The organism is Streptomyces sp. NPDC093252, assembly GCF_040683675.1.
In the GTDB taxonomy this organism is placed as follows: domain Bacteria; phylum Actinomycetota; class Actinomycetes; order Streptomycetales; family Streptomycetaceae; genus Streptomyces.
This window is the reverse complement of record NZ_JBFBEM010000002.1, coordinates 523834-581255: the sequence shown is the minus strand read 5'-3', so window position 1 is coordinate 581255 and position 57422 is coordinate 523834. Positions and strand designations below refer to the sequence as shown.

The 57422-nt window shown below is 73.2% G+C and carries 47 protein-coding genes (2 of these 47 only partly in view); 17 read left to right on the top strand and 30 right to left on the bottom strand.

All coding sequences use genetic code 11. From position 1 onward, the window contains the following. Together AB0O01_RS05660 and AB0O01_RS05655 are read left to right on the top strand one after the other, a co-directional pair. On the top strand, window positions 1-796 hold the 3' portion of the coding sequence (locus AB0O01_RS05660) for a DUF5753 domain-containing protein (RefSeq protein ID WP_365311163.1). It extends 104 nt beyond the left edge of the window; the window shows 796 of its 900 coding nt (coding positions 105-900); its start codon lies beyond the left edge, outside the window; it ends in the stop codon at window positions 794-796. Then, the gene (locus AB0O01_RS05655) at window positions 684-1088 is read left to right on the top strand and encodes a DUF397 domain-containing protein (RefSeq protein ID WP_365311161.1); all 405 of its coding nucleotides are present in this window, start codon (window positions 684-686) and stop codon (window positions 1086-1088) included. The genes AB0O01_RS05660 and AB0O01_RS05655 overlap by 113 nt, the downstream gene beginning before the upstream one ends. Window positions 1089-1130: 42 nt before the next feature. On the opposite strand, the gene AB0O01_RS05650 is transcribed toward AB0O01_RS05655, so the two are convergent. From AB0O01_RS05650 to AB0O01_RS05640, 3 genes are read right to left on the bottom strand one after another with little or no spacing between them, the layout of a single operon-like run. Next, window positions 1131-1982 (bottom strand): helix-turn-helix transcriptional regulator, encoded by an 852-nt coding sequence (locus AB0O01_RS05650; protein WP_365311160.1) that lies wholly within the window; start codon window positions 1980-1982, stop codon window positions 1131-1133. A 24-nt stretch (window positions 1983-2006) separates the two neighbouring features. Then, window positions 2007-2540 (bottom strand): DUF6879 family protein, encoded by a 534-nt coding sequence (locus AB0O01_RS05645; RefSeq protein WP_365311159.1) that lies wholly within the window; start codon window positions 2538-2540, stop codon window positions 2007-2009. Then, complete coding sequence (locus tag AB0O01_RS05640) at window positions 2515-2772, bottom strand: hypothetical protein (RefSeq protein ID WP_365311158.1); 258 nt, start codon at window positions 2770-2772, stop codon at window positions 2515-2517. The genes AB0O01_RS05645 and AB0O01_RS05640 overlap by 26 nt, the downstream gene beginning before the upstream one ends. Before the next feature lie 192 nt (window positions 2773-2964). Here AB0O01_RS05640 and AB0O01_RS05635 point away from each other — a divergent pair, with 192 nt between their 5' ends. Both AB0O01_RS05635 and AB0O01_RS05630 read left to right on the top strand, forming a co-directional pair. Further along, window positions 2965-3192, top strand: coding sequence for a DUF397 domain-containing protein (locus AB0O01_RS05635; protein WP_365311157.1), 228 nt, complete (start codon window positions 2965-2967; stop codon window positions 3190-3192). 38 nt (window positions 3193-3230) lie between these two features. Further along, window positions 3231-3704 carry a hypothetical protein gene (locus tag AB0O01_RS05630; protein WP_365311156.1) on the top strand — a complete coding sequence of 158 codons (474 nt, stop codon included), beginning with the start codon at window positions 3231-3233 and terminating at the stop codon, window positions 3702-3704. Here the strand turns inward: AB0O01_RS05630 and AB0O01_RS05625 are convergent. Next, window positions 3626-5122, bottom strand: coding sequence for an MFS transporter (locus AB0O01_RS05625; RefSeq protein ID WP_365311155.1), 1497 nt, complete (start codon window positions 5120-5122; stop codon window positions 3626-3628). The genes AB0O01_RS05630 and AB0O01_RS05625 overlap by 79 nt on opposite strands. A gap of 41 nt (window positions 5123-5163) precedes the next feature. Continuing rightward, window positions 5164-6354 (bottom strand): FAD-dependent monooxygenase, encoded by a 1191-nt coding sequence (locus AB0O01_RS05620; RefSeq protein ID WP_365311154.1) that lies wholly within the window; start codon window positions 6352-6354, stop codon window positions 5164-5166. A gap of 200 nt (window positions 6355-6554) precedes the next feature. Between AB0O01_RS05620 and AB0O01_RS05615 the strand changes: the two genes are divergently transcribed. Beyond that, the gene (locus AB0O01_RS05615; RefSeq protein ID WP_365311260.1) at window positions 6555-7235 is read left to right on the top strand and encodes a TetR/AcrR family transcriptional regulator; all 681 of its coding nucleotides are present in this window, start codon (window positions 6555-6557) and stop codon (window positions 7233-7235) included. 46 nt (window positions 7236-7281) lie between these two features. Here AB0O01_RS05615 and AB0O01_RS05610 read toward each other — a convergent pair whose 3' ends face one another. Next, window positions 7282-7602 carry a hypothetical protein gene (locus tag AB0O01_RS05610; RefSeq protein WP_365311153.1) on the bottom strand — a complete coding sequence of 107 codons (321 nt, stop codon included), beginning with the start codon at window positions 7600-7602 and terminating at the stop codon, window positions 7282-7284. A 209-nt stretch (window positions 7603-7811) separates the two neighbouring features. Between AB0O01_RS05610 and AB0O01_RS05605 the strand changes: the two genes are divergently transcribed. Next, window positions 7812-8804, top strand: coding sequence for a methyltransferase domain-containing protein (locus tag AB0O01_RS05605; RefSeq protein ID WP_365311152.1), 993 nt, complete (start codon window positions 7812-7814; stop codon window positions 8802-8804). A 30-nt stretch (window positions 8805-8834) separates the two neighbouring features. On the opposite strand, the gene AB0O01_RS05600 is transcribed toward AB0O01_RS05605, so the two are convergent. The 15 genes from AB0O01_RS05600 to AB0O01_RS05530 all read right to left on the bottom strand — a co-directional run bounded on the left by AB0O01_RS05600 (window position 8835) and on the right by AB0O01_RS05530 (window position 29505). Then, window positions 8835-10298: an FHA domain-containing protein gene (locus tag AB0O01_RS05600; RefSeq protein WP_365311151.1), complete on the bottom strand. Its 1464-nt coding sequence runs from the start codon at window positions 10296-10298 to the stop codon at window positions 8835-8837. 70 nt (window positions 10299-10368) lie between these two features. Then, on the bottom strand, window positions 10369-11721 hold the full coding sequence (locus AB0O01_RS05595; protein ID WP_365311150.1) for a VWA domain-containing protein: 1353 nt from the start codon (window positions 11719-11721) through the stop codon (window positions 10369-10371). Window positions 11722-12186: 465 nt separating this feature from the next. Further along, entirely contained in the window at window positions 12187-13764 is a 1578-nt protein-coding gene (locus tag AB0O01_RS05590; RefSeq protein ID WP_365311149.1) for a PP2C family serine/threonine-protein phosphatase, read from the bottom strand. A gap of 3 nt (window positions 13765-13767) precedes the next feature. After that, complete coding sequence (locus tag AB0O01_RS05585; protein ID WP_365311148.1) at window positions 13768-16374, bottom strand: tetratricopeptide repeat protein; 2607 nt, start codon at window positions 16372-16374, stop codon at window positions 13768-13770. After that, window positions 16374-17696 (bottom strand): hypothetical protein, encoded by a 1323-nt coding sequence (locus AB0O01_RS05580; RefSeq protein ID WP_365311147.1) that lies wholly within the window; start codon window positions 17694-17696, stop codon window positions 16374-16376. The genes AB0O01_RS05585 and AB0O01_RS05580 overlap by 1 nt, the downstream gene beginning before the upstream one ends. Before the next feature lie 79 nt (window positions 17697-17775). After that, a complete protein-coding gene (locus tag AB0O01_RS05575) occupies window positions 17776-18810 on the bottom strand; it encodes a glutamate ABC transporter substrate-binding protein (RefSeq protein ID WP_365311146.1) in 1035 nt (344 codons plus the stop codon). A gap of 14 nt (window positions 18811-18824) precedes the next feature. Further along, window positions 18825-20303, bottom strand: a complete 1479-nt coding sequence (locus AB0O01_RS05570) for a hypothetical protein (protein ID WP_365311144.1) — start codon at window positions 20301-20303, stop codon at window positions 18825-18827. Window positions 20304-20616: 313 nt separating this feature from the next. Next, window positions 20617-21582 carry a BadF/BadG/BcrA/BcrD ATPase family protein gene (locus AB0O01_RS05565; protein ID WP_365311143.1) on the bottom strand — a complete coding sequence of 322 codons (966 nt, stop codon included), beginning with the start codon at window positions 21580-21582 and terminating at the stop codon, window positions 20617-20619. Further along, entirely contained in the window at window positions 21573-22838 is a 1266-nt protein-coding gene (locus AB0O01_RS05560) for a 6-phospho-beta-glucosidase (protein ID WP_365311142.1), read from the bottom strand. The genes AB0O01_RS05565 and AB0O01_RS05560 overlap by 10 nt, the downstream gene beginning before the upstream one ends. A gap of 7 nt (window positions 22839-22845) precedes the next feature. Next, entirely contained in the window at window positions 22846-23742 is an 897-nt protein-coding gene (locus tag AB0O01_RS05555; RefSeq protein ID WP_365311141.1) for a carbohydrate ABC transporter permease, read from the bottom strand. Between the two features lie 84 nt (window positions 23743-23826). Beyond that, complete coding sequence (locus AB0O01_RS05550) at window positions 23827-24771, bottom strand: sugar ABC transporter permease (RefSeq protein ID WP_365311139.1); 945 nt, start codon at window positions 24769-24771, stop codon at window positions 23827-23829. A 6-nt stretch (window positions 24772-24777) separates the two neighbouring features. Further along, complete coding sequence (locus tag AB0O01_RS05545) at window positions 24778-26115, bottom strand: ABC transporter substrate-binding protein (RefSeq protein WP_365311137.1); 1338 nt, start codon at window positions 26113-26115, stop codon at window positions 24778-24780. 159 nt (window positions 26116-26274) lie between these two features. Further along, window positions 26275-27492: an ROK family transcriptional regulator gene (locus AB0O01_RS05540; protein WP_365311136.1), complete on the bottom strand. Its 1218-nt coding sequence runs from the start codon at window positions 27490-27492 to the stop codon at window positions 26275-26277. A gap of 195 nt (window positions 27493-27687) precedes the next feature. Then, window positions 27688-28302 (bottom strand): Uma2 family endonuclease, encoded by a 615-nt coding sequence (locus AB0O01_RS05535; RefSeq protein WP_365311135.1) that lies wholly within the window; start codon window positions 28300-28302, stop codon window positions 27688-27690. 108 nt (window positions 28303-28410) lie between these two features. Continuing rightward, the gene (locus AB0O01_RS05530) at window positions 28411-29505 is read right to left on the bottom strand and encodes a mechanosensitive ion channel family protein (RefSeq protein WP_365311259.1); all 1095 of its coding nucleotides are present in this window, start codon (window positions 29503-29505) and stop codon (window positions 28411-28413) included. A 386-nt stretch (window positions 29506-29891) separates the two neighbouring features. Here AB0O01_RS05530 and AB0O01_RS05525 point away from each other — a divergent pair, with 386 nt between their 5' ends. Further along, complete coding sequence (locus tag AB0O01_RS05525) at window positions 29892-30428, top strand: HNH endonuclease (protein WP_365311258.1); 537 nt, start codon at window positions 29892-29894, stop codon at window positions 30426-30428. Between the two features lie 239 nt (window positions 30429-30667). Here AB0O01_RS05525 and AB0O01_RS05520 read toward each other — a convergent pair whose 3' ends face one another. From AB0O01_RS05520 to AB0O01_RS05510, 3 genes are all read right to left on the bottom strand, one after another. After that, window positions 30668-32017, bottom strand: a complete 1350-nt coding sequence (locus AB0O01_RS05520; RefSeq protein ID WP_365311257.1) for an ABC transporter permease — start codon at window positions 32015-32017, stop codon at window positions 30668-30670. A gap of 113 nt (window positions 32018-32130) precedes the next feature. Beyond that, on the bottom strand, window positions 32131-32910 hold the full coding sequence (locus tag AB0O01_RS05515; protein ID WP_365311134.1) for an ABC transporter ATP-binding protein: 780 nt from the start codon (window positions 32908-32910) through the stop codon (window positions 32131-32133). Then, window positions 32907-33440 carry a PadR family transcriptional regulator gene (locus AB0O01_RS05510; protein WP_365311133.1) on the bottom strand — a complete coding sequence of 178 codons (534 nt, stop codon included), beginning with the start codon at window positions 33438-33440 and terminating at the stop codon, window positions 32907-32909. Before AB0O01_RS05510 ends, AB0O01_RS05515 begins: the two co-directional genes overlap by 4 nt. 289 nt (window positions 33441-33729) lie before the next feature. Between AB0O01_RS05510 and AB0O01_RS05505 the strand changes: the two genes are divergently transcribed. The 3 genes from AB0O01_RS05505 to AB0O01_RS05495 all read left to right on the top strand — a co-directional run bounded on the left by AB0O01_RS05505 (window position 33730) and on the right by AB0O01_RS05495 (window position 36402). Next, window positions 33730-33954 carry a hypothetical protein gene (locus tag AB0O01_RS05505; RefSeq protein ID WP_365311132.1) on the top strand — a complete coding sequence of 75 codons (225 nt, stop codon included), beginning with the start codon at window positions 33730-33732 and terminating at the stop codon, window positions 33952-33954. After that, the gene (gene malQ / locus AB0O01_RS05500; RefSeq protein WP_365311131.1) at window positions 33955-36039 is read left to right on the top strand and encodes a 4-alpha-glucanotransferase; all 2085 of its coding nucleotides are present in this window, start codon (window positions 33955-33957) and stop codon (window positions 36037-36039) included. Window positions 36040-36114: 75 nt separating this feature from the next. After that, window positions 36115-36402 carry a hypothetical protein gene (locus AB0O01_RS05495; protein WP_365311130.1) on the top strand — a complete coding sequence of 96 codons (288 nt, stop codon included), beginning with the start codon at window positions 36115-36117 and terminating at the stop codon, window positions 36400-36402. A 4-nt stretch (window positions 36403-36406) separates the two neighbouring features. Here AB0O01_RS05495 and AB0O01_RS05490 read toward each other — a convergent pair whose 3' ends face one another. Further along, window positions 36407-37591, bottom strand: coding sequence for a hypothetical protein (locus tag AB0O01_RS05490; protein ID WP_365311129.1), 1185 nt, complete (start codon window positions 37589-37591; stop codon window positions 36407-36409). Then, window positions 37588-38694, bottom strand: coding sequence for a ThiF family adenylyltransferase (locus tag AB0O01_RS05485; RefSeq protein ID WP_365311256.1), 1107 nt, complete (start codon window positions 38692-38694; stop codon window positions 37588-37590). The genes AB0O01_RS05490 and AB0O01_RS05485 overlap by 4 nt, the downstream gene beginning before the upstream one ends. A 418-nt stretch (window positions 38695-39112) precedes the next feature. On the opposite strand from AB0O01_RS05485, the gene AB0O01_RS05480 reads away from it, so the two are divergent. After that, window positions 39113-40390, top strand: coding sequence for a M14 family zinc carboxypeptidase (locus AB0O01_RS05480; protein ID WP_365311128.1), 1278 nt, complete (start codon window positions 39113-39115; stop codon window positions 40388-40390). A 139-nt stretch (window positions 40391-40529) separates the two neighbouring features. On the opposite strand, the gene pepN is transcribed toward AB0O01_RS05480, so the two are convergent. After that, window positions 40530-43103: an aminopeptidase N gene (gene pepN, locus AB0O01_RS05475; protein ID WP_365311127.1), complete on the bottom strand. Its 2574-nt coding sequence runs from the start codon at window positions 43101-43103 to the stop codon at window positions 40530-40532. Window positions 43104-43216: 113 nt separating this feature from the next. Here pepN and AB0O01_RS05470 point away from each other — a divergent pair, with 113 nt between their 5' ends. After that, complete coding sequence (locus AB0O01_RS05470; protein ID WP_365311126.1) at window positions 43217-43711, top strand: DUF1203 domain-containing protein; 495 nt, start codon at window positions 43217-43219, stop codon at window positions 43709-43711. A 668-nt stretch (window positions 43712-44379) separates the two neighbouring features. Further along, entirely contained in the window at window positions 44380-45612 is a 1233-nt protein-coding gene (locus AB0O01_RS05465; protein WP_365311125.1) for an MFS transporter, read from the top strand. 43 nt (window positions 45613-45655) lie between these two features. Here the strand turns inward: AB0O01_RS05465 and AB0O01_RS05460 are convergent, their stop codons facing one another. Continuing rightward, entirely contained in the window at window positions 45656-46678 is a 1023-nt protein-coding gene (locus tag AB0O01_RS05460) for an aspartate-semialdehyde dehydrogenase (RefSeq protein WP_365311124.1), read from the bottom strand. Between the two features lie 181 nt (window positions 46679-46859). Further along, entirely contained in the window at window positions 46860-49007 is a 2148-nt protein-coding gene (locus AB0O01_RS05455; protein WP_365311123.1) for a TerD family protein, read from the bottom strand. 105 nt (window positions 49008-49112) lie between these two features. On the opposite strand from AB0O01_RS05455, the gene AB0O01_RS05450 reads away from it, so the two are divergent. Continuing rightward, complete coding sequence (locus AB0O01_RS05450; RefSeq protein WP_365311122.1) at window positions 49113-49652, top strand: sigma-70 family RNA polymerase sigma factor; 540 nt, start codon at window positions 49113-49115, stop codon at window positions 49650-49652. 1 nt (window position 49653) lies between these two features. Then, complete coding sequence (locus tag AB0O01_RS05445; protein ID WP_365311121.1) at window positions 49654-50487, top strand: hypothetical protein; 834 nt, start codon at window positions 49654-49656, stop codon at window positions 50485-50487. A 78-nt stretch (window positions 50488-50565) separates the two neighbouring features. On the opposite strand, the gene AB0O01_RS05440 is transcribed toward AB0O01_RS05445, so the two are convergent. Continuing rightward, the gene (locus AB0O01_RS05440; RefSeq protein WP_365311120.1) at window positions 50566-53859 is read right to left on the bottom strand and encodes a S8 family serine peptidase; all 3294 of its coding nucleotides are present in this window, start codon (window positions 53857-53859) and stop codon (window positions 50566-50568) included. A gap of 624 nt (window positions 53860-54483) precedes the next feature. Between AB0O01_RS05440 and AB0O01_RS05435 the strand changes: the two genes are divergently transcribed. After that, window positions 54484-56238: a TIGR03767 family metallophosphoesterase gene (locus AB0O01_RS05435; RefSeq protein WP_365311119.1), complete on the top strand. Its 1755-nt coding sequence runs from the start codon at window positions 54484-54486 to the stop codon at window positions 56236-56238. A 125-nt stretch (window positions 56239-56363) separates the two neighbouring features. After that, window positions 56364-57422 carry the 5' portion of a serine hydrolase domain-containing protein gene (locus tag AB0O01_RS05430; protein WP_365311118.1) on the top strand. It continues 132 nt past the right edge of the window, so 1059 of the gene's 1191 nt are visible here — the first part of the coding sequence; its start codon is at window positions 56364-56366; its stop codon lies off the right edge, out of view.

Below are 57422 nucleotides of genomic sequence, written 5' to 3'. Positions count from 1 at the left end.
AATGACCCGCAAGGCGGCCGTGCGAGGACTCAAGGCACTGTCCGAGGCATCCCTTGCCCGGATCGAGAGCGGCGAACTGAACTTCCGCCGCAATGTGGGGGACTTACGGACCCTGCTGAAGCGGTACTCCGTGGACGACGAGGAGTTGGTGGAGCAACTTCTCGAACTGAACCGTGAGGCACCCAACGAGGCATGGCTGATCCAATACCGGACCTTCATGCCGACGGGGATGCCGCACTATGTGGGGCTGGAGGCGGAGGCGACGGAGATCCTGGCCTATCACCCGACGTTGGTTCACGGCCTCCTGCAAACCCCGGACTATGCTCGGGCGCTCTTCGAGGTGCAGCGGCCCATCGAGGACACCACCAACGAGTTCATCATGCGCAACGTGGAGTTGCGCATGGAGCGCAAGCGCAGGGTCATCGAACGCGACGACGTCAGGCTTCGGGTGATCGTCGGGGAGGCGGCACTGCGCATCCCGGTCGGGGACGAGGCTGTCATGCAGAGCCAGTACCGAGAGCTGATCGATCTGGCTCGCCAGGACCACATCTCGATACAGGTACTCCCCTTCAAGCGCGGCTACAGGGCCACCAACGACTTCGCCATTCTGCATCTGAGCGGACTACCGTCCCGGGTCCAGTCAGATAATGCGTGGGGTAGCGTGTCCACGTCGGACAAGCCCCGTGAGGTCGACCGGTTCACCCGCCGGTTCAACGCGATGGTCGGGTCCGCGCTCGGCTTGGAGGAGACCATCGTTTTCCTGGAAGCGTTCACCGGAAAGCAGCAGAGCCATTAACACTCATCGAGCTCATCAGCCGTCCACCGACGTCGCTCCGGAAGAAGCCTGGTACAAGTCCTCCTACAGCGACGGCACCGGGAACAGTTGCGTGGAAGTCGCTCACGTCTCACCTCCGATCTGGCGCAAGACTTCGTACTCGGACGGCGCAGGCAACAACTGCGTCGAAGTCGCCGACTTCCCATCAGGGATCGGCGTCCGGGACTCCAAGAACAAGACCGGCCCGGCGCTCATCGTCTCCGGCCCGGCCTGGGCATCGTTCGTTCGGCTCGTCCGCTCCGGCCGCCACTAACGGCCCCGCCCGGCCGGGATTCTCCAGCCCGGCCGGGCCCCCTCACCCCAGCGCGTCGATCGCCCGCACAATCAGCGACCGCGCCTCCGCCCCGTACACCGCCATGCTCCGCAGTCGCTCGAACACCTTCAAGTACAGGGCGATCTCGGACGGCTGGGTGATGTTCACCTCGGCGGAGACCAACTCCACGGACACGAGGGTCTCGTCGAACACGTTGAACGTTTCCCTGGGCCAGATCACGCGCTCGCGCGTGGCCGTCGGAATGATGCCGAACGACACCTGCGGCAGCGCCCCCGCGGTGAGCAGGTGCCCCAACTGCGCGGCCATGGCCTCCGCGTCACCGAGCTGGTAGCGGAGCACCGCCTCCTCGATGAGGAGGACGTACCGGTGGCCGGGTTCATGGATCACCTGGGACCGCCGCACGCGGGCCGCAGCCGCCTCCGCCGCGTCGTCGGGCACGTCGTGCAGACGGGCGCTGCTGCTCAGCAATGCCTGGGCGTAGCCCTGGGTCTGCAACAGCCCAGGAACCACCACGGGGGAGTACACGCGCAGCAGCCGGGTCGCCTGATACCGCCCGACATAGCTGTCCTGGAGCTTGGCCAGCCCGGTGCGCACGCGCTGCCGCCACTCCCGGTACAGGGATTCCGCCTGCTGGGAGGCGTCGATCAGGTCCGGGACCCGGTCCGTGGCGTCGGTCGCGCGGCACCACAGACGGATGTCGGTCGGGGAGGGCGGGGTGCGGGCGTTCTCGATGCGTGAGGTCTTCGCGTGATGCCATCCGCACGCGTCGGCCAGCTCCGCCACCGTCAGACCTGCGTTCCTTCGCAGATTCCGCAACTGCCGCGCGACATTCTCACGCGCGGCCTGAGCCGAGGATGACGGCGAGATGGGCATGAGACGGCCAACGACGCTTTCTGTTCAGTGAATCTCGTATGTGCTGTGCGGGACAGCACGCTCCCAGACCGCTTCGAACGCATCCGAACACTGTTTGACGATACCCGGTTCGGTCCGAAGATCCTGGCGCGGATCGGCCCAGTCACCGGCGCCGTTGAAGAGGTTGAACAGTACGCGCGCGCCGTCGAAGATCCACAGATCCGCGCCGGGCAGCATCAGATCGACGGCCCGGTGGCGCGGCAGCCACCGCACCTGCTCGCCGGCCGTCACATTGACGGAAGCGCCCGCGTGCTCGTAGCGGATGTAGTCCGTGACCGGCTCGGAGACGATCCGGGCCCGGCGTACGACGACTCCGCGCGCGACCGTGCGCGAGATCAGGTCGACCCAGGGCGCCCAGTACTCCGAGGCGGGATCGGCGTCCCGCTCTCCCGTCCGCAGCCAGGTCTCGAAGTCGTCCGCCTCGTCGCCGACCGCGTACTGGTCGCGCATTTCGAGATGCACGGCGGAGTGCTGGGCGGCGCCCAGGAGTTCACTAAAGCTGGGCACGTTCTGCGACATTGCCCGCCTCCCTCAGCATCGGCACCAGGCGGGCCGGAACGCGGATCACGGACTCGTGGCCGGGAATGCCTTCGGCGTGCCCGGGGGCGGTGTTCTTCACACACGCGGCTCGCGTCGCGTCGTCCGCGGTGTAGCTCTGAAGCACGATGTCCGCGTTGTCGACGTCCACCCAGGCGGTTGGCGAACCCTCCAACTCGGTCTCCGGGTCGATCCCGATGAACCGTAAGAGCATGATGACCTCCCTCGTCGTCGTTGTGCACTGCTGCGCGCAAATCTCGCGCCCCAGCCGCCTGACGTCAAGTCAGGGCCAGGGCCAAGCAGCACTAAACAAGCCTGCACGCACATCCATGCACAACGCTGGCACCCCATCCCGCCCTCCCCCTAACGTGGCCCACCCCGACCACCCGGAAGAAGGGCACCGGCAATGACCGACCTCTACGACCTCCCCCTCCCCGACCCCACCACCTTCCGCCCCGCCTGCGGCGGCAACACCCACCCCGACGGCGAATCCTGCGCCACCCTCGCCGCCCTCGGCACCGACGCCTGGGCGCTCGGCGACAGCAAGCGCCCCACCGCCACCCCGCTCCGGTTCACCACCGCCGAACTCCACGCCGCCGGCATCGACCCGACCCGCTTCGGCCTGTCGGTCTGACGCCGGCCACGGCCGCACGGTCCCGAGAGGCACGCCAGGTGCACCATCACGGATACCTATGGACCGGCCCCAAACACCGCTTCGACAACGAAGCCCTCCGCCGCCCCGCCCACCCTCTCCCCCCACCCGGCGACAGCAAGCCGGAGCTGATCCAGCGCTATCGGGAGGTCACCGCCGAATTCCCGGTCGCCGATCTCCCGCCGCTGGAGATCGCCCACTGGCTCATCAAACCGGCGGCACTGGTGCGAGGTACCTGGGCCGAGCCCAGGGACGCCGCCGAGTGGCTCGCGGAGTGCGTCGCCTCCTACGCCGGGCGGTTCGCCGCCCCGGCCGAGCGGGATCAGGGGCGGCTCGCGGTACTGGTCCCGGGTGTCGTCGCGCGGCTGGCGTGGGGTGGGGACCTGGCCCGCGGGTTCTATCTCGAACGGCCCTCCTACCTCCACCTCTCCCTCGTGACCTGCTCGCCCAACCGGGCCGCCCCCCGGCTGGACTGCCCCCTGCGGCGGCCGTGACGCAGCAGCAGTGCCGTCGCCGGAATCGCCGCCAGCGCGAACAGCGCCGCCGCCATCCCCACGTACCCGTACACCCCCTCCACCGCGCTCTCCGACCTGCCCGGGAGGCGCGTCGCCTTGAGGATCTCCGCGCCCGTGAAGCTGAAGAGGACCGAGCCCACCGCCAGGACGACCGAGACCAGGCCCGCCGTCGTCCCCTGGCGCTCCGGCGCCTCCGTGCCGGTCGCCAGGTTGTAGCCGGACGCCCCGATCGCCCCGGCCGCCATCCCGACCAGCGCCCCGCAGCCGAGCGCCACCGGCAGGCTCGACACCCCCGCCAGCATCCCGAACGTCGCCACCGCCCCGAGGGCTATGCCGATGAGGAGCGGGAGCGCGGGGCCGTACCTGCCCGCGACCCAGCCGGCCAGCGTGCCGCCCACCACGATCCCCAGGTTGGGTGTCGCGAGGAGGACGGCGACCGCCTCGCCGTCACCCAGGCCGTAGCCGAGCCCCAGGTCGGCGGGGACCTGGGCGATGATGCTCGTCAGTTGCAGCATGCTGCGGAACGACCCCGCCGCCAGCACCAGCGCCAGCAGCGTCAGCAGGATCGGGCGGCTGAGCGCCCGCAGGTCGATGATGGGGTCCCGTACACGCCTCGCGAAGTACACCCACCCCACCAGCCCCGCCGCACCCGCCGTCAGCAGCGCGAGCGCCGCCCCGGACAGCAGACCCAGCTCACTCCCCAGGCTGACATACGCCAGTACCGCCGCCAGCCCCCCGCCCAGCAGCAGCGCCCCGCCCACATCCACCCGCCCGGTGGCCCGCACCGGCGCCTCCGGGACGACGGCACGGACGCACACCGCCGCCACCACGGCCAGCAGCGCCGCCAGCAGGAACACACTCCGGAAACCGAACCGGTCGATGACCGGCTCCATCACGAACGGTTCGACCACCCCCACCACCGACGAGCCCGATGTCACCAGCCCGATCAGGGCCATCGCCACCCGCGGAGCGCAGATCCGGCGGGCCAGCGCCACCGTGATGAAGATCGACGCGAAGGCCGCACCCTGGAGGAACCGGCCCGCCAGGAAGACCCAGACATTGGGTGCCGTGAAGCAGATCAGCGCTCCCGCGCAGGCCAGCAGCAGCGTGCCGATCAGGATCCGGCGCAGGCCGAACAGATCGGCGCTCCTCGCCAGCAGCGGCGACCAGATCGCCCCGGCCAGCATCGCGCTCGCGCCCAGCCACGCCGCCTGATCGGTGTCGAAGTGCTCCAGTAACTGGGGCAGCACCATCATCGGTGAGCCGATGGCCAGGTCCGCCAGGACATTGGCGAGGGTCAGGACCACCGCCCAGAGGATCAGCCGTCCGCTCCAGCGGTGTTCCTGGGCGGGGGTGCTGCTGAGGTCGTTGTTGCTGTCGTTGTCTGTCGCTGTCACTGCGGGGTTCTCCAAGGAGAGGCGTGGGGGGAGGCAGGGGGTCAGAGGCGGTCGGGGGTGTCCAGTGCGCGCAGCGCCTTGTTCCGGGCGGCGATATCGCCCCAGCTCTCCGGCAGCATGCGGTCACGGCCGCCGTGCACCCGGTCCTGGGCGCGGGTGACATGGGGACGCAGCCGGGCCTCGTAGCGGGCGAATGCTTCGGAGTGGCCGGGGGCGGGGTCGGGTCCGGGGCCCCGGCGGTCTAGTTCCTCCGCCAGGAAGCGGGCGCCGAGGAGCGCGAGGGACGTGCCCCGGCCGGAGAGGAAGGCCGGGCAGTAACCGGCGTCCCCGACCAGGGCGACCCGGCCCCGGTGCCAGGCGGGCAGATGGACCTGGCTCGCGGCGGTGAGGTAGAACGCGGGATCGGCGCGCGCAGCGTCGAGCAGCTCCGGGATCCGCCACGACCGGAAGCCCGCGAAGGCGTCGGCGAGGATCCGCTTCTGGGCGTCCAGGTCCCGGTGATCGAAGTCGAGCCGCTCCGAACGGAACTGGAAGACCGCCACCGCCCGGCCCCCGTACCGGAACAGGCCCGCCATCCGGCGCGGGACGTTGTAGAGGGAGTTCGGGCCCTCGGAGTCCGCCTCGGCGGGGTGGTCGGCCAGGGCGAAGTAGACGCCCAGATGGCGCAGATGGTCCCCGTCGGGGCCGAACACCAGCCTGCGCACCGCCGAGTGCTGGCCGTCGGCGCCCAGGACGAGGTCGTAGCGCCCGGCGAGGCCGGAGACGAAGCGGATGTCGACGCCGTCCGGCTCCTCCGATATCGCGACGATCGCGTCCCCGAAGCGGATCGTCGGCGCGGTGGCCGGTGCGGTGGCCGGTGCGGTGGCTGGCGGGGTGGCCGGTGCGGTGGCTGCCGGTAGTGCGTCGGCGAGGATCCGTATGAGGTCCTCGCGGAGCAGCTCGATGTCGTCGGCCGAGTCGCTGACCGCCGCCATCGGCATCCGCGCCACCGGCTCCCCCGCGCTGTCCACGAACCAGGTCCGCTCGGACATCCGCACCCTGCGCCGCCGGATCTCCGGCAGCAGCCCCATCGCGGCCACGGCCTCGATCGCCGCACCCCGGATGTCGATGGGCGTGCCGGTGAGCCGGAGCCCGGGGGCCTGTTCGACCAGGGTGACGTCATGGCCGCGGACGCCCAGCTCCCGGGCGCAGGCGAGCCCGGCCACACCGGCTCCGGAGATGAGGATCTTCATGGCGGGCTGCTCCCGGGGTCGGAGGAGATTTGTTAAAGCGACGATCTGTCGCTTTAAGCGAGACTACTGATCCCCGGCTTGCACCGCAACGCCCCACCTGGCGACAATCGCCACCCCGGCGGAGCACCGGCCGGGAGCGGGCCGGCAGTCGGCCGGGAGCAAAGTGGCAGCAGGGTGGAAGGGCAGGAGGTGAGCGCGTGATGGCCAATGGGGCCGCCCCAGACCGCTCCCCGGATGACAGTCGCCCCGCCCGTCGCCCCGGTGGCCGTACCGCCCGGGTCCGGGCGCAGATCCTCGACGCGACCGTCGAACTCGTCGCCCGCGACGGCATCGCGGGCTTCCGCTACGAGGAGGTCGCCGAGACCGCCGGGGTCCACCGGACCAGCGTCTACCGCAACTGGCCCGACCGTGAGGAACTCGTGGTCGAGGCGCTGCTGCGCTATGCCGAGGGCCTCGCCTCGGTCGCCGACACTGGCGATCTCCACCGTGACCTGGTGGATTTCCTGGTCGCCCTCGCCGGTGGCCTGGAGACCCCCTTCGGCCGGACCCTCGAACAGGCCCTCCAGCCCGCCCGGCACGCCGCCACCGTCCAGGCGCTCGGCAAGATCCTCGACCAGCGGGTGGCCGCTCTGCGGCGCCGGGTGGACACGGCCGTCGAACGGGGTGAACTCCCGCCGGTCGACAGCGGTTTCCTCGGCGAGATGCTCTCCGGGCCGGTCCATCTCATCGTCAACCGCGGTATGCGCCCGTTCTCGCGCACGGACGCGGAACGCATCGTCACGGTGATCCTCGCGGGCATCCGGGCAACCACCGCCCCGACCGCCGCCCCGCCCACCGGGGTGCCCGCCGCTACGGGTCGGACCCGACGCCCACGGGCCTGACCGGTGCATGACGGGGGAGAAGCCCCGCCCACGCCCCCGGGACGCGTCAGACGTTGAACCTCACCGAGAACGGGTTCTGGCTGCTCACCGTCCGGCCCGGGTCCAGATTGCCGGTGAAGTTGGTGCAGTTGACGCCGAAGTAGTAACTCACCACCTTGTTGGTCTCGTTGACGAGGAGCCGCGCCCGGAACTGGAGGTTGATGCAGACGTTGTCGGGCGGGTTGGTGATCGTCAGCTCCTGCCCGGCGGCGCTGAAGTACCGGAGGTTGCCCGTGGCGCCGTGCGCCCCGGTGGCCAGGCCGACCGTCAGGACGGCCGCGGTGCCGAGGGTCAGACCCAGCCGACCCAGATGTGCGGATCCGGTCATGAGGATGTCCTCTTCTCTCTGCCCCTGGTGTGTGCGGTGAGGGCTCCCCGAAATCCGGCCCTCGAAGGGGGCATCCCACAGGTCCGCGCGGTTCAGAGACGATTCATATCGACTCCCGCCCGAATGAGTGATTCATGCGCTTATGTGGTTACTCGGGCGTACGGCCCGCCGTGCTCGCTTCCCGCCCCGAACCGTCGCACAGTGGAGGCATGACCCCCCACGCCCCCGGCCGGGAATCGGCGCGGCTGGCCGTGTCGGCGCGTGACGCGCTGGTGCGCCGGATCGATGCCACGGGGGCCTGGCGCTCCGACCCGGTCTGGCGGGACGCCTTCCTCGCCGTACCCCGCCATCTCTTCGTGCCGTACTACTACGTCGGCGCCACCGGCGGCTATGAGCGCCGCTGGGGCGAGGACCCCGACCCCGCCGCCCGTGACCGCTGGCTCCTCGGCGCCTACGCCGACACCCCCCTCGCCACCAAGCTCCGCGACGGGGAACTCCTCTCCTCCAGCAGCCAGCCGTCGCTGATGGCGCTGATGCTGGTCGCCCTCGGGGTGCGCCCACGGGACCGCGTCCTGGAGATCGGCACCGGCACCGGCTACAACGCCGCCCTGCTCGCCCACCGGCTCGGCGACGACTCCCTCGTCACCACCATCGACCTCGAACCCGAGATCACCGACTCCGCCCGCGCCCATCTCGCCCGCGCCGGGCACCACCCCGTCGTCGTCACCGGCGACGGCGCCCGGGGCGTCCCCGAACGCGCCCCCTTCGACCGGATCATCGCCACCTGCGCCCTGGCCACGATCCCGCGCCCCTGGCTCACCCAGTGCCGCCCCGGCGGCCGGATCCTCACCCCGCTCGCCACCGGCGTCATCGCCCTCGACGTCAGCGCGCCCGGCCGGGCCGAGGGACGCTTCCTCGACACCCCCGCCTACTTCGTCCCCCTGCGCGGCACCGGCCGCCCGGAGACGGAGGCGGACCCCACATCCCTGGCCGGCGTCCCCCGCCGGGTCCGGGAACACGAACTCTTCCGCTTCCTCGCCGCCCTCACCCGCGGCAGCCTCGACCCCCAGGACGCCCACGCCCTCTGGGAGCACGAGGGACGGCCCCCGCGCGAGCGCTACGGCATCACCGTCGACGGCGACCGCGCCTGGTCCTGGCTCGACGAACCGGAGGGGCCGTACGCCTGGCCCCTCCCGGGGTGAGACACCCCTCGGTCGCCCCTCAGCCGCCCCTCAGCCGCGCCGGATCGTGATCGTCGTCCACGCCCCGACATGCACCCGGTCGCCGTCCTGCAACGGCACCGGTACGTACGGCTGGATCGGCTCCTCCGAGCCGTTCACCGTCGTTCCGTTCGTGGAGTTCTGGTCGACCACCGCCCAGCTCCCGTCCGGCTGCTGCACCAGGACCGCGTGCTGGTGCGAGACCCCGGGGTCCTCCGGCGGCACCGACAGATCGATGTCCGGGGTCTCCCCGGTCGAGTGTCTGCGGCGGCCGATGGTGATCTGGTTGCCGGTGAGCGCGCGCTGCTGCTCCGGGGAGTACGCCGGGAGGTTCAGGCCCGCGGCCTCGGGGCCCGAGCGCTGCATCATCGCGAGGAAGTAGTCCCGGTCGGGGCCGATCGTCGCCGACCAGGTGAGCGGGCGCTGCGGGGCGGGCGGCGCGGGGGGCGCCTGCGTCGAGCCCGGCTGCGGGTAGCCGTATCCGCCGGGGGCACCGCCACCGGCGGGCGGCGGGATCACCCAGTCGTCCTCCGCGTTCCCATAGGGTCCGCCGGGGCCCGGCGGGCGGCCCGACTCCTGCGGGAATCCGGGGTGCGGCGGGGGAGAGGGCGGCCCGGGGGGACCGGAGGGGCCGGGATGGCCGCCGGGGTGGCCGCCTGGATGACCCGGGTGTACGGGCGCCCCCGGCCGACCCGGGAGCGCGCCCGGCTGGCCGGGCTGGCCGGGCTGGTGGAACGCCTGCGGGGCGCCGCCAACGCCACCGCCGCCGGTCATGCCAGGGCCCGGTCCGGGTCCGGGCGGTCCGGGGTTGGTCGGCTGGGGCACCGGCCGCGAGGGGTCACCCGGGCTGCCGTAGGGGCCGGGGGCGGGGCCGCCGAAGCCGCCGGGGCCGTTGGGCCCGCCCGGTCCACCCGGACCGCCCAGTCCCCCTGGCCCACCCGGACCCCCCGGTCCACCGGGGCCTCCCGGTCGTGGTGCGTTGGGGTCGCCGAACGCGCCCCCTCCCGGCGGAATCGGCTCCGCCGGCCGGTTTATCTGGGACGGGCGCGAGCCCTGGTAGTCGTAGGGGTCGGCGCCACCGCCGTACGTCGGACCGGGGCCGCCGGGGCCCTGGCCGGGGGGCGGGCCCGTCTGGAAGCTCGGGGGCGGGCCGCCGGCCGGGGGGCGCGGGGCCGCGGGCGTGTACGACGTCGCCGTGTTGGTCAGGAAGTTCCACCGGCACTCCTCGCAGAACGGCGCCGCCCCCTCGCGGGGCGTGCGGCACTGCGGGCACAGCTCGGGCGGACGTCCCCCGACCGGGCCGGGGTAGCCCCCGCCCGCGCCGGGCTGGCCCCCGGCGGGCGGCGGGAAGCCGTAGCCCCCGGCGGCCGGAGGCGGCGGCGGGGGAGGCGGCGGTACGGCACCGGCCATGCGGTGACCGCAGACCTCGCACCAGTCGTCGGAACCCGACTGGTGTCCGTTCGGGCAGGTCGGCATGTCGGCGCCTCCCCCTCTCCTTCTCCCGGCCCCACGGCCGGTCTCCCACCCCGAGGGGCTGCTGTCGCTGCTACTGCTTCTTTACACGAACAGTCTGTGTCGACCGGGTTTCGAGCGTCATCTCGTCGGCCTCCGCGACCTTCGTCTTCAGTCGCACAGTACCCGTCGTGGCGTCGACGACATCCACCACCTTCGCAAGGAGTTTCGCCGTATCCCCGTTGCCGGAGGCGCTGGCGAGCTGAACCGCGCGGCCGAACTTGGCCGTTGCTCCCTCCACATCTCCGGATTTGCGCAAATCCAGCCCTTGTTGGATGACTTGCGCCAGTTCGGCCTGCCCGGTGTAGTGGGCGACCTGCGGATTGATCGACGTCGACGCGACCATGTCGTCGGTCCAGACCGCCCGCACGAGCCCCTGTGTGCCGAGATTGCGCACGGACCCGCCCCCGGGCTCGGGTATGACCAGCGAGGCTCTCGCCGCCAGCATCTCCTGGCCCAGACCGGCCGCCGGGACCTCGACACAGATGTGGTAGTCACGGGACTCGTCGCCCCAGGAACCGGTGGGGTAGTCGCCCGCGCGCGGACCCGCCTCGGTGCGTCTGGCCGTGAGGTCCTCGACGCGCGGGGCGACCTGCTTCACGTACTTGATCGTCGTCCCGACCGGGGTCCACAGGCGCAGGGAGACATCGGCGACCTCCTTGCCCATCGCCGTCTCCATCATCTGCGTGAAGTCGGCGGTCAGACCGGACGGGTCGGCCACGATGTCGGCCGTGCCGAGCAGCGCGGACGCGATCCCTGTGACTTCTTTCACTTCCCAGTCCGTCCCCACGCCCCGGGCGTCACAGGTGAACCGCCCGGCGCAGGAGTCCAGCGCCGCCCTCAGATCCTCCGGCGCCTCGTGCTCGTTGCGGCCGTCGGTCAGCAGGATGCCGTGCCGGATCTCGACCTCCGCCGCCGACAGCAGCCGGTCGGCCAGCCGCAGCCAGGTGCCGATCGCCGTGCCGCCGCCCGCGCTCAGTCGCCGCAGCGCCTGCTTGGCCAGGTCCCGGGTGGCCGGACTGGCCACCGCCAGACGCCCGCCGCCGGGGTACACCTCCCGCGCCACATGGGTGCCGTCGATCACCGCGAACTCCACACCGTCGCGCAGGGCGTCGATCGCGGCGGCGGTCGCGTCCCGGGCACCGCGCATCTTGGTCGGCGGGTAGTCCATCGACCCCGAGCAGTCGACCATCAGCGCCACGGCGGCGGACGGGCCCTGCCCCGGTGAGTAGAGGTGCGGCGCCGCGACCGCGCTGCCGACGGTCCCGCCGCCGATCGCGCTGACCGTGACGATCGCGTTGACCTCGCGGCCCCCCTCCGGCAGGTACTCGTTCTGGTACACGTCCATCGAGAACTGCGGCACCTTGGACTTCGAGAAGTTCGCCATCCCTGTTCACATCCCCCTCGCACGCCCCGGGTCCGCCGGGACGCCATCGGTGAGCGGACCGGTCCCCTCCGACCCGCGGACGATCATCTTCGATCGGCTTTCGATTGACTTTCGATGCTTTCGGTACAGATTCCCTCCGGGAACCCGTCGAACGCGGGCCGCCCCCTCCGGGGAACCCTCGGCTCCTTGGACCCTTGGGCCCTTGGACCCTTGGGCCCTTGGCCGCTTGGCCCTTTGGAACCCTTGGCTCCCTTGGCTCCCTTGGCCTCTTGACCTCTTGGCCCCTTGGCGCGGGTCCGGCCCGCCGCCGGAGCCGGTGCCCGGCTCGCTGCCGGACCTGCTCGCCCGGTTACCGGCCGGGCGGCCCCCAGGGGCCTTCCCCGGCGCGGGGCCCGTCCCGGGCGCCGGGCGGACCGTCCCGCCGAGCGGGCCGGGCGGCACCGGCCACCCCCGCCACCACCCGCCTCAGGCCGATCCTGCCCCCTGCGGTACCGCCGGGAACGGCAGCACGGCCACTGTTACGTTGTCGTGGCCCCCGCCGTCCAGGGCGTGGCCGACCAGGACCCGGGCGCTGTGCAGCGGCCGGACCGCCGCGTCGACCGGTACCGTCCGGGCCATCTCCTCCGCGCCCTCGGCGTAGTTCCACAGGCCGTCGGTGCAGACGATCACCACACCCGGGCGGTCCGGTTTGAAGGACGCGGTGTGCGGCTCCAGTTCATAGGCGTCCGCGCCGAGCCAGCCGGTGATCGCGTGGGCGCGCTCGTCGGCGTACGCCTCCGCCTCGTTCATCAGGCCCGCGGCGACCATCTGGGCGGCCCAGGAGTCGTCCTCGGTGAGGCGGGCGGGCGGCGAGGTGCGGTCGGCCGGGATCCAGTAGGCCCGGCTGTCGCCGACCCAGCCCACCACCAGCAGCCCGCCCGTGACGATCGCGCCGACCAGGGTGCACGCCGGGGCGTTCTGGTGCGGGGCCTGCTCGCGGGCCGTCGCGGGCTCGTTGGCCAGCGAGTTGACCGCGAGGGACGCGGCGACGATCGCGTCGTGCATGGCCTGCTGCGGATGGGTCCCGGCGGGCAGCGCGGCGAGCAGACTGTCCCCGGCCGCGCGCGAGGCGGCCAGCGAGGCATCGTCCGGGCGGGTCGCCGAGGACACCCCGTCGCAGACGATCGCCAGCACGGCGGGGGAGCCGTCGGGCAGCGCGGTGTGGGCGACGGTGAAGGCGTCCTCGTTGCGGTGGTGGCGCAGCCCGCGGTCGCTGACGGCGGCCACCGGGCCCGACTCCCGCTCCATGTGGTCGCGTTCGCGCGGCTGGGCGTGGCCGCAGTTCTCGCAGTACCCGTCGCTGTCCACCCGCCCGGCGCGGCACGCCACACACACCGGCACCCCGCCCCCGGCCCCAGCCCCGGACGGCGTCTGCTGCGGCTCGGCGATCCGGGGATCGGGTGCCTGGAGCGGATACTCGTCGGGCTCGTGGGAGGGCGGTCCGGCGGAAAGCGGTCCGGAGGCGGGCGGTCCGGAGGGTGGCTGTGCGGGGGGCGGTGACGAGGGGGGCGGTGGTACGGAGGCGGCTGCCGGTGCGGAGGAGTGCGGCTCCGGGGCGCCCGCGCGGCGGTCGAAGCGGACCCCGGGCGCCGGCTGCCCGCCGTCCGGTACCGCGCGCGGACCCTGCGGCGGCACCGCGCCCAGCGGCGCCGCGGCCGACGCCCCCGGCGGGGCGCCCCGCTCCGGGAGCGGGATCCCCCCGGAGTCCGTGCCCCGCAGGTCCGTCGGCAGATGGGTCGCCTGGCTCCCCGAGGAGCCGGGCGCGGCGGCGGGCCAGCCCGGTGGCTCCTCCGGCGCCGGGGGCGGACCCGGAGGGGGTGGCGGCGCGGGCGCGCCCAGGGTCAGCGTCGGGTGCTCGTCCGGGCGCAGCGGCACCGCGGACAGGTCGTAGCCGCACGCCCCGCAGAAACGGTCGCCCGACTCCAGCGGCTCCGCGCAACTGGGGCAATGGGACACAGCGGCCTGCGGGGGCGTGTGGGGCGTCTGGGGGGGCTTCTGCGTCATCAACTACACCCACGTCCGGGGGCGGTAACGGTTGGCACGTTCCACCAGGTCGATCCTCTCCTCGCCGCCCGGCGCGAGCCGGGCCAGCGTGCGGTACGCGCGCTCCAGGCCGAAGCGCAGGCCCCGCTCGTCCAGCCCGTTGCCGAGCAGCGTCCGTCCTCCGGCGGCGGGAGGGGCGGAACCCCGGCCGTCGGAGAGTATCCAGTCCAGCGCCGAGCCGAGTACCTCGGTCGCCAGCCGCTCCCGCCGGGTGGCGTCCAGACCGTACGCGTTCAGCGCCTCGACCTGGCCCGCCGCCGCGCTGAGATCGTCGAGGAAGGGCAGGTCGGAGGCGGTCGCCGTGCGCTGCCGCAGCCGCGCCCGGACGGCCGCCACCCGCGCGGCGGTGTAGTGGATGGACGCCTCCGGCACCGATTCGAGCGTACGGACGGCACCCGACCGGTCCCCGGCGGCGAGCTGCACCCGCGCCAGGGCGAACGCCGCGCTGACGAAACTCGGGTCGGTCGTCCACACCAGCCGGTAGTACTCGGCGGCGTTGTCCAACTGGCCCAGCACCTCCGCGCACAGCCCGAGGGCCAGCTTGGGCGCGGTCTCGCCCGGGAAGGCGTCGTAGATCGCGTCGAAGGCCAGGGCCGCGCCCTCGAAATCGCCGGTGACCAGGGCGGCCACCCCCCGGTACCAGACCACCCGCCAGTCGTCGGGGCGTTCGTCCTCCAGTCTGGTCAGGGCGGTGAGCGCGGTGTCCGATTCGCCGTTCTCCAGCCAGGCCCGCACCTGCCGCAGCCGGGTTTCCGGGGACGGCGCGGGCGCCGCGTTCAGCGCCGTGACCAGCTCGGCCGGGGCGGACGCCAGGAGCCCGGCCAGGAACCCCGCGTTGGGGTCCTGGGGGTCCACGTGCGGCACCGGCAGGGCCAGCGCGGCGGCGGCCGTGTCCAGGGAACCGACCAGCGGCGGCGCGGGCGGCGGCAGCACGGTGGCGGCCACCCCGATCGACGAGGCGAGGGCCCGGGACGGTGTCGGCGTACCCGGCGGCAGCGCCGGAGCGGACGCCCTGCGGCCCGGTGCCGTCGCGCGCGCCCCCAGCCGGGACACCTCCTCGCGCAGCTCCGCGAACAGCTCCGTGTCCGTGACCCGCAGTTCCGGCCCGAACAGTGTCGACAGCGCCGGGCGCGCCCGCCCCGTCTGGAGCGACACCACCTCGCGCAGCACCCCGGTCAACTGCTCCGCCATCTCCTGGGCGGACGCGAACCGGCGCGCCGGGTCCGGGTCGGTGGCGCGCACCAGCAGCCGGTAGTACGACTCGTACCGGCCGAACACCGGGATGTGCTCCGGGTCGGGCAGCGAGTCCACGAACACCGTGGTGTAGCCCTGGAAGTCGAACGACAGCACGGCGAGCGTCCGGCCCACCGTGTACAGGTCCGACGCGATCGTCGGGCCGGTCTCGGCCACCTCCGGTGCCTGGTAGCCGATCGTGCCGTAGATCGCCGACTCGTCGTCGTCCAGGCGGCGGACGGCGCCCATGTCGATCAGCTTCAGCTCGTCCTCGGCCTGGATGGCGTTGTCGACCTTGAAGTCGCAGTAGACCAGGTTGCGGCTGTGCAGATGGCCGAGCGCCTCCAGCGCCTCGATGCCGTACGCGCACGCCTGCTCCACCGGCAGCGGGTCCCGCTTCCCCCCGGGGCCGCGGCGGGCGTTGGCTATCTCCTTCAGCGACTTGCCGCCGACGTACTCCATGACGATGTACCCGTCCAGCGAGCCCGTGCGCTGGTCCAGGTGCTCCACGAAGTTGTAGATCCGGACGATGTTGGCGTGCTCGATCTCCGCCAGGAAGCGCCGCTCGGAGATCGCGGCGGCCATCGCGTCCTGGTCACCGGTGTCCAGCAGGCCCTTGAGCACCACCCACCGGTCCGACACCGCCCGGTCCACCGCGAGATAGATCCAGCCCAGCCCGCCGTGTGCCAGACAGCCCACCACCTCGTACTGCCCGTGCACCACATCGCCGGCCTTCAGCTTCGGCACGAAGGAGTACGGATTCCCGCACCGGGTGCAGAAGCCCTCCACCCGGCCCGGCTGCTTCCCGCGCGCCCGCCCCACCGGCGCCCCGCAGTCCGAGCGCGAGCAGAACCGCTTGCGCTCCGGCACCTCCGGATTGTCCAGCACCATCGCGCGCGGGTCCGGCCGCGGGATCGGCGGCACCTGCACCAGCCCGGCCCCCAGCCGCCCCCGGGACGACGAACCGGCCGCCGAGCCCGAGCTGCGCACCGACACCGAACGGCCCGCCGTCCGCCCCGACAGCGACCGCGACAGCCGCCCCGACACCGACCGCCGCGACCGCGACGACTGCGAGGTCCGCCCCGTCCGCGACGACGTACGGGAACTGGCGCGCGACCCGCCGCGGGCGGCCGAGCCGCTCGACGCGGAGCGCCCGCCGCCGGTGATCCCGGTGGGCGGCGAGGAGATCATCCCCTGCGCGGACACCACCGGCGCCAGACCGCAGGTGTCGCAGTACAGCTCACCGCCGCCCATGTCCTCGTACCGGCCCTCGCAGCCCGGCCGCTGGCAGGCGCCGGGGCCCCCGGCTCCTTCAGCTCCTTCGGGTGCCTCACTCATCATGTCTCCCCCCACCCCCTGTGGTCCTCGCGCCGGTGCGGTCCCGCGCCGCCCAGCAGCTCGGCCGCCGCCCGCTGGTAGCGCAGCACCGCCTCCCCGGCCACCCGGAGATCGCAGGGCGCGCTCCACAGCATCCTGCGGGCCGCGTCGTACCGCTCGATCAGCACCGGGTCCTCCGCCAGCCCGTGCCGGGCCACCTTCGCCCGGTAGGCGTCCAGCCGCCCGCGCAGTTCGGCGCGGACCGCGAGCGGCGCGGTGACGGCGGTCAGCGACTCACGGGCGCGCAGCAGTTCGTCCTCGGCCTTCTGCTCCAGCGACTCCAGCAGCGGCGACAACCGGTGCCACTGGCCCTGCCGACGGTACTCGGCCGCCGTCGCCAACTGCTCCTGGAGCGCGGTGGGCGGGCCGCTGACCGGCGGCACCTCGGTCGCCGCGATCTTCGCCAGCACCTCCCCGCGCGCGGTGCGCGCCTCGGCGAGGGTCCGGTCCGCGCGGCTGAGCACGTCCCGCAGCCGGATCAGCCGCTGCTCGGCGTCCTGCCGCACCCCGAGGACCGCGTCGATCTCCCGGCGCACCTCCTCCAGCGCGCGGGCCTCCCGGTCGTAGACCGAGGTGTCCGGCCGGCCGCCGCCGGGCGCCGAACTGGCCTGCGCGGGCAGCCAGTACGCCAGCGGATCGGACACCACCCGCTCGCGCAGGGCGGTCAGGGTGCGGGTGATCCGCTCCAGGTCGTCACCGGCCGGATGCTCACCGGGGCGCACCCCGACCGAGTGGGCCAGCCTGCGGGTGCGCTGGAGTTCGGCGGCCAGCAGATCGATCCGGGCGGGCAGCGCCGACCAGACCGCGTCGGCGGCGACCACCATGTCCAGGGAGCCCGCGTACAGCTCGTTCATCCGGTCCACCAGCGACGCCAGCGAGAAGCTCTCGCTCAGCCGCCCGCCGCCGTGCGGGGTGGGCGCGAAGGCGGTCACGGCGGCGGCACCGGCCAGCGCCACCGGCTCGCCGCGCAGCAGCTCCGTCAGCTCCACCAGGTCCTCGCGGGAGGACCAGCGGCGCCGGGAGCGGATCTCGCGGGCGGAGCGCAACGCGCCCGCGTAGGCGTCGAAGTACGTCCACAGCAGGGTGATCGCCGCCTCGGCGCCGCGCCAGCGCTCCTGGGTGGTGCCGGTCAGCTCGGCGCCTTCGAGGAGCCTGCGGCCGGCGTGGTCCTGGAGGGCGAGCAGCGAGGTCTCGATCGCCTCGTGCTCCGCGCCGAGCCGCGCCAGCGCACGGTCCACCTCGTCCCGGTCCATCACCGGCCCGGTGGGTCCCGTGCCGCCCATCGATCACCTCTCGCTGCTGTCGCGTGCCGTCCGTCTGGTCTCTGCCGTGGTCTCTGCCGTGGTCCGTGGGTGGTGGGGGCTACTGCCGGTACTCGGGCACGGGCGGGGTCGCGGACTCCGAGTCGGCGCCCATGGTGTCCGACAGCCAGCGGTCGTAGGAGTCCTGCCAGCCGTTGTCCTGGCGGTAGTCCTCCAGTATTCGGTTGACCCGGCGGACCAGGTCGTCCGCGCCCTTCTTCATCGCCACGCCGTAGTACTCGGTGGTGAACCGCTCGCCCTTGAGGCCCACCGTCGGGTCCTGCGCGGCCTGGCTGGCGGCCAGCGCGCCGTCGGTCACCACCGCGTCCACCTCGCCGAGCTGGAGGCGGACCAGGCAGTCGAGCTGGTTGGGCACGGTGGTGGAGATGTCCGCCTCCTTCGTCAGCTCGCCCGCCTTCTGGTCGGCCTCCAGCCTCTCGAACGCCGTCGAGCCCGACGCCGAGCAGATCTCCTGCCCGGCGAGGCTGTCGTCATAGCCGGTGATGTCCGAGGTGACCGGCGCCAGGACCTGCTGGCCGGTCATGAAGTAGGGGGCGGAGAAGGCGACGTCCTCCATCCGGGTGCAACTGATCGTCATCGTGCGCACCACCATGTCGACCTGGCCGCTCTGGATCGCCGGGATGCGCTGGTTGGTGGGGATCGCCTTGAAGATGATCTTGTCGGGGGAGCCGAGCAGCTCCTGCGCTATCCGCCGGGCCAGATCGATGTCGAAGCCCTCCAACTGCACGTCCTGCCCCTGGCGGTTGGGGTCGCGGTAGCCCCAGCGGTAGCCGTTCTGGTCGACGCCGACCACGAGTTCCCCGCGCGCCTTGATCTCCTCGACGGTGGTGCCGTCGACGGTGGACGGGGCGAGGCTCTGGTCCTGCGGGTCGGTGCACTCGGGGGCCCGCTGCCCGGCGTTGACCCGGGAGGCGTCGGCGACGCCGGAGCCGCCGGGGTCCGCGGCGCCGTCGCCGCCGCGCGAGGCGGTCAGCGGCAGCAGCAGCGTCAGCAGCGCGGCCAGGGCGCAGACGACCGCCATGGCGGCCACGCCGCCCCAGCCCCTCAGACTGGCTCGCTTCCGACCTGCTCGCATCGTCACGCCCCCTTTCACCGGTACTCCGACAGCCTGCGGCCGATGCCCAGGACCGCGCCCGCCGCGCCGAGCACGGCCAGCACCGCCGCACCCGCCGACAGCCCGGTCATCGCGCCCAGCCCGTCGGCGGCGGCGGCCCGGAACTCCTTCTTCTCGTGGTCGATCGCCAGCGCGAGGCTCTCGTCGACCCCGTCGAAGCACTCACCGGTCGGCGGGGTGTCGGGGTCGCCGCCGATGACCCGGTTCAGCGCGCTCTGGTAGTCGCCCGCGTTGTCCGCCGCGCGCGCCTCGCCGTGCCGGACCTGCCACTCCTCCATATTGCCCGCCGCCTCGGACACCGGGCTCCGCCCGGCGTCGTCGTCCGCGAGACCGGCGGCCGTGTCCAGCCCCTTCTCCAGGTCAGCCATCGACTTGCCGAACTCGACGTCGAACCGGTCCTGGAACGCGCCGTCGACCTCCACGGTCTCCGCGCCCCGGCTGACCAGCGTCAGATTCTCGTTGCCCCGCGCCTTCAGGGAGGCGATCCGCGCGTCGTGCAGCGCGTTCAGCGAGCGGACGCCGTGCTCGTAGGAGTCGTTCAGCCCCGCGCGCGCCACGCTGTGCCCGACCACCAGCCACAGCAGCACCACGACGGTGGCGGTGGACGCGGCGACCAGCCCGTGGTTGAGGACCCGGTTGGTCCGGCGGTACGTACGGTGCTGGGCCCAGGCGAGGGCGCCGAGGGCGGTGACGCCGAGCGCCATCGCCGCCCACGGGTAGGGCGTCGCGTCCGCGTAGTCGGCGCTCAGCCGCTCGTTCTCCGTCGTGTAGAGCTTCTCGGCGGCCGGGAGCATGTCCGACTGCATCTTGTCGTTGGCGTAGCGCAGATAGGCGCCGCCCAGCGGGAAGCCCTGGCGGTTGTTGGCGCGGGCGCGCTCGATGAGGCCCTTGTACTCGGGCAGCAGCCGGTTCAGATCGGCGATGGTCCGCGCGGACGCCGAGCCGGGCTCGGAGTTGTTCGCGGCGCGGACCAGGCCCTCGGCGGCCTTCTGGATGTCCTCCTCGTACCGCGCGCGGGACTCCTCGGTCTCCTGACCGCCCGCCAGGAAACCGCTGGAGGCGGCGGTGTTGGCGTCCGCCAGCGAGCGGTAGATGTCGGCGGCCTCGGAGCTGAGCGGCTGGCTGGTGTTCAGCACCGCGTCGGCGGCGTCGGCGCGCTCGGTGGTCTGCCACGCGGTGATCGCGCCGAACGCGACGACCAGCAGGGCGAGCAGGGCGCCGATGATGCGCAGCCGCCCCGGCTCCGTGGTGGCCGCCGCCCGCAGCAGGTCCACGCCCTCCGCGAACGCCGTGCGCCGGGTCGGCTCGGGGAGCGGCGGCGGTGGCGTTGCCGGTGGTGTGGTGGCCGGGGCGGGCCGGGGCTGGGGCGGGATCGCGGGCACGGAGGGGGCGCCCGTGCCGCCTGTGCCGCCGCCGCCCGGTGGAGCGGTGGTGCTCTTGGGCGGTTGTGTCACTGTATTGACCTCCCCCATGGTCATCCGTCGCCGCAAGTATCGCTGCCGGGGCCGACATTCGCATCGCGCTTCTGTGGATCTTGCGCTCCACAGCGCCCCCTTCCCATGAATACGCCCCCGGAATCGGTTCGGTTCCCGGGTGGGGGGACGGGGGCGGGAGGGGTGTTGCGGGGGGCTTGCGGGGGGTGCGTGAAGGGGTGGGGATGGGGTGGGGGGCCGGGGGTCCGGGGGGTGTTCGGCGGGGCTCGGGTCTGTCCGGGGCCCGCCCCGTCCCGGCCTGGGTCCCCCGGCCCAGGCCCGGCCGGACATCGGGTCAGAAATGGGCGCGCAGGCGGTCCTGGGCCTCCGGGCCCGATCCCAGGGTGTCCAGGCCCAGGAGGGCCGCGCCCAGGACGGGGGGCGCGGTGACCACCCGGGGGACGGCCTTCGGGGCGCGTTCGGCGAGCAGGTCGCGGACGCCGGTGTCGAGTTGCTCGTGACGGGCCGCCAGCACGCTGCCGCCGAGGACGACCGGGGCCGTCTCCTCCAGCAGGCCGAGGCGGGTGAGGGCGACCGTCGCCAGCGTCGTCACCTCGTCGGCGAGGTGGTCGATCAGGGCGCGGGCGACCGGGTCGCCGTCGGCGGCCGTGCGGAACAGCACCGGCGTCAGTTCGTGGCGGCGCGGCGGGTCGATCCGTTCGAAGTGCAGGGCCTCGATGAGGGCGTACATGGACGGCAGGCCGAAATGGGCCGGGAGAGTGCGCATCAGGTCCGTCGGGCCGCCGCGGCCGTCCTCCGCGCGGGCCGCGTGGTAGAGCGCCTCCTCGGCCATGCCCCAGCCGCCGCCCCAGTCGCCGGAGATCCGGCCGATCGCGGGGAAGCGGGCGGTGCGGCCGTCCGGGAGCATCCCGACGCAGTTGATGCCCGCGCCGCACACCACGGCCACCCCGCGCGGCTCGGCGACCCCGGCCCGCAGGATCGCGAAGGTGTCGTTGCGGACGTCCACCGCGCCGCCCCACCCGCGCGCGGTGAGCGCCGCCGTCAGCCGCTCCTCCTCCAGCGGGAAGTCCGCGTTGGCCAGACACGCCGAGACCCGCGCCACCCGGGGCGCCCCCGCGTCGGCGAGGGCGCGGTCGACCGCCTCCGCCAGGATGCCGACGGCCGTCTCCACGCCCACCACCGGTGGCTGGAATCCGCCGCCGCGGGCCGTGGCGAGGACCTCGCCGTCGCCCGACACGACCGCGACGTCGGTCTTGCTGTTCCCCGCGTCGACGGCGAGGACCGCTGCGCTCATGCCCACGCGAGGTGCTCCCGGTTGTGCGCGATCAGCCGGTCGGTGAGCCCGTCGGCCTGGGCGTGCCGGCCGATCAGGGGGTGCGCGAGGAGGGCCTTGAAGACCCGCTCCCGGCCGCCGTGCAGGGCGGCGGTGAGGGCGAGGTCCTCGTAGGCGGTGACATGCGCGATCAGCCCGGCGTACAGGGGGTCCACGGGCGGGACCGGCAGCGGGGCCGGGCCCTTGGGGCCGACGGCCGCCTGGACCTCGATGACGGCGTCGTCGGCGAGGAAGGGCAGGGTGCCGTTGTTGGCGGTGTTGACGACCTGGTGGGGGCTGCCGGAGCCGCCCAGCAGCGCCGCCGCCAGATCGACGGCCGCCTCCGAGTAGTAGGCCCCGCCGCGCTTGGCCAGCAGCGCCGGTTTCTCGTCCAGGGCGGGATCGGCGTACATCTTCAGCAGGTTGCGTTCCATCTCGGCGACCTCGGCGGCGCGGGAGCGCTTGGTGCGCAGTTCCTCGACCACCTCGTCGTGGGCGTAGAAGTAGCGGAGGTAGTAGGAGGGGACGACGCCGAGGCGGTCGACGAGCGAGTGCGGCAGGCTCAGATCGGCGGCGATGGTGCCGCCGTGCTCCGCGAGCAGCGCGGGCAGGACGTTCTCGCCCCCGGGGCCGCCGAGGCGTACACCGGTTTCCCAGGTGAGGTGGTTGAGGCCCACATGGTCCAGGTGGACCTCGGCCGGGGTCACCCCGAGCAGGCCCGCGAACTTGCGCTGGAAGCCGATCGCCACATTGCACAGCCCGACCGCCTTGTGCCCGGCCCGGAGCAGGGCGCGGGTGACGATGCCGACCGGGTTGGTGAAGTCGATGATCCAGGCGTCCGGGTTGGTGCGGCGGACCCGCTCGGCGATGTCGAGGACGACCGGGACCGTGCGCAGCGCCTTGGCGAGGCCCCCGGCGCCGGTGGTCTCCTGGCCGACGCACCCGCACTCCAGCGGCCAGGTCTCGTCCTGCTCGCGGGCCGCCTGGCCGCCGACGCGCAGTTGCAGCAGCACCGCGTCGGCGCCCTCGACGCCCTCGTCCAGGTCGAAGGTGGTGACGATCCGGCCCGGGTGGCCCTGCTTGGCGAAGATCCGCCGGGCCAGTCCGCCCACCAGCTCCAGCCGCTCGGGCGCCGGGTCCACCAGGACCAGTTCCTCGATCGGCAGGGTGTCCCGCAGCCGCGCGAATCCGTCGACGAGTTCGGGTGTGTAGGTCGACCCTCCGCCGACCACGGTGAGTTTCATGTGGTGCCTAACCCTTCACTCCGGTGAGCGTGATGCCCTCGACGAACGCCTTCTGCGCGAAGAAGAACACAAGGATCACGGGGGCCATGACCAGCACGGTCGCGGCCATGGTGAGGTTCCAGTCGGTGTGGTGCGCGCCCTTGAAGGACTCCAGGCCGAAGGACAGGGTCCAGGCGCCGGGGTTCTCGGAGGCGTAGATCTGCGGTCCGAAGTAGTCGTTCCAGGCGTAGAAGAACTGGAACAGGGCGACGGCCGCGATGCCCGGCTTGGCCATCGGCAGGACGACCTTGAGCAGGGTGCGCAGATCGCCGCAGCCGTCCACCTTCGCCGCGTCCAGGTACTCGTCGGGGATGGTGGTCAGGAACTGGCGCAGCAGGAAGATCGAGAACGCGTCCCCGAACGCCATCGGGATGATCAGCGGCCACAAGGTGCCCGACAGATCCATCTGCTTGGCCCAGAACAGGTACATCGGGATGATGACGACCTGCGGCGGCAGCATCATCATCGAGATCACCAGCATCAGGGTCACATGCCGCCCCCGGAAGCGGAACTTGGCGAGCGCGTACGCCACCGGGATGGACGACACAACTGTCAGGAGTGTTCCCAGTCCGGCGTAGAGCAGGGTGTTGCGCCACCAGACGAGGAAGCCGGGGGTGTCGAACACCTTGGCGTAGTTGCCCCACTCCCAGGTGTCGGGCACCAGGTCCCGGGTGAGCGCCTGCTGGTCGTTCATCAGCGAGGTCAGCACCACGAAGACGAACGGCAGGACGAAGAAGAGCGCGGCGGCCACCCCGAGGGAGTGCACCGCGATCCACTCCAGGACGGCCCGGCGGCGGGCGGTCCGCTGTGCGGGGGAGGGCGCCTCGGCGGCCTCCGCGGGCCGCTGCTCCAGCAACTGCGTCATCGCTCACCTGCCGGGCTCGGAAGCCGCTCTTGGACCCGTGTCATCGCTCACCTGCCGCACTCGCGAGCCGCTCTTGTACCCGTCTCATCGCTCACCTGCCGAGATCAGTCCGCCCCGGCGGCGCATCAGCAGGGCCGTGAACGCCATGGACAGGGCGAACAGCACCAGGGCGACGACACAGGCGGCGCCGTAGTCGAAGCGCTGGAAGCCGAGGTTGTAGACCAGTTGGGGGAGGGTCAGCGTGGATTTCTCTGGGTAGCCCGGCTCGAAGGACTGGCCGGAGCCGCCGATGATCCCGGACGCCACCTTTCCCGCCACCAGCGGCTGCGTGTAGTACTGCATGGTCTGGATCACGCCGGTGACCACCGCGAACAGCACGATCGGTGAGATGTTGGGCAGGGTGACGAACCGGAACCGCTGCCAGGCCGACGCCCCGTCCAGCTCCGCCGCCTCGTACTGCTCCTTGGGGACGTCCAGCAGCGCCGCCATGAAGATCACCATCAGGTCGCCGACGCCCCACAGGGCCAGCGCGGTGAGGGCGGGCTTGGACCAGGTGCTGTCGGTGAACCAGCCGGGGGCCGGCAGGCCGAGGCCCTCCAGGACGGAGTTGACCGGGCCGGTGCCGGGGTTCAGCAGGAACACGAAGGCCAGCGTCGCCGCCACCGGCGGGGCCAGATAGGGCAGGTAGAAGAGGGTGCGGAAGACCCCGGCGCCCGTTCTGATCCGGGTGATCAGCAGCCCCACCCCGAGCCCGAACACCACCCGGCAGGTCACCATCACCAGCACCAGCCAGAGGGTGTTGCGCAGGGCGGGCCAGAACATCGGGTAGTCCTGGAAGACGTACAGCCAGTTGTCCAGGCCCCGGAACTCGGGGACGCCGAAACCGTCGTACCGCATGAAGGAGAAGTACACGGTGGACAGCAGCGGGTAGGCGAAGAAGACGCCGAACCCGATGAGCCACGGTGACAGGAAGGCCGCCGTCCGAAGCGCCGACCTGCGGCGCTTCGCGCGGAGCGTGTACGTGGTCACCGGGGACTACTTCGCCTGCTCGATGTCGCGGTCGATCTGCGCGGCGGTCTTCTCCAGACCCGCCCGGAGGTCCTTCTCCTTGCCGGACTCGTACTGGTAGCCGAAGTCCTGGAGGGTCTGCTGGTAGGTCGAGCCGTTGACCGAGGCGGGCGGGCTGCTGGACTCGGGGTGCTGGGCGATGTCCAGGAAGGTCGAGAACGCGGGGTCGTGCTTCAGGTCCGGGGACTTCAGGGCCTCGAAAGTGGAAGGAACGTTGCGGATCCCGTTGGAGAAGGCGACCACGGCGTCGGTGTCGGTGGTCATGTACTTCACCAGTTCCCAGGCGGCGTTCTGCTTCTCGCTCTGCGGGGCGATGCCCATGATCGTGCCGGACAGGAAGCCCTTGCCGTACTCGTCCGCCTCGTCGTCGGCGACCGGCATCGGCGCGGTGCCGATCTCGAAGTCCACCCCGGCGTCCTTGGCCATCCCGAGCCGCCACTCGCCGTCGAGCTGCATGGCGACCTGCCCGGTGTGGAAGGGGTGCTTGGCGCCCCACTCGTCCCCGAAGGTGTTGCGGTACTTCTCCAGCTTGGAGAACCCGCCCAGGTCGTCCACCAGTTGCTTCTGGTAGGTGAACATCTCCGCGAACGCCGGGTCCTTGGCGATGTTGGACTTGCCGGCGTCGTCGAAGTAGGTGTGGTCCCACTGGGACATGTAGTGGTCGACGACGGTCTCGTAGCCGTGGTAGTTCGGCATGAAGCCGAGCTGTTCGTAGCTGTCGCCCTCGGCCTTGGTGAGCTTCTTGGCGACCTCGGCGAACTCGGTCCAGGTCTTCGGCGGGGCGGTGATGCCGGCCGCCTCGAAGGCGTCCTTGTTGTAGTAGAGGCCGTAGGCGTCGCCGAGCAGGGGCAGGGCGCAGCGGGTGCCCTCGAACTGGGTGTAGTCCAGCATCGGCTTGGGGATGAGCGTGTCCAGATCCAGCTTCGACTTCTCGATGAACGGCTTCAGATCGAGGAAGGCGCCGGACGAGCAGAACTTCCCGATGTTGGAGGTGGTGAACGACGACACCACGTCCGGACCGCTGGAACCGCCCGCGCGCAGGGCCTGGTTGAGCTTGTCGTCGTTGATGTTGCCGACGACCTTGACCTTGATGTTGGGGTGCGCCTCCTCGAAGCGGGCGATGTTGTCCTCGATCGCCTTCACCTCGCTGGGCGCGCTCCAGCCGTGCCAGAAGGTGATCGTGGTCTCGGCGTCCGGGTCGTCGGAGGCACCGGTCCCGGCGGAGCCGGTGCAGGCGGTGGCGGTCAGCGCGAACGCGGCGGAAGCGGCCAGTGCGAGGGTGACTTTCCTGGATATTCCGGGCATGGCGGGGTCTCCTCGGGGAAGGGAGCGGCGTCTTTCCAGGGGCGGGGCGGGCGCGCCCCTTCAGGGGCGCTGGGGGTACCCCCTCTGGGGGAGGAACTGCGCGACCGGCCACAGCCGGCCCGCAGCGATACCGGCAACCGGTGTTACCGGGCGGCGCCCCTAGCGGAGCGCCAACGTGTCGAAGACTTCGTCGCGGGTCGCCGCGAGGGCGCTCTCCAGCGCCCCCCGCAGCACGGGCTGCTCGGTGACCTCGCCGACCACCAGCCGGGGGCGCGAGGCGGCCAGCTCCTCCAGTTCGGCCTGGATCAGGGCGCGCAGCCGCTCGCCGCCGGAGGTGAGGGCGGAGCCGCTGAGCACGACGAGTTCGGGGTCGAGGACGGAGACGAGGGAGGCGAGTCCGGTGGCGAGGCGGGTGGCGTAGGCCGTGAGCAGGACACCGGCCTGGGCGGTGTCCTCGGTGACGGCACGGGCGACCAGCGCGGCGGCGACCTCCGCGTGGGTGCCCGTCGGGATGTGGTCGTAGCCCAGCTCGGCGGCCATCCGGGAGACGGCCTGGGACCCGGCCAGCTCCTGATAGCCGCCACTGTTGGCTTTGGTGACATGCCGGACCAGCGGGGTCCCGGGAACCGGAAGGAAACCCACCTCCCCGGCACCGCCGGTCCAGCCCCGGTGCAGCCGTCCGCCGAGCACCAGGGCGGCGCCCAGGCCCTCCTGGCTCCACAGCAGGACGAAGTCGTCGTGGCCGCGCGCCACCCCGAGCCGCTGCTCGGCGACGGCGGCGAGATTGACGTCGTTCTCGTACTCCACCGGCATCGGCAGCGCGGCGGCCAGCTCGTCCAGCAGGCTGGGGGAGTGCCAGCCGGGCAGATGGGAGGCGTAGCGCAGCCGTCCGGTGCCGGGGTCGAAGGCGCCGGGGGTGGCGATGACCAGCCGGCGCAGCTCCGCCCGGGTCAGCCCGGCCGCCTTCACCGCCCCGTCGAGGGCGTCGGTGACCTGGCGGACCACCGGCTGGGCGGGGCGGCGGCCCGGGGTGCGCAGTTCGAACGCCCCCACGGTCCGCCCGGTGACATCGGCCACCGCCGCCCTGATCCGGGCCGGGGTGACATCGAGCCCGGCGGCGTACGCGGCGGCCGGGTTGACCGCGTAGAGCTGGGCGTTGGGCCCCGGGCGGCCCTCGCTGGTGCCGGTCTCGTGGACCAGTCCGGCGGCCTCCAGCCGGGCCAGCAACTGCGAGGCGGTGGGCTTGGAGAGCCCGGTGAGTTTCCCTATCCGGGTGCGGGACAGGGGGCCGTGCTCCAGCAGCAGGTCCAGGGCGGCCCGGTCGTTCATGGCCCGCAGGACGCGGGGGGTTCCGGGCGTTCCGTTCGGTCCTGCCATCGGGTTCGGCACCTGCCTCTCACCTGGTCGTCGGGTCAGCTTGGCAGCGACGCGGACAACCCGTCCAACTCCGGGATCACCGGAGGCTCCGCGCCACTGTTAGGAAACTTTCCTATCCGGTTGGCAGAAAGTAATCCGCCGCGAGGAGGCCGTCAATAGGCGCAGACGAGGAACGCCCCCGCGGCAATGGAGTCGTTATCTGCGGGGGCGCGGCCCGGCGGGGCGGGGTGGTGGCAGGGGGGTGTGCAGCGGGGGGAGGGGTGCGGGGAGGGGGAGGGGCGTGCCGAGGGGGACCTCGGTCCCGGTCGCGTAGTACGCCCTGGTGGGGTCGTCGTCCGGGAGAACGGGATCCGTGTGGCAGTGCGCGGTCCTGCTGGTGCGGTTGATCAGCACGTAGACCGGGACTCCGGCGGCGGCGTAGACGCGGAACTTCGGCCCGGTGTCGATCTCGTGGTGGGCCGAGGTGACCTCGCCCACCAGGGCGACCATGTCGATGGGGTACCAGCCTCCATGGGCGACATGGTAGGACTCGTCCGCGTCGGACGGCTTGCGGCGGCGGAGGTAGAAGTCCGGGATGAGCAGGCCCAGAGTGGTCCCGTCCTTCTCGGTGACCCGGTAGCCGTTCCCCCGGCCCACGAGGGGGAAGCCCGCGGTGTGCATCTGGAAGGTCAGTTCACCCACGGTGTGACTGTGGGCGTGGTCGGGGGGCGGCGGAACGACCGTCATGCCGTCGAGATACTCGGGCTGGATCGGGGCCGCGGACGCCTCCTCGAAAGCGAGGAGCAGGTCGGCGGGTTCCTGAAGCTTCATGCCGGGAACGGTCGCGCACGCCGTGTGCGTCGGGACTGCGATTCCCTCGGCCGTCACTCGAACGAGTGTGCAGAACCGTTCCGCTGTTCCCGTCCCGCGGCCCTCGCCCTACTTCGTCACACTCGGCGGCGCTATCGGCGCAGCCGCCGTCGACTGCGGGGACGTGGTGCTGGCGAAGGCGGACGGGGCCGACATCGTGGCCGTGGGGTCGGGGTCGGCCTCCACGGGCGGCTGGAGGGGGAGGCCGCCGACCAGCGGGATGCCCTCGGCGTCGAACGCGCGCTTGATGCGCCAGCGCAGTTCCCGCTCCACCGTGAGGGCCTTGCCCGGCATGGTCTTGGCGGTGACCCGGACGACCATGGAGTCCAGCAGGACGCTGTCCAGGCCCAGGATCTCGATCGGGCCCCAGAGCGTCTCGTTCCAGGGCTCCTCCTTGCTCATCTCCTCGCCGACCCGGCCGAGCACCGCCTTGACCCGGTCCAGGTCCTCCGAGGGACGGACGGTGACATCCACCCCGGCCGTCGCCCAGCCCTGGGAGAGATTGCCGACCCGCTTCACCTCGCCGTTGCGGACGTACCAGATCTCCCCGTTGTCGCCGCGCAGCTTGGTCACCCGCAGGCCGACCTCGATCACCTCGCCGCTGGCCACGCCCGCGTCGATGGTGTCGCCCACCCCGTACTGGTCCTCCAGGATCATGAAGACCCCGGAGAGGAAGTCGGTCACCAGGTTGCGGGCGCCGAAACCGATCGCCACGCCCGCCACACCCGCCGACGCCAGCAGCGGCGCGAGATTGATCTGGAAGGTGGACAGGATCATCAGCGCGGCCGTGCCCAGGATCAGGAAGGACGCCACCGAGCGCAGCACCGAGCCGATCGCCTGCGAGCGCTGCCTGCGCCGCTCCACATTCACCAGCAGCCCGCCGATCGCGGTGCCGTCCACCGCCTGCGCGGTGCGGTTCATCCGCTCTATCAGCTTGGTGATCGCCCGCCGGATCATCACCCGCAGCACCACCGCGATGGCGATGATCAGCAGCACCCGCAGCCCGATCGCCAGCCAGGTCGACCAGTTCTGCTCGACCCAGCTCGCCGCGTTCGTCGCGCTCTCGTGCGCGTCCTGGAGCGTCGGCATCGCCGGGGCGGTCTCCGACTCCGACGGCGCGGGCGAAGGGGACGCGGCCCGTGCGGGGGTGAGGAGAGCGGACAGGGATGCCGAAGACGACGGGGACGACGGGGACGACACGCGGGGTACCTCCTGGAGCTGCGGCCCGGCCACTCCTTCGGCAGAGATCGCGGCTGCACGGCTGTTCAAGGTCACGGAAAGGTCACTGGAGCGGCGGAGTCATCCACACTAACCGGGCGGCGCGCCCGGATCGGCGGTACGGGCTCGGGAGAGACCGTTCTCACCCCGCCCACCCCGGTAGGAACTGGTGGGATGAACGGCAGCCGATCCTGGGGACGATTCAGGGTGTGGTCGAAAACACTCCCAGCCCGTTACCGGGACATGGTGGCGCTTCCACCAGGCCGGAGGGGAGACTGATGGCAGATCGTCCCGGCGCGAGCCACGCGCCGCCGGCGTACAAGGAGGCATCCGTGCCGCATGTCCTGGTCCTCAACGCGTCGTACGAGCCCCTTGGCGTCGTACCGCTCCGCCGCGCACTCATTCTCGTCCTGGAGAACAAGGCCGTATGCCTTGAGGAGTCCGGCGCCTTCCTGCACAGCGCGAGCGTCACAGTCCCCGCACCCAGCGTGGTCCGGCTCAAGCGATTCGTCCGGGTTCCCTACCGGGGGCCCGTTCCTCTCACCCGAAGAGCGCTCTTCGCGCGCGACGGGGGCCGGTGCATGTACTGCGGTGGCGTCGCAACCAGCGTCGACCACGTCATCCCGCGCTCGCGCGGGGGCAAGCACGTCTGGGACAACGTGGTGGCGTCCTGCCGCCGCTGCAACCATGTCAAGGCCGACCGTCACCTCGGTGAGATCGGCTGGCGGTTGCGCCACAAACCCGCCCCACCCACCGGCCTGGCCTGGCGCATCATCGGCACCGGCCATAGGGACCCGCGCTGGCTGCCGTACTTGCAGCCGTACGGCGCGGACGACGCCCTGGCCCGGATCGACGGCATTTCCGCCTGACGATCCGGGCCTTCGCATTGCCCGCGCACGGACCGGGGAGACCCCCGTCCACCCCGGTCCGGTCGCCGGCGGCGCGGTCCGTCCGGCGCGGCGGGGGACAGGACCCGCCCCGCGCCGGGCCGCCCCCCGGCATGCCCGCGCACGGGACCCGCGCAGGGGGCCCGCGTACGGAGAACGGTCCCGCCTCCCGGTCCGTATGACCGCGCGCCGCACGGTTTCTCATCGGTCCCGGCGCGAGGTCATCCGTACCTCAGTTCCCCCGGCCGGACCGACCGGCCCAGCAGCGGCAGCGCCGTCGCCGCCGCCAGCAGACAGCCGCCGTACACCGCCACCGGCACCAGCAGCGCCGCCCACGGCACCGTCCAGCCTGGGCCGGTCAGGGTCGCGTAGCCGGTGCCGACGACCAGCCCCCCGGCGCCCGCCAGCAGCAGCGCGGGCGCCAGCGGCAGCGCCGTCTCCAGCAGCAGCGCCCGCCCCAGCACCGCCCGCGGCACCCCGGCGGCGGACTGCGCGGCCAGCCCCCGCCGCCGGGCCGCGAGGGACTCGGCGGCGCCGACCGCCAGCGCGCCCAGCGTGATCAGCAGCGCCACCCCGATCGCGGCGGCGGTCAGATCCAGCCCCGTCGTGTAGAAGGCGAGGGACTCCATGGGCCGGTCGGCGTGCAGCATGTCCAGCAGCGCCGCCCGCACCCCCACGAACCCGGCGCCCACCACGGTCACCAGCAGCGCCGCCGCATGCGTACGGGCCGCCGCCCATGGGTCCGCGCCCAGCCGCTCCGCCGCGATCAGCACCGCCGGACGCGAGGTCCGCGCCGCCAGCCACCGCCCGGTCAGCCGCGCCACCAGCCCCGAGAGCCCGACCGCGCCCAGCCCTGTCAGCACCACCCCCACCCACACCGTGACCGGCGCCAGCGGGAAGGCCGCCCGGTCGTGGTCCCACTGAATGAACACGATCAGCAGCGCCGGTACGCCCACCAGCGCCCCGCCGACCACGAACCACGGCGCCCGCCCGCCCGGCGCCCGCACCCGCCGCACCCACCCCAGCGGCGACGCCACCACCCGCCGCAGCGCCAGCACCCCCACCAGCGCCCCGGCCACCGGCACGCCCACCGCCACCACCGCGATCCCGGCCCACACCGCCCCCGCCGGCCGCCCCCACCGCGTCATCAGCAGCAGCACCGAGAACACCGTCGCCACCGCCGACCCCGCCAGACACGCCAGCCCCGTCTCGTACGCCGCGATCCGCCGCACCTGCCAGGGCGAGCCGCCCGCCAGGCGCAGCCCGGCCAGCCGCCGGTCCCGGTGCACCGCCCCGATCCGCGCGCACTGCCCGAGGAACCCCAGCACCGGGATCAGCAGCAGCACCAGCGCCAGCACCACCCCGGCCCGCTCCCCGGGCCGGTCCAGCAGCCCGTGCGCGATCCCGCTCCGGTACGTCCCCTCCAGCGCGGCCAGCACCACCGCCGCCAGCGCGAACCCGGTGGCCAGCGCCGCCCCGATCCCGGTCAGCGTCACCCGCCACCACTCCCGCCGGTCCGACCCCCGCAGCAGCGCCCACGCCAGCCGCACATCCGACCCCATGGCCGCCATGGCCGTCCCCGTCCGCCCGGTCCTGCCTGCCCTCCCGTCGCCGGACGGGCCACCGCCGTGCCGCCCGTACCCGTTGCCCTCGTCCGTGCCCGTACTCATCGCCGTCCCCGCGCTCACCGGGCCACCGCCGCGCCCGTATCCGTCCCCGTAGCCGCGCCCGCGCCCGTCCCCGCGCCCATTCCCGCCGACTCCGGGACCCCGTCCCGCAGCGTCACCTCGCGGTCGGCGTAGGCCGCCACCCGGGCGTCGTGCGTGATCAGCAGCACCGCGGCGCCCGTCTCCCGGGCGGTGTGCACCAGCGCCGTCATCACCTGCTCCCCGGCGAGCGAGTCCAGCGCGCCGGTCGGCTCGTCGGCGAACACCACCCGCGGGCCGGTCACCAGCGCCCGCGCCAGCGCCACCCGCTGGGCCTGGCCGCCGCTCAGCTCCCCGGGGCGCAGTTCCCCCTGCCCCCGCACCCCGAACCGCTCCAGCCACTCGCCCGCCGCCCGGCGGGACTCCGTGCGGTCCGTCCCGGCCAGCAGCAGCGGCAGCGCCACATTGTCCAGCGCGGTCAGCTCCGGGATGAGCTGGCCGAACTGGAACACCACCCCGAACTCCGTGCGCCGCAGCTCGCTCAGGCGCCGCTCCGGCAGTCGGTCCAGCCGCTCGTCCCGGTAGCGCACCTCCCCGGCGTCCGGGCGGACGATCCCGGCGAGGCAGTGCAGCAGCGTGGACTTGCCGCTGCCGCTCGGGCCGGTGACGGCGAGGATCTCGCCGGGCCCCAGCTCCACCGAGGCACCGCGCAGCGCCCGGGTCGGGCCGTGGGCCTTCACCAGCGCGCGCCCGGCCAGCACCGGTGACGCGTCCCGTACCGATGACACGTCCGGAACACTCGTACTCGTACCGCTCATGCGGGGTCGACCTCCGCGGTCAGGGTGGTGAGCCGGGCCGCGGTGGTGGTCATCCAGCGCAGATCGGCGTCCAGGTGGGTCAGGGCGTAGTCGGCGGAGAGCACCGTCGGCAGCCGCGCGCCCGGGGCGCTCTTCACGGCCGTCAGCTCCCGCATCCGGGTCATATGGGCGGTGCGCTGCTCGCGCAGATAGGCGGCCGGGTCCCCGGCGACCAGGATCGAGACGACCACCTTGGCGAAGATCTCGTTGGCGACGAAGGGCGCGGGCGGCGCGATCTCCCCCGCCCAGCGCTCCAGCTCGCGCCGGCCCTCGTCGGTCACCCGGTACCGGGTGCGCTCCGGGCCGCCGTCCGCCTCGGTGCCGTCGACCTCGGCCAGATGGTCCCGGACCAGCCGCTGAAGGGTCTGGTAGACCTGCCCGTAGGCCAGCGGCCGGGCCTCGGGGAACCGCTCGTCGTGCCGCCGCTTGAGGTCGTAGCCATGGCGGGGCCCCGCGACGAGCAGGCCCAGCAGGATGTGACGGGTGCTCATGGGCATCAGTATGTACTGAGTACATGTACTGAGTGAATAGCGGCGGGGAAATCCGCAGCGGGACGCCCGGCGGACCGGAAATACGTCTGCCCCGGCCCGCGCTGGGTAGGGCTGCCTTAGCCGAACCACGAGATCGCCCCGAGGCCGAACCACGAGATCCCCCCGAGCCGAACCCACGAGACCCCCCGAGGCCGAACCACGAGATCCCCCCACCGAATGCCCGCACCATCCCCCACACAGCCCCTCACACCGACCCTGACCCGCCCCCCGTATCCCACAAGGAGCCCCCGTGGCCGCAGCGGCACACCTCCTGCTCTCGGCGCTCTCCAAGCATCCGGACGACGCGTCCGCCCCCGACCCCTGCGATCCCGCCGACTGGTACATCTGCGTTCTCAGCTCCGAGGGCGCCCGCGCCCAGACCCCCCTGACCAGCGAACCCCCGCTGCCCGACGCGGAACCGCTGACCAGTGAGCCCCCGCTCGCCGCCCCGGACGCCGACACCACGAGGCCGTAGATGAACCCATCCCGTCCGGCCGAGGTCCCGGACGACGACCTGGTCCGCCTCGCCGAGCTGCATGGCGTCACCCCCTCCTACCGCCCCTCCCCGGACCGCACGGTCACCGCCACCGCCACCGCGCTGCACCGCGCCCTCACCGCCCTCGGCGTCGGCACCGACACCCCCGAAGCCGTCCGCGCCGCCCTCGACGACCGGCGCCGCGCCCTCGACGCCCGCCTCCTGCCGCCCACGGTCGTCGCCTGGGGCGAGGCCGCCCCCGCTGCCCTGGCCGCCCTGCCCGACGGCACCCGCCTGCGGATCGAGACGGAAGAGGGGGAGACCCGGAGCAGCGCCGACGGCCTCCCGCCCGGCGTCCACCGGCTCACCGCCACCGCCCCCGACGGCCGTACCGCCACCGTCCATCTGATCGCCGCCCCGCCCCGGCTGCCCGCCCCCGAGGGCCGCTCCCACGGGCTCCTCGTCCAGCTCTACTCGCTGCTGTCCCGGCGCTCCTGGGGCATGGGCGACCTCGGTGACCTCGGCGAACTCGCCGCCTGGGCCGGACGGGCGCTCGGCGCCGGATTCATCCAGGTCAACCCGCTGCACGCGGCCGTCCCCGGCACCCCCACCGACCCCTCGCCCTACCGTCCCTCCTCCCGCCGCTTCCCCGACCCGGTGCATCTGCGGATCGAGGACGTGCCGGAGTACCCGGACGCCGACCCCGACCGGATGCGGGAGCTGCGCGAGCGGGCGGCGCGGCTGCGCGAGGGCGTCCTCGCCAAGGGCGCCCTCATCGACCGGGACGCGGTCTGGGAACTGAAGCGGACCGCGCTGGACCTGCTCGCCGGGGTGGAGTGGGGGCCCGGCCGCCGGGCCGCCTACTGCGACTTCCTCGCCGCCCAGGGCACCGCCCTGGAGGACCACGCCACCTGGAACGCCCTCGCCGAGGTCCACGGCCCCGACTGGCGCACCTGGCCCGAGGGGCTGCGCGACCCGCGCTCACCGCGGACCGCCGCCGCCCGCCGCGAGCTGATGGACCGGGTCGATCTGCACTGCCGTCTCGCCTGGCTCACCGACACCCAGCTCACCGCCGCCCAGCGCACCGCCCGCGAGGCCGGGATGCCGCTCGGGATCATCCACGACCTCGCGGTCGGGGTGCACCCCGAGGGCGCCGACGCCTGGGCGCAGCAGGAGTACTTCGCCGCCGGGATGTCGGTCGGCGCCCCGCCCGACGCCTTCAACGCCCGGGGCCAGGACTGGGGTCTGCCGCCCTGGCGCCCCGACCGGCTCGCCGAGGCCGGGTACGCGCCCTTCCGGGAACTGCTGCGCGGACTGTTCCGCTTCGCGGGCGCGCTGCGCATCGACCATGTGATGGGCCTGTTCCGGCTCTGGTGGGTCCCCCAGGGCCTGCCGCCCACCGAGGGCGCCTACGTCCGCTACGACGCCGAGGCCATGCTCGCCGTCCTGGTGCTGGAGGCCACCCGCGCCGGGGCGGTGGTGATCGGCGAGGACCTGGGGACCGTCGAACCGGGGGTGCGCGAGGCACTGCGCGCCCGCGGGGTGCTGGGCACGTCCGTGCTCTGGTTCGAACGGGACTGGGACGGCGACGGCAGCCCGCTGCCGCCGGAGCGCTGGCGCGCCGACTGCCTGGCCACCGCCACCACCCACGATCTGCCGCCCACCGCCGCCCGGCTCGGCGGCGACGACGTGGACCTCCGGGCCCGCCTCGGCCTGCTCACCCGCCCGCTCGCCGTCGAACGCGCCGAGGCCGCCGCCGACACCGGCGCCTGGCTCGCCCTGCTGGCCCGCCTCGGCCTGCTCGACGGCAGCGGCAGCGGCGGCGGCCACGGCACCGCCGAGGAGGAGGCCGCCGTCCTCGCCGTGCACCGCGCCCTGCTGCGCACCCCCGCCAGACTGGTCGGGATCTGGCTCCCCGACACCGTCGGCGACCGCCGCCCGCAGAATCTGCCGGGCACCTGGGACCAGTACCCCAACTGGCGGCTGCCCATCGCCGACGCCGACGGCACCCCCGTCACCCTGGAGGACCTCGCCGCCTCGCCCCGCCTGCACGCCCTCCTGGACGCGCTCCGCGCCGAACCCTAGGAACCCCTTCCGGCGGCGCGCCCCTTACGGCACCCCGGGCGCGCCGCCGGACCGGGGGCCGGGTACGTTGGCCCCGTGGACAAGAAGAACGCCCTGCGCGCCGGCACCCTGGCGGCCGGTACGACGCTGATGATGCTGCTCATGTCGTCCCCCGCGCTCGCGCTGACCCGCGACGACGGTGACGACCCCGGCCCGGGTTTCAGCGTCATCGAGACGCTGGGCTGGTTCGTCTTCCTGCCGCTCGCGCTGTTCCTGGTCATCACCGGTCTGGTGATGGCCCTGGACCGGTCCGCCCCGGCCCACCGCGTCTACACGCCCGCCGAGCGGGAGAAGGCAAAGGCCAAGGCCAAGGCCGGGGTCTGACGCCTCACCTGGTGCGGCGGGCACGCGCCCGCCGCCCGCGCCGCCCCCGCCACCAGGTGCGCGCCCACAGGACGTGCACCCCGCCCAGGGCGACCAGCACCGCCGCCGCGTCCAGTCGCTGCGCGGCCCCCCGGTCCCCGGCGCACAGCCGCCCGGCCGCCCGGGTCAGCAGCGCGAGATCGGCGGGCAGGGTGACCGTCACCAGGAACGCCAGGCACAGCGCCGTCCCGGCGACCAGCAGCACGCTGTAGATCCGCACCGCCCGGCGCTCGTGCGCGGGCAGCGCCCGGCTCGGGTCGGGCGCGCGGTGCCCCGGACGCAGCAGCCGCCGGGCCGCGTAGCGGGCGTAGGCCCGGCCGTCGCCGTACAGATCGCGGCAGCGGGTGAGGTCCTGGAGCACGAAGTACAGATCCGTGCGCATGAACACCATGAGCTGGAACGGCAGCGGCAGCAGCGCCAGCACGGTGAGCGCGGCCAGCACCCGGCGCGCGGTGCCGTCCACCGCCCCCGCCGCCAGCGCCGCCCCCGCCGACACCGCGAGATTGACCCCGATCCCCGCCAGATAGGCCGTCATACGGTGGCGTCTGGGCGCCAGTTCGATGCCGCTGATGTCGGTCTGCATCACCAGGAACTGCAACCGGGTGCCCAGCCGCATCCGGGCCGGGACCCCGGTGGCCCGCGCGGTCACCAGATGCGCCAGCTCGTGCAGCAGCAGCAGCGCCCACCCGCTCGCCGCGCCGAACGCCAGCACCAGACTCCCGTGCTCGCTCCACAGCAGCGCCCGGTAGGAGACCGAGACCCCCTCGGGGCGGACCACCAGCGCGGCCGTCACCAGCAGCACGACCAGCAGCGGCAGCAGCGGGCTCAGCGTCCAGCGCACCCGCGCGGGCCGGATCCCGGGCAGCGTCGGGCGCGGCGGCTCCGGCAGCGGCACCGCCCGCCCGTCGACCTCGGCGACGAAACCCAGCTCCACCAGGGCGTCCACGAAGTCCGCCACATCCAGGTCGTGGCCCGTCTCGTGCTCCAGGCGGCGGGCCGCCTCCCCGGTGCTCAGCCCCTCGCCGAGCAGCTCCAGGGCGCGCTTCCCGGCCTCCGGCACGGCGACGAACGTCCCCGTGGCCGGGCGGCCGACGATCCACTCCGCACCGTCCGGGCGGGCGGCCAGCTCGTGCAGCCGTATCCGGCTCATCGTGGTCCGTCGCCGCACGCCGGGCAGTCCGGGCGGCGCGGGAAACGCTGGTGCACCCGGTCGCCGGGGACCATCAGATTGACGCCGAAGCGGAACCCCGGCTCCAGCGCGGGCACCCCCGTCAGCAGCGCCAGCGCGGCATGCGCCAGCAGCCCGCCCGACAGTCCCGCGGTCACCGCGCTCGCCGGGTTCCACGGCAGCCGGGGCGAGGCGACCTCCTCGTCCTGCCCGGGGGCGAGACGCAGCTCCCGCCGGTCCGCCTCCCCGGCCCGCAGACACTCCCAGCACGCCCCCCGCCCCGGGACATACACCCCGGCCGTCACCAGCGGCCCCCGGTACCCGGCGTCCACCCAGGGCAGACCGGCGTCCAGACAGACCCGGTTGGTCCAGCGCCGCAGCTCGGTGGGCCGGTCGGCGGCCAGCACCAGCAGGTCGTACCGCCCCTGGGGCGACCGGTCCGGGCCCACCAGGTCCCGCAGCTCGTCCGCGCCCCGGGCCTCGCGCCGCTCCCCGGTCACCGTGACGTCCGAGTTCAGGGCGCGCAGGAAGGACACCGCCGCCTCGACCTTGGGGCGGCCGATGTCCGCCTCCCGGTACAGCGGCTGCCGGTTGAGGTTGGACAGCTCCACCACATCCGGGTCCACACAGTGCAGCAGGCCCACCCCGGACGCCACCAGGGACTGGGCCGCGTAGCCGCCCGTACCGCCCACGCCCAGCAGCAGCACCCGGGCCCGGCGGAGCTGGAGCTGGGCGTCCCAGGCGCTGGCGCGCGGGCCGAGGTCCATCCAGCGGAGTAAGGGCACGCCCCGGCTGTAGCGCTCCCGCTCCCGGTCCGACACCGGCACCGGCGCCGCCGCGTCCTCCACGAACCCGGCCGCCAGCAGATCGGCCATCGCCTGCCGGACATCGTCCGCGCCCACCGCCGGATGCGCCTCGCGCACGCACGCCACCACCGCCGCCGGGTCCCGGGAGCCGTCCATCGCCTCCACCAGCAGCCACACCCAGCCCTCGGGGTCGGCGATCTCCGCGCCGATCCCGTACACCACACTGCCGATCCGGACATGGCCGTCGACGGTCCGGTACGCCCGGTGCTCCGGCTTCACCCGGGGGCGCCGCAGGGCCTGCACACCGTCCGGTGTCATCCCGGTCGTCGTCTCGTGGGTCACGCGGTCGCCTCCGAAAGAAATACGACACGGGCCGGGCGCGGAGCACGGCGGGGCAAAGGAACCCTCAATAATTCCGGGCGGCGAAAACGGCCACACCAGGCCGACGAGCAAGTACGCCGCCAACTGCGACATCCGGCTCGAATACGCACCCTTGACACTCTTGTTCACCCGCACGACAGTTGGCAAGAAGCTCCCGCCGAGGGGCTTGAATCCAGTCAAATCCCTTGTGAGAGCGGCGAGTTGAACGGGAGGGAGAGCGGCAATGGCCGAGAAGATCGTGATTCGCCCGCTGGACAAGAAGGAGACCACCGGGGACAGCAACTCCCAGGGCGCCTGAGCGAAGCGGGGTACCAGCGTGCGGACATCGTGCCATCCGGGATATCCGGCCGTCGGTGAACTGGAGCGGCGGGCCCGCGCGCTGGCCTCGGCGGTGCCCGGCGCGCTGCGGCTGCGGGCCGTCGGCGAGAGCCGTGCCGGGCGCCCGCTCTGGCTCCTGTCGGCCGGCCACGGAGAGCGGAACATCCTCACCGTGGCCGGGGCGCACGCCAACGAACCCGTCGGCGGCGCCTCCGCGCTCCGGCTCGCCCGCCTCCTCGCCCACCGCCCGGACACCCTCGCCCGGCTGGGCTGCACCTGGCACTTCCTGCTCTGTCTCGATCCCGACGGCGCCCGCCTTGCGCACGGCTGGATTCCCGAGGACGTCGCCCCCTCGCTGGAGGAGTGCCATCTGCGCTTCTACCGGCCGGCGTTCGCCCGCCAGCCCGAGTCGCTGCCCGGCCCCGGCAGCGCCCGCCGCCCGATGCCGGAGTCGGCCACCCTGGTCCGGCTCCTGGACGAACTGCGGCCCACCGCGCAGTTCACCCTGCACGGCATCGAGTTCGGCGGCGCGTTCGCCATGATGACCCGCCGGGTCCCCGGCGCCGCCCGCGCCTTCCGCGCCACCGCCACCCGCCTCGGCGTCCCGCTGGACGACCACCCCTGCGACGGCCCCGACTGGCTGCCCGACCGCCCCGGCGTCCTGATCCGCCCCGGCGACCGGGCGGGCGACGAACGCGACCCGAGCGGTTTCGTCGCCGAGTCCACCTGGCTCTACCCGCGCCGCTACGGCACCCTCACCACCCTGGTGGAGGCCCCCGCCTGGGCCGTGCCCGCCGTCGCCGACGACCGCCCGGCACCCGACCCGCGCCGCGAGGTGGCCCGCATCGGCGCGCTCCTCGTCGCCCGCACCCGCGACCTCGCCGCCGTCCTCGCCGGCGCCGCCCACGGCCCGGCCGGGCCCGGCGGCGTCCCCGGGGCGCTGGCCCCGCTGCGGGACGCCGCGCGGGAGCTGATCGAGGTCGCCCCGTCCGTCGCCGCGACCTGGGCCGCCGAGGAACTCACCGGCTCCCGGGGCCACTTCGCCACCCTCGCCATCGCCGCCCGCCGGATGCCGCTGCGGGCCGCCGGGATGATGCGCCGGGCCCTGCTGCCCACCGACCCGGCCACCGCCGACGCCCTCGGCGACCTGGTCCGCGAGTGGTGCCAGGAACTCGACAAGACCTACGCCCCGCGCTGGGTCCCGATCCCGGCCCAGACGGGCCTGCACGTCCGGACGATGCTGGACATCGCGGAACGGGTGTGCGGCGGCTCGTGACCGGTGGATGTCGCCGGGCGGGTGGCGCCCCGCCGACCACCGGCGGCGTGGGGTTCCTGACCGGCAGGCGAGCAGAAGAGGGGGCGGCCCACCAGGACCGCCCCCTCTTACCGCATCCCGCCTACTTACTGCATCCCGCCTACTCGGCCGCCGCGTCCGCCGCCTGGGCGCGCAGCGCCCGCTCGACGCCCGCCCGCGACTCCGACACCAGCCGCCGCAGCGCCGCGTTCGGCTCCGCCCCGGCGAGCCAGGCGTCCGTGCGCTCCAGCGTCGCGGGCTCGATCTGCACCGCCGGGTACAGCCCGACCGCGATCTGCTGGGCCATCTCGTGCGACCGCGACTCCCACACCCCCTTGAGGGCCGTGAAGTAGGTCTCGGTGTACGGCGCCAGCAGCTCCCGCTGGTCGGTCTGCACGAACCCGGAGATCACCGCCTCCTGCACCGCGTTCGGCAGCTTGTCGGAGTCCACCACCGACGCCCACGCCTCCGCCTTGGCCTCCGGCGTCGGCCGGGCCGCCCGCGCGCTCGCCGCGTGCCGCTCCCCGGCGGCGGTGCGGTCGCGCTCGTACTCCCCGGCGATCTCGGTCTCCTCGTAGCGGCCGACCGCCGCCAGCCGGTGCACGAACGACCAGCGCAGCTCGGTGTCCACGGCCAGGCCCTCGATGGTCCGGGTGCCCTCCAGCAGGCCCTCCAGCAGATCGAGCTGCTCCGGGGTGCGCGCGGTCGCCGCGAACGCCCGCGCCCAGGCGAGCTGGTGGTCGCCGCCCGCCTCGGCCGCCCGGAGCTGGGCGAGGGCGGCGTCGGTCCAGCGGGTGAGCAGCGCCTCCCGGGCGGCCGGGTCGGCGTACAGGTCGATGGCCAGCTTGACCTGCCGCTGGAGGGACTGCACCACCCCGATGTCGGACTCCTTGCCGATGCCCGACAGCACCAGCGAGAGATAGTCGCGGGCGGGCAGCTCGGCGTCCCGGGTCATGTCCCAGGCGGACGCCCAGCACAGGGCGCGCGGCAGTGAGTCCGCGAAGTCCCCGAGGTGCTCGGTGACGAAGGCGAGGGACTCCTCGTCCAGCCGGACCTTGGCGTAGGACAGATCGTCGTCGTTGAGCAGGATCACCTCCGGCCGCGCCGTCCCGGTGAGCTGCGGTACGGCGGTCAGCTCGCCGTCGACGTCCAGCTCGACCCGCTCCAGGCGGACCAGCCTGCCGCTCGCCGCGTCCCGCCCGTACAGGCCGACCGCGATCCGGTGCGGGCGCAGCACGGGCTCGCCCTGGGCCCCGGCGGGCAGCGCGGGGGCCTCCTGGCGGACCGCGAACGAGGTGATGACCCCGTCGCCGTCGGTCTCGATCTCCGGGCGCAGGATGTTGATCCCGGCGGTCTGGAGCCACTTCTGCGACCAGACGCTCAGATCGCGCCCGGAGGTCTCCTCCAGGGCGTCCAGCAGGTCGGAGAGGCGGGTGTTGCCGAAGGCGTGCCGCTTGAAATACGCCTGCACGCCCGCGAAGAACGCGTCCATGCCGACATACGCCACGAGCTGCTTGAGCACCGAGGCGCCCTTGGCGTAGGTGATGCCGTCGAAGTTGACCAGGACGTCGTCCAGGTCGCGGATCTCGGCCATGATCGGGTGGGTGGAGGGCAACTGGTCCTGGCGGTAGGCCCAGGTCTTCATGGAGTTCGCGAACGTCGTCCAGGCGTGCGGCCAGCGCGAGCCGGGGGCGTACGCCTGGCAGGCGATGGAGGTGTAGGTGGCGAACGACTCGTTCAGCCACAGATCGTTCCACCACTCCATGGTGACCAGATCGCCGAACCACATGTGGGCCAGCTCGTGCAGGATCGTCTCCGCACGGACCTCGTACGCCGCGTCCGTCACCTTGGAGCGGAAGACGTACTGGTCGCGGATGGTCACCGCGCCCGCGTTCTCCATCGCGCCCGCGTTGAACTCCGGCACGAAGAGCTGGTCGTACTTCTCGAACGGGTACGCGTAGGCGAACTTCTCCTGGAACCAGTCGAAGCCCTGCCGGGTGACCTCGAAGATCGCGTCCGAGTCCAGGTGCTCGGCGAGCGAGGGCCGGCAGTAGATCCCCAGCGGCACCGACTGCCCGTCCTTCTCGTACACACTGTGCACCGAGTGGTACGGGCCGACGATCAGCGCGGTGATGTACGACGAGATCCGGGGCGTCGGCGCGAAGGTCCAGATGTCGTCCCGCGGCTCGGGGGTCGGCGAGTTGGAGATGACGGTCCAGCCGGCCGGGGCCTTCACGGTGAACTGGAAGGTCGCCTTCAGATCCGGCTGCTCGAAGGAGGCGAACACCCGCCGCGCGTCCGGCACCTCGAACTGGGTGTAGAGATACGCCTGGTCGTCCACCGGGTCCACGAAGCGGTGCAGGCCCTCGCCGGTGTTGGTGTACGCGCAGTCCGCGACCACCCGCAGTTCGTTCGGGCCGGCCGCCAGCCCCGGGAGCGCGATCCGGGAGTCCTCGAAGACCTCCGCCGGGTCGAGCGCGTCCCCGTTGAGCGTCACCTCGTGGACCTGCGGAGCCACCAGGTCGATGAAGGTCTCCGCACCCCCCTCGGCGACCTCGAAGCGCACGGTGGTGACCGACCGGTACGTCCCGCCCTCCTGCGCGCCGGAGAGATCGAGATCGATCTCGTACGAGTCCACGGTCAGCAGCTTCGCGCGCGCTTGCGCCTCTTCGCGGGTCAGGTTTGTGCCAGGCACGCGGTCATCTCCTCGTGATGTGTCGTTCGCGCCATCCTTCCATGTCACCCACACCGAACGCGATGTCCAAAACCCGCCGGTAACGTCTCCGCCGACCGACCACGCTGACCCTCATGACCCCACCGCGCACCTCACCCCGCACCCCCCGGCCCATCGACGCCGCGACCCTGGCGGAACTCCGCGACCTCGACGACGCCGGCCGGCCCGTGCGCCCGGTCCGCGACGAGGAGGGCGGCGCCCCGCTCCGCTGCTGTCTGCGCCGCAGCCGCCCCGGCGAGCTGATCGCCCTGGTCTCCTACGCCCCGCTGCGCCGCTGGGCGGCCGGCACCGGCGCCGACCCCGGCGCCTACGACGAGCAGGGCCCGGTGTTCATCCACGCCGAGGACTGCGCGGGACCCGAGGACCCCACCGCCCTCGCCTTCACCAACGCCCCCCGCGTCCTACGGCGCTATTCGGCCAACGGGCGCCTCCTGGGCGGGCGGCTGGTCACCCCGGCCGACGGGTTCGCCGACGCCGTCACCGAGGCGTTCACCGACCCGGAGGTCGCCCTCGTCCACGTCCGCGCGATCGAGTACGGCTGCTTCCTGTACGAACTGCGGCGGGCCTGAGCTTCGCTCGGGGCGGGGCCCGGCCGTGGCTCGCCGGTTCCGGTGCCGGGGCGCCGGCGGCGCCGGCCGCCGCTCACCACCGCTCACCGCCGCCGGGGTGGGCGGGACCGGTGGCTGCGGGGCGCGGGGGGTCCGCGTCGGGCTCCGGGGGGTCCGGGTCGGCTCCGGTGGGTCCGTGTCGGGCTGGGGTGGGTCTACGGCTGGTCCGTGTCGGGCTGCGGTGGGTCCGTGTCGGCTCCGGTGTGGTCAGCAAGGTGTCCGCCGTGTTCTGGAAGCCCGGCCGCGGCTTCCCGGCCGTGTCCCGTGCCGTCGTCCGTGCTCGTGCCGTCCTCCGTGCCCGCGCCGCCCTGCGTGCCGTCCACCGCCGCTCGTAGCCGCCCGTACGCGCCGCTCGTGGCGCGTGCCGTACGCCGGACACGGCGCCTTCTGCCCGCCGTGCGCGGGTGCGCGCCCGGCGGGGCGGCTCCACCGGTGGGCCGGCGCGGCCCCGGCGGTGCCGGTCCACCAGTCCGGCGGCCGGTGTGCCGGAGGCACCACGCACCACTCCGGTGCACGCGGGTCCGGCCCGCTCACCCGTGCCCCTCCTCCCACCGGTCGGTGAATTCCACTCCTGGAAGGGTGAGGAAAAGGCCGTTGATCCCGGCGCGTCCGCGTCGAAGGGTGGAGTCATGCCCTTCACGCCCTCCGTGCGCGCCGCCACCGCGCCGGGCCGCCCCCACGGCGCCGCCCCGGCCCGCCCCTGGACCGCCGTCCTGGCCCTCGCCGCCGCCACCTTCTGCGTGGTCACCGCCGAGATGCTGCCCGTCGGACTGCTCACCTCCCTCGGCACCGACCTCGGGGTGTCCGCCGGGACCGCCGGTCTCGCCCTCACCCTGCCCGGACTGATCGCCGCCCTCGCCGCCCCGCTGTTCCCGGTCGCCGTCCGCCGCGCCGACCGGCGCCGGGTGCTGTGCGTCCTGCTGCTCCTGCTCGCTGCCGCCGGTCTGCTGTGCGCCCTCGCCTGGCACTTCAGCGTGCTGCTCATCGCCCGCGCCCTGGTCGGGGTGTGCATCGGCGGGGTGTGGGCGGTCGCCGCCGGGCTCGCGGTACGGCTCGTGCCGGCCGCCCGGGTCGGCCGGGCCACCGCCGTGATCTTCAGCGGGATCGCGGTGGCCTCGGTGCTCGGGGTGCCCGCGGGCACCTTCCTGGGCGGGCTCGCGGGCTGGCGCTGGGCGTTCGCCGCGCTCGCCGCCCTCGCCCTCGTGGTGGCCGCGCTGCTGGCCCGCGCCCTGCCCCCGCTGCCCGCCGGGCACCCCATACGGCTGTCCACCGTCGCCGCCGTGCTGCGCGCCCCCGCCGTCCGGCGCGGACTGCTCGCCGTCGCCCTCCTGATCACCGGGCATTTCGCCGCGTACACCTATGTCCGCCCGGTCCTGGAGCGGCTCCCGGGCATCGGCGCGGGGCAGATCAGTCTGCTGCTGCTCGGGTACGGGGTCGCGGGGGTCGCCGGGAACTTCGCCGCCGGTCCGCTCGCCGCCCGCGCCCCGCACCGGGCGCTGCTGCTGCTCGCCGCCGCCATCGGCGCCGTCGTCGTCCTGCTGGTCCCGGCGAGCGGCTCGGCCGCCCTGTCCCTCGCCCTGCTGCTGCTCTGGGGGCTGGCCTACGGCGGGGTCTCGGTGTCCGCGCAGAGCTGGCTGACGGGTGCCGTGCCGCACGCCCGCGAGGCGGCCTCGGGGCTGTTCGCCGGGGTCTTCAACAGCGCCATAGCGCTGGGCGCGTTCGGCGGCGGCCGGGCACTGGACGGGCCGGGCCCCTCGGGCGCGCTGCTGCTGGGCGGGGCGGCGGCGCTGCTCGCGGTTCCGGCGCTGGTGTGGACGGTCCGGGCACCGCGCCCGCCGGACACCGGGCCGGTGGGGGAGTGAGGGGGCGGCCACGGTCACCTGGTGACCGCCCCTGCGCGCTCGGCTACTTCGCCGCAGACAGTTCCCGCGCCACCAGCTCCGCGATCTGTACCGCGTTCAGCGCGGCGCCCTTGCGGAGGTTGTCGTTCGAGATGAACAGCGCCAGCCCGTTCTCCACCGTCTCGTCCCGGCGGATCCGGCCCACGTACGACGGGTCCTGCCCGGCCGCCTGAAGCGGGGTCGGGACGTCGGTGAGGGTCACGCCGGGTGCCTCCCCGAGCAGCTCGGTGGCCCGCTCCGGGGAGATCGGGCGGGCGAAACGGGCGTTGACCTGGAGCGAGTGCCCGGAGAACACCGGGACCCGGACACAGGTGCCGGAGACCTTCAGCTCGGGGATCTCCAGGATCTTGCGGGACTCGTGGCGCAGCTTCTGCTCCTCGTCGGTCTCGTTCAGCCCGTCGTCCACGATCGAGCCCGCGAGCGGCAGCACGTTGTACGCGATCGGCGCCACGTACTGGTGCGGTGCCGGGAACTCGGCCGCCGTACCGTCGTGGGTCAGCTTGGGCGCGTCGTCGCCGACCTTCTTGATCTGCTCGAACAGCTCGTCCACCCCGGCGAGGCCCGACCCGGACACCGCCTGGTACGTGGCGACGACCAGCGCCTCAAGACCCGCCTCGGCCGCCAGCGGCTTCAGCACCGGCATCGCCGCCATGGTGGTGCAGTTCGGGTTGGCGATGATGCCCTTGGGGCGGTGCGCGACGGCGTGCGGGTTCACCTCGGACACCACCAGCGGCACCTCGGGGTCCCGCCGCCAGGCGGAGGAGTTGTCGATCACCACGGCGCCCTGCGCGGCGACCTTCTCGGCCAGCGCCCGCGAGGTCGCGCCGCCCGCCGAGAACAGCACGATGTCCAGGCCCGTGTAGTCGGCCGTGGCGGCGTCCTCCACCGTGACCCCGTCGAGGACCGTCCCCGCCGAGCGGGCCGAGGCGAACAGACGCAGCTCGGTGACCGGGAAGCTCCGCTCCACCAGGATCCTGCGCATGACCGTGCCGACCTGACCGGTGGCTCCGACGATTCCGACCCTCACGACGACTCCTTGGTGTGACTGGCATGGCTGGCATGGCTGGCATGACTGGTGTGGCTGGTGTGACTGGTCTGGCTCTGTGCTGGGCGTGCCGACCCCCGGGGCGACCTGGGCCCTTCCCGCCTCCCCATCATGCGGGGGACCCCTGCCGATATGTCCAATCGATTGCCCGGTCCCCGGACGGTCACTCCCGCGGCTCGCGCGGTTCGATGGTCCACTCGCCGAGCGCCCGCACCTGGAGGAATCCCGCCGAGATCCGGTAGGGATCGGAAGATCCGGTGACTTTGCGGGCGGGGAACAGGTTTTCGTCCAGTTGGTAGAGGTGCTGGAGCCCGCTGGTGGAGGCGAACACGATCTCCGTGTCCGGCCCGGTGTGATGTACGACTCCATAGCCGACGCCCTGGGTGCGCCGCCCGAGCCCGGTCGCCGCCTCCCAGGGCTCCGGCTCCAGCCGCCACGGGGTGTCCTCCTGGGCGGCGACCACGACGAAGCAGGTCCCGCCCGGGTCCACCCACACCGGCCCCAGCACCGGCCGGCGGCCCTTCACCGAGGCGATGATCGCCGTATTGCCGTAGGGGTGGTTCAGGGCGTTCGCGAGGACCGAGGCGTCCTTGGAGCGGGAGGTCTGGCGGACGGTCATCAGGGTCGGCGGGCCCTGGTAGCGGAACAGGGCCGAGCCCCTGCCCTCGACCGGGCCGGTCAGCAGCGGCGCGTCCTCCTCCGGCAGCACCCGCAGCGTCCAGTCCCCGCTGTGCTTGATCCGGATCCGTATCTCGTCCTGGCCCCGGCCGAACAGACCGGCCACCCCGCGCGTCCCGGTGGTCTCCCCGGACAGCCACTCGGTCTCGTCGCCGTACTCGTCCAGCCGCCACACCTGGAGGTCGTAGCGGCGGTCCACGTCCTGGAACGCGTAGCTCAGCAGGGCCGGGCGGCCCGGCCGGGGGTTGGCGATCGTGATCGTCCGCTCGCCCCGGCCCTCGTACACCCCGGTGCGCAGGCCCGCGGACGGGTCGCGGACCGGGAGGGGGCGCGGGGTGAGCTGCCAGGCGCCGTCCGCCTTCTCCACCACCACGAGGTGCGGGCCCGCCGGGAGCGGGAAGGTCTCCTTCAGCCTGCCGGTCTCGTTGACCAGCAGATCGTGCCGGTCGAGGTCGTTCAGGTCCTCCGGCCGGTGCCCGGTGATCAGCAGCCAGGCGTCCCGGTCGGGGCCGCCGTCGAACCGGGCCTTCACATCGCCCTCGGTGCCGGTGTGCACGAGGACCTCCGGACCCCGGCCCTTGACGGTGTCCGTGCCGAGCGGGCGCGCGGCGGTCAGCGGCAGGATCCGCAGCGACCACTCCCCGGCGTACTTCACCCGCAGCCGCAGCGGACGGCCCTCGGGCAACTGGACCAGGGCACGGCCGTGCAGATCGCGCAGGGTGGAGTTGAAGACCAGCTTGTCCTCCTTGTTGCGCCGGGTCAGCGTCTCGACGCACAGCCAGTCGTCGCCCTTGACGCGCATCTCCACGATGACCGGCCCGGGGGGCAGCGGGGCGTCCACGGTGACGACGTCGTTGCCGCGGCCGGTACGGGAGAAGGGCGGGAAGTCGGTACCCAGGGGGCCTGGGGAGACCGGGACGGGGATGTTGGAGGGAGAGGGAGAGAGTGAGGGAGAGAGGGTGGGGGTGGGGGTGGGGGTGGCCGTTGGGGGGCCGGGTGCCTTGGAGACCTTGGTCACCGGCACCGGCACCGGCACCGGGGTTGGCACCGGCACCGGGGCAGGGGCAGGCACAGGCGCAGGGGCCGCATCCCGGGGATGCCCCCGCTCCTCCGCCACCTCGATCCCGAAGTCCGTCGCCAGTCCCGCCAGCCCCGAGGCGTACCCCTGGCCCACCGCGCGGAACTTCCACGCCCCGTCCCGCCGGTAGAACTCGCCCAGCACGAACGCCGTCTCCGTGGCCGCCTCCGTCACCGCGTAGTGGGCGGCGATGGCGCCGTCCGGGGCCACCGCCTGGACATACAGCCCCGGTACCTCCCCGAACGTCCCGCCGTCGCAGGAACCGGCGATCACCACGCGCTGCACGGCCGGTTCGACGTTCGGCAGATCCAGTTCCAGCCACTCGGCCGACTGTCCGGCGCCCTGGCCCAGGCCCGCGTGCCGTACCGCGCCCGAGGGGTGCCGGGGCTGGTTGTGGAACACCAGGTCGGCGTCGCCCCGCACCCGTCCGGTGGCGTCCAGCAGCAGCGCGGAGGCGTCCACGGCCGGGGTGCCGGGCACGTCGGCGCGGCCGACCGCCACCCGCAGAGGAGCGGCGGGGACAGGGGCGTTGCCGCCTTTGGTGATGTACGTCATGGGGCACATGGTGGCAGTGGAGAAGGCGTGAAGAAAGCCGTCGCCGCATTCCGCGAACGTTTCGGCGCGCCCCGGCGTCGTAGAGGAAACGCGGCGAGGAGAGGGGTGGCTGTGCTGCGCAGATTCGCGCGCCGCGGCCAGGGGGCGGACCGCTCGGCGGACGACCCGCTGGACGCGGCCCAGGAACGCCGGGTGCGGGCGGTGCTCGCGCTCGGCGGGGTGCCGCAGGCGGACCTGCCGGACGGGGTGCAGCAGGTCCGCCTGCGGCTGCTGGAACGGGCGGCCAGTGGCCGTGAGGCACCGAGGGACGTCTCCGCCTGGGCGGCGGTCGTCGCCTCCAACCTCGCCATGGACTGGCACCGCGCCAAACGCCGTCAGGAACGCCTCGGTGAACGCCTGGCCGCCCTCCACGAACCGGTGCTCCCGTCGGCCGAGGAGTCCCGGCTGCTCTCCCTCGCCGTCGCCCGGGGCCTGGACGAACTGCCCGACCCGCAGCGCCAGGTGCTGGTCCTGCGGTTCTACGCCGATCTGCCGGTGCGCGGGATAGCGGAGCAGCTCGGCATCCCCGAGGGCACGGTCAAGAGCAGGCTGCACACCGCGGTCCGGGCCCTGCGCGCCCGACTGCACGAGGACGAGGTGGTGTGACGTGTCCGCCGAACACAACGGCCCCGCCGAACACAACGGCCCCGACCGCCGAGACGGCCGCGACGGCGCCAACGGTCCCGACGGCGCCCACGGCCCCGACGGTTCACCGGGGGTCTACGACGCCCCGGACCCGCTGCTCGCGGTGCTCATGGACGAGCCGCCGTCCGCCGCCGCCCGCGCCGACGCCGCCTTCATGGCCGAGTACGCCGCGGCGCGCGCCGATGTCACCGTCCTGCGCGACCAACTGTCGCTGATCGCCGACGCCCTGACCGAGCCGGAACCCGCCCCCGAGCCCTCTCCCCTGCCCCTCCCCCCGCCCCCGCCCCGCCGCAGGCGCCGCCCCTTCGCCGTCGCCCTGGGCACCCTCGCCGTGGCCTGTGCCGCCTCCCTGGTCGCCGGGCTCGGCTGGCTGGTGGTGGAGGGCGGCGGCACGGGCGCCGCCGACACCAGCAGCGCCGCGGACAAGGCGTCCGGGGGCCGGGAGGAGGCTTCCGCGGCGCTGGGTGACCCCCGCCGTCTGGCCTGCACGGTCCTGGTCGCCGAGGGCGACATCACCGCCGTACGGCCGCTGACCGGCGCGGACGCCGGGCGGGCGCGGATCACCCTGGACGTCACCGCCTACTACAAACCCACCGACGGAGGTGAGCGGCGGATCACCTTCGAGCGCGACGAGGAGGCCCTGCCCTCGCTGGTGGCGGGCGACCATGTCCTGATCGCCACCCGGGCCGACGGCCGGGACGCCGATCTGCTGGCGGTCGGCGACCCGGATGTCCGCAAGGAGGCGGCGCTCGTCGCCCAGAGCCTCCCGGAGTCCACCGCCCTGCCCTGCGGGTAGCGGCGGACGGAAACGGAAGGGCGGGCGCCCCCCAGGGAACGCCCGCCCGGTACCACGGAGTCAGTGGTCTGACCGGTGCTACGGAGTAACCGTGCCGATCTCCACATGGCCGGTGCCCGCGGTGGTGCCGCGCGCGGTGACCAGTCCGACCTCGCCGAAGAACGTGCGCCCGGCGGGGGCGGGGGCCGTGGCGGTGACCGTCGCCGAGACCTGCGCCGACTCACCCGTGCCCAGCTTCACCGGACCCGAGCCGTCGACCGAGACGGTGCCGAGCGCGGAGGAGAAGAACACGTCCAGGTAGTCGTAGGCGGTGCTGCCCGCCGGGACCGAGTAGCCGTCGATCTGCACGTAGTACGTGCCGGGCGCCGGGTTGGCGACCGAGACGGCCTCCTCGGAGTCGCCGTCGGCCGCCTGGGCGACGACGGTCCCGCCGGCGTTCAGCAGGTAGAGGTCGAGGTCGGCGGCCGGGTCGGCGGTGTTGCCGATGGACGCGTCGAGCCGGGTCGCGCCCTCGGGGACGACGACCTCGTAGACGGCCGCGTCGCCGTGGTCGATGGTGCGCCGCTCGGACAGCGACGAACCGAGGGCGCCGCCCGCCAGCTTGCCGTCGATGGGGGCCTTGTTGTTGGTGACCGTCCAGGAGACCGGGGCCGGGACACCGGCCTTGACCTCGGGCAGGCTCACCGTCTCCGGCGCGAAGTCGGCGCCGAGCACGGTGACATCCAGCGTGTACGGGTTGTCCAGGTGCGGCGAGGTGCGCCGCGACTCGACCTCGATCTCCCAGACGCCGGGCGCCGGGTCGGCGTAGGAGCGGACGTCGGGGCGGCAGCCGTTGCCGTCGAGGTAGTTGTTGTAGCAGTACGGCGTGGAGTTCTCGTCCAGCGGGACACCGTACGGGTGGAGGGAGATGAACCGGGTCTGGCTCTTGTCCTTCAGCCCGCCGATGGCCACCTCCAGCGTCCTGGCGCCCTCGGGCACGGTGACGAAGTACGAGGTCGAGCTGTTGCGCTGGACCGAACCGGAGGCGGCGAAGGTGTAGGTCGCGGGCTTGGCGACCACGACCGAGTTCAGCACCTGCTTGTCGATGCCCTCGGTGCGCGGGTCGTCGACCTCCAGGATGGCGCTCTTGATCCCGGCCGACTTCGGCGACGCCTGCACCTTGACGGTGACGGGCTGGTTCAGCGGCAGCCTCACCTCGTCCGAGCCGACGATCCGGAAGGTGCCCTCGGCGTTGTTCTCCAGGTGGAGTTCGTGCCGCAGGGCCCTGTCCGCGCCGGTGGTCCGGGTCACCGTGATGTCGTACGTCTTCTTCTGCCCGGCCTTCAGACCGCCCTCGCGGTCGTAGAGACCGGTGCCGAAGCCCGGGGTCTGGAGGTACTGCTCGATCGCGGTGTCCACCGGGGCCTTCACGGTGTACTCGTGGGCGTTCGCCCCGTCGCGGATCGAGTCCCAGGCGTCCTCGATGTTGATGAGGCCCGCGCCCTCCTCGTACGCCTGCACACCCTTGATGTGGTCGGCGGTGGAGGTCAGGGCGGTGCGCAGGGTCGCCGGGGTGAGGTCGATCCCGCGCTGCTTCGCGGCGCTCAGCAGGAGGGCGGCGGCGCCCGCGGCCTGCGGAGAGGCCATCGAGGTGCCCTGGAGCATGGAGTAGCCGGGCGGCAGGGTGTAGCCGGCCTCGGCGACCGGGCCGCCGGGCGACCAGGTCTGGGTGGTGTTGATGGCGGCGCCGGGCGCGGAGAGCGTCGGCGTGAAGCCGCCGTCCTCACGGGGGCCGCGCGAGGAGAACGGCATCATGGCGTACCGCTTCTCCACCTGGGAGCCGTAGTTGGCGGCCCAGGTCTCCCGGGAGACGGTGGCGCCGACCGAGATCACCTTGTCGGCGAGGGCCGGGTCGCTGATGGTGTTGACGCCGGGGCCGTCGTTGCCCGCGGAGACGACGAGCTGGACGCCGTACTCGTCGATCAGGCGGGTGTAGAGGGCGGCGCGGACGTTGTTGCCGTCGTTGAGCGCCGGGAGACCGCCGATGGACATGTTGACGATGTCGACACCGCGGTTGACGACCAGGTCGATCATGCCCTCGGTGAGGGCCATGTTGGTGCAGCCGCCGCTCCAGGTGCAGGCGCGCGAGGAGACCAGCTTGGCGCCGGGCGCGGCACCGTTCATCTCGCCGCCGAAGAGGCTGTTGGCGGCGGTGATCCCGGCCACATGGGTGCCGTGGGCGCCCTCGATGACACCGATGCTGACGTAGTCGGCCTTGGCGCCGGCGTCGTTGTAGACGACGTCCTTGCGGGTCTCCACCACGAACGGGATGCGCTCGGCGATGGCGGTCGCCGGGTTGTCCGTGCCGAAGTAGCCGATCTGGTAGCCGTCCTTGTACGGCTTCATCGCGGTCTCGTCGGTGAAGTCGAGATCGTCGTCGAGGTCGATGCGGACGGTGCCGCTCGCCGCGTCGTACAGCACGCCCCAGACATCCGTCCGGTCGCCGTCGCGGTTGAGGTCACCGGCCATGTCGCCGCCGTTGGTGGCGGACTCGGAGAAGTAGTTGAACTTGTAGGCCCCGGCCGGGGTGGTGAAGGTCTCGCGGACGCCGGTGGGCGCGGTGACGGTGAAGGCCGGGCCGCTGACCGAGGCGGTCATCCGGCGCCAGGTGCCGTCGCCGTCCACCACCGGGTCGGTGGCGGTGACCCAGTCGACGATCTTGCGCTCGCCGGTGGTGGTCTTCTGGAGCGCCGGGTGGGCGAGGTCGACCCCGGAGTCGAGGATGCCGATGGTGATCCCCCGGCCGTCCGCCTTCGGATGGTCGTCGACGAAGTCCACGGCCCCGGTCTCGAAGGACGGGTTGTACGGGTTCTCCGCGGGGGTGTTCTTGTCCGGCGCGGGGTAGGTGCCGGCGGCGCTCTTCCCGCCCTGCGTGCCCGCGTCGGGGCGGGGGTCCTCCAGCGGGATCTCCTCGCGCAGATCGATCGCCTGCACGGAGGAGAGCTTCGCGGCGGCGGCGATGGCGGCGTCCGCCCGGCCGGTGGGGACCGTGGCGCGGACGTAGCCGAGCCGGTCGTAGGTCTTGCCGACCAGGCCGCCGTCGACGGCGCCGAGCTGGCCGGCGACCTGCTCGGTGGCGCCGGGGGCGGTCGCGACCATCAGGGTGACGGTCTTGTCGCCACCGGCCTTGGCCTCGGCGAGCAGCTCGGCGTCGGCGGAGCCGAGTTTGTCGTCGGCGGGCTTGACGGCGGGGTCCGCGGCGGGCGCGGGGTCGGTGGCGGCGACGGCGGCGGGGATCGGCCCGGCCGCGGCCAGCGCGGCGACGAGGCCGGCGGCCACGGCGATCCGGGCCACGCGTCTCGCGCCGGGTATCGACTCGGGGGTCTGGGTCATCGGCATCCCTTGGAGAAGAAGGACGACAGGTGTCCGTGGGTGTCCGTCCGCCGGGGTCGATCAGCGAGGTGATCGACGGCGGTCGAAGGCGTCCGGAATGCGGTTCCGGACGATCGCCCAGCCTTTCGCAAGGGATGCGGGTTTGGGGAGAGTTGACCGGAAGCAACTGGGGAAATGGGGAAAACCCGCGATGGGATTGGGTGGGGGTTGTGGGGGGTTGGGGGTGGTTGGGGGGTGGGGGTGAGGTGGGGGGTGTGTGCGGGTGGGTGGGGGCTGGTCGCGCAGTTCTCCCCCAGAGGGGGCACCCCCACCCCCAGAGGGGGTACCCCCAGCGCCCCCAAAGACGGGCGTTGCCCAGCCTCCTCCTCTCCCCCCCCGCGAGCCCCCGCCCAGCCGTGGGCAACGGTGTGAGTGACGCCCCGGTACTCCGTGAGATGAACGCTCAGTGACCGTCCAACGGCCGGCGCACCCGGCGAGGATCGCGGCCCTCCGATCGGCGGCGCCCGTTGTCGCCTCGTTAACGCGCAGGCCACCCCCGGTGCCAAGCATCCGAGGAGGCGAGGGAACCGCAGCCGGTGACCCCGCCCTTACCGTCGACGCGTTCGCACTCGGGGAGATCGCGCCATGCCGCGCACACGCTCTGTCGCCGAAACCGCCGCCGAGGGCCTCGCCCTCAACCGCCGGGCCGTCCTTGCCACCGCCGGGGCGGTGACCCTCTCCGCAGGCATCGGACACGCCCTGCGCCCCACCGACAGCCAGGCGGCCCCGGCCGCCCCCGCAGCCCCGGCCGCACCCACAACCCCGGCCGCACCCACCGCCCAGGGCGGCGCCCCCACCACCCTCGTCACCGCCTCCACCCCCCGCCCGGGGAGCGGATACCGGCGGCTGACCAGCGGTCCCGGGTGGCGGCGGGTCCTGCGGACCGACCTCGCCGCCGCCAAGTCCGGGCGGGCGGAGCGCCGTACCCCGCTCGCCGCCTTCGTCCAGGTCACCGATCTGCACATCCTCGATGTGCAGCACCCGCTGCGCCTGGAGTTCCTGCGCTCGGCCGATGTGCACGCCTGGCGTCCGCAGGAGGCGCTCACCGTGCAGGGCGCGGTCTCCCTGGTGGAGCGGATCAACGCGCTGCGCGCCGCCCCCGCCACCGGCGCCCCCCTGCGTTTCGCCATCACCACCGGCGACAACACGGACAACAACTGCGGCACCGAACTGGAATGGTTCCTGACGGTCATGAGCGGCGGCCGGATCACCCCCGACTCCGGCGACCCGCGCCGCTACGAGGGCGTCATGAACAGCGGCCTCACCCAGTACTGGCAGCCCGACGCCCCCGTCCGCGACGCCGACAAACAGCGCGGCTTCCCCCGACTGGAAGGTTTCCTCACCGCCGCCCGCCGCGAGGTCAACAGCCCCGGCCTGACCATCCCCTGGTACTCCACCGTCGGCAACCACGACTCCCTCCCCCTCGGCTGCTACGGCCACGGCGACCCCTACCTCCGCGACTTCGCCACCGGCGGCAGAAAGCTGATGAGCCTGCCCGCCGCCGAGGCGAAGAAGCTCCAGGACGCCATCCGTACCGCCAAGGACCCGATCGGCGTCCGGTTCCGTGATCTGCTCAAGGCGCACGCCCGCGACCTGCGCCCCGTCACCCCGGACCCGCGCCGCGCCCCCTTCACCGCCGCCGAGTACCTCAGGGCCCACCTCGACCCGAAGCACACCGGCCCCGGCCCGGTCGGCCACGGCTACTCCACCGCCAACCTCGCGGCGAGGACGCAGTACTACTCCTTCCGGATCGCCGACGACGTCATCGGCATCAGCCTGGACACCACCGACGCCGGCGGCCACTACGAGGGCTCCCTCGGCACCGCCCAGCTCACCTGGCTCGACCGCACCCTCACCGAGAACAGCGACTCCTACGCGATCATTTTCAGTCACCACACCAGCGACTCCATGGACAACCCCCGCCCCGACCCCGCCCGCCCCGGCGAGCGCCGCCACCACGGGGCCGAGGTCCTCGCCCTGCTCCACCGCCACCGCTCCGTCCTGGCCTGGGTGAACGGGCACATCCACCGCAACGCGATCACCGCCCGCCGCGCCCCCGACGGGCGGTCGTCCTTCTGGGAGATCTCCACCGCCTCGCACGTGGACTTCCCCCATCACGCGCGGGTCGTGGAGGTCGCCGACAACCACGACGGCACACTCTCCCTGTTCACCACGCTCGTCGAGTCCGCCGCCCCGCACCGCACCGACTTCACCGACCTCTCCCAGACCGGACTGGCCTCCCTGTACCGCGAACTCTCCTTCAACGCCCCCGGCGCCCGGACCGACCTGAACGGCGGCGCCCGCGACCGCAACACCGAACTGGTGCTGAGGAAGGCGTGAGGTCGGCCGAAAGTCACTCAACCGGCCCGGGGCGAGCAACCTTCAGGAAACCCCTCAGGTCTTCGCCCTCGACCGAGATCACGGCCCGGAGCGCGACAGGCGCACGGGCGAGAAGGGGGAACGACATGACCCTACGTGCACGGGCGACCCTGGTGGCGGCCACCGCGGCCACGCTGTCGCTGGCCCTGGCCGTCCCCGCGTTCGCGGCACCGTCCGGCAGCGGCAGCGGCAGCGGCAGCGGCAGCACCAGCACCAGCGCCGGAGGCGACACCCACTCCGCGACACGCGACGCCATGCGCGCCGTCGTGCAGGGCGGAGTGCCCGGCGTGACGGCCATCGCCCGCGACACCGAGGGCACCTGGCGGGCCACCGAGGGCGTGGGCAACCTCAGGACCGGCGCCCCCCGCTCCGCCGACGACCGCTACCGCGTCGGCAGCATCACCAAGACCTTCGTGGCGACCGTCCTGCTGCAACTGGAGGCCGAGGGCGAACTCGACCTCGACGACACCGTCGACACCTGGCTGCCGGGCCTGGTCACCGGCAACGGCAACGACGGCCGGAACATCACCGTCCGCCAGCTCCTCAACCACACCAGCGGCATCTTCAACTACACCTCGGACGAGCCCTTCGCCCGCGAGATCTTCCTCAAGGAGGGCTTCGACCGGAACCGCTACCGCACCTGGGCCCCCGAGGAACTCGTCGCCGTCGCCATGCGGCACGAGCCGAATTTCACCCCCGGCTCCTCCTGGAGCTACTCCAACACCAACTACATCCTGGCCGGAATGGTCATCGAGGCGGTCACCGGCCGCCCGTACGGCGAAGCGATCGACGACCGCATCGTCGAACCCCTCGACCTGGACGACACCTTCGTCCCGGCCGGCCGCCCCACCCTCGGCACCCCGCACAGCCGCGCCTACTCCAAGCTGGCCGAGACGTCCGAGGGCCGGTCCTACGACGTCACCGTCTTCAACCCGTCCGCGGCTGGCGCGGCCGGTGAGATGGTCTCCGACAACAACGACCTCAACCGTTTCATGAGCGCCCTGCTGCGCGGCAAGCTGCTCCCGCCCGAGCAGCTCAAGGCGATGAAGACCACGATCGTCGCCCCCGGCATCCCCAACGCCACCTACGGACTCGGCCTGATCAAGCAGGACCTGTCCTGCGGCACCACCGTCTGGGGCCACGGC

Bases quoted from the DNA above. Each gene is read 5' to 3' on its own strand.
- AB0O01_RS05650 (WP_365311160.1), bottom strand. From the start codon at position 1,982: ATGCCCATCTCGCCGTCATCCTCGGCTCAGGCCGCGCGTGAGAATGTC.
- AB0O01_RS05645 (WP_365311159.1), bottom strand. From the start codon at position 2,540: ATGTCGCAGAACGTGCCCAGCTTTAGTGAACTCCTGGGCGCCGCCCAG.
- AB0O01_RS05640 (WP_365311158.1), bottom strand. From the start codon at position 2,772: ATGCTCTTACGGTTCATCGGGATCGACCCGGAGACCGAGTTGGAGGGT.
- AB0O01_RS05635 (WP_365311157.1), top strand. From the start codon at position 2,965: ATGACCGACCTCTACGACCTCCCCCTCCCCGACCCCACCACCTTCCGC.
- AB0O01_RS05620 (WP_365311154.1), bottom strand. From the start codon at position 6,354: ATGAAGATCCTCATCTCCGGAGCCGGTGTGGCCGGGCTCGCCTGCGCC.
- AB0O01_RS05615 (WP_365311260.1), top strand. From the start codon at position 6,555: ATGGCCAATGGGGCCGCCCCAGACCGCTCCCCGGATGACAGTCGCCCC.
- AB0O01_RS05610 (WP_365311153.1), bottom strand. From the start codon at position 7,602: ATGACCGGATCCGCACATCTGGGTCGGCTGGGTCTGACCCTCGGCACC.
- AB0O01_RS05605 (WP_365311152.1), top strand. From the start codon at position 7,812: ATGACCCCCCACGCCCCCGGCCGGGAATCGGCGCGGCTGGCCGTGTCG.
- AB0O01_RS05600 (WP_365311151.1), bottom strand. From the start codon at position 10,298: ATGCCGACCTGCCCGAACGGACACCAGTCGGGTTCCGACGACTGGTGC.
- AB0O01_RS05595 (WP_365311150.1), bottom strand. From the start codon at position 11,721: ATGGCGAACTTCTCGAAGTCCAAGGTGCCGCAGTTCTCGATGGACGTG.
- AB0O01_RS05590 (WP_365311149.1), bottom strand. From the start codon at position 13,764: ATGACGCAGAAGCCCCCCCAGACGCCCCACACGCCCCCGCAGGCCGCT.
- AB0O01_RS05585 (WP_365311148.1), bottom strand. From the start codon at position 16,374: ATGAGTGAGGCACCCGAAGGAGCTGAAGGAGCCGGGGGCCCCGGCGCC.
- AB0O01_RS05580 (WP_365311147.1), bottom strand. From the start codon at position 17,696: ATGGGCGGCACGGGACCCACCGGGCCGGTGATGGACCGGGACGAGGTG.
- AB0O01_RS05575 (WP_365311146.1), bottom strand. From the start codon at position 18,810: ATGCGAGCAGGTCGGAAGCGAGCCAGTCTGAGGGGCTGGGGCGGCGTG.
- AB0O01_RS05560 (WP_365311142.1), bottom strand. From the start codon at position 22,838: ATGAAACTCACCGTGGTCGGCGGAGGGTCGACCTACACACCCGAACTC.
- AB0O01_RS05555 (WP_365311141.1), bottom strand. From the start codon at position 23,742: ATGACGCAGTTGCTGGAGCAGCGGCCCGCGGAGGCCGCCGAGGCGCCC.
- AB0O01_RS05545 (WP_365311137.1), bottom strand. From the start codon at position 26,115: ATGCCCGGAATATCCAGGAAAGTCACCCTCGCACTGGCCGCTTCCGCC.
- AB0O01_RS05540 (WP_365311136.1), bottom strand. From the start codon at position 27,492: ATGGCAGGACCGAACGGAACGCCCGGAACCCCCCGCGTCCTGCGGGCC.
- AB0O01_RS05535 (WP_365311135.1), bottom strand. From the start codon at position 28,302: ATGAAGCTTCAGGAACCCGCCGACCTGCTCCTCGCTTTCGAGGAGGCG.
- AB0O01_RS05520 (WP_365311257.1), bottom strand. From the start codon at position 32,017: ATGGCGGCCATGGGGTCGGATGTGCGGCTGGCGTGGGCGCTGCTGCGG.
- AB0O01_RS05515 (WP_365311134.1), bottom strand. From the start codon at position 32,910: ATGAGCGGTACGAGTACGAGTGTTCCGGACGTGTCATCGGTACGGGAC.
- AB0O01_RS05510 (WP_365311133.1), bottom strand. From the start codon at position 33,440: ATGAGCACCCGTCACATCCTGCTGGGCCTGCTCGTCGCGGGGCCCCGC.
- malQ (WP_365311131.1), top strand. From the start codon at position 33,955: ATGAACCCATCCCGTCCGGCCGAGGTCCCGGACGACGACCTGGTCCGC.
- AB0O01_RS05490 (WP_365311129.1), bottom strand. From the start codon at position 37,591: ATGAGCCGGATACGGCTGCACGAGCTGGCCGCCCGCCCGGACGGTGCG.
- AB0O01_RS05470 (WP_365311126.1), top strand. From the start codon at position 43,217: ATGACCCCACCGCGCACCTCACCCCGCACCCCCCGGCCCATCGACGCC.
- AB0O01_RS05465 (WP_365311125.1), top strand. From the start codon at position 44,380: ATGCCCTTCACGCCCTCCGTGCGCGCCGCCACCGCGCCGGGCCGCCCC.
- AB0O01_RS05455 (WP_365311123.1), bottom strand. From the start codon at position 49,007: ATGACGTACATCACCAAAGGCGGCAACGCCCCTGTCCCCGCCGCTCCT.
- AB0O01_RS05440 (WP_365311120.1), bottom strand. From the start codon at position 53,859: ATGACCCAGACCCCCGAGTCGATACCCGGCGCGAGACGCGTGGCCCGG.
- AB0O01_RS05435 (WP_365311119.1), top strand. From the start codon at position 54,484: ATGCCGCGCACACGCTCTGTCGCCGAAACCGCCGCCGAGGGCCTCGCC.